Below are 57,671 nucleotides of genomic sequence, written 5' to 3' on the forward strand. Positions count from 1 at the left end.
TGCGTTGCACCAGGATTCGGCCCACCTCACGTTCGAGTGCTTTGATTCGCTGACTGACCGCCGATGGCGTGATGTGCAGTTTTCGGGCGGCAGCGTCGAATGTTCCCTCATCGACCGCGGCGTGGAGCGCCTTCAACTGCTCAAAGTCCAGCATAATCTGAAGCTACCCTTATGTAGCCTAAGAATCATTAGTTGGACTGCTGATTGTTCAGCGACCAGGCTGGTTACATGCTCAGCAACAGTGACCCGACGTCCGCCGTCGTCGGTTTTGGTGTCGGACTCTCGTTGATCGTCGCGATCGGCGCACAGAATGCCTTTGTTCTTCGCCAAGGCCTGACGCGCTCCCACGTACTCCCGATTGTGGCAGTCTGCGCCGTATCGGACGCAATTCTGATACTCGCAGGCATCAGCGGAATTGGAGCCTTACTCGAGCATGCACCGTCACTGATCACGTTCGTTCGCATTGCCGGTGCGGTTTTCCTACTCAGCTACGCAGTGTTCGCTACCAAACGGGCCCTCCGACCCCAGACGATGGCACCGGATCAGCATCGCAACGGGTCGAGGCTTACCGCCGTCACCATGGCATTGGCGCTTACGTGGCTGAACCCGCACGTCTATCTCGACACCGTCGTGCTCATGGGTTCAATTGCCAACGGACGCGGCGAGATCGGACGCTGGTGGTTTGCCGCCGGCGCCATCACAGCCAGCGCGATCTGGTTTGCCGCTCTCGGCTACGGCGCCCAGCTGTTGACGCCACTTTTTGCCAAACCCAGCGCCTGGCGAGTTCTCGACGCCGTCATCGCCGTGATGATGACGGTTCTCGGGGCCAGCTTGCTGCTCGAACTTTGAACCCCGGTTACTCCCCCTCGGTCGGCGACGACTTCCGAGTTATCCCGTTCACTGGACATCGACAACCGCACCCGGGTCAGGCCGTGCTTAAGATCACGTTACGTCGACGTCGAGGACATCGCTGACGCCATGGTTCTCCGCTTCGAGTTCGAAATCGACACCACCCGCACCGTGCAGAGCAGGGAAGCAGAAAGGCTGAATGATGATGAACTGGAACGAAGAATACGACGTGCTGGTGGTCGGTTCCGGCGGCGGCGGCGTCACCGGCGCCTACACGGCGGCCCGCGAGGGACTGACCGTGAACCTTGTCGAGGCGACCGACAAGTTCGGCGGCACCACCGCATATTCCGGCGGCGGCGGGGTCTGGTTTCCGTGCAACCCGGCACTGCAACGCGCGGGCACCGACGACACTATCGAGGACGCGCTCGAGTATTACCACGCCGTAGTCGGAGACCGCACGCCTCGTCAGCTACAGGACACTTACGTGCGCGGCGGCGGACCCCTGATCGAGTACCTCGAGCAGGACGAAAACTTGAAGTTCGAAATGCTGCCGTGGCCAGACTATTTCGGCAAGGCACCCAAGGCTCGACTCGATGGCCAGCGGCACACCATGCCCACCCCGTTCCCCGTCTCCCGAGCACCCGAACTGCGGGAGGTCGTGCGCGGCCCCCTCGACTCGGAGCGTCTGGGAACACCACAACCCGACGACTTCTTCATTGGCGGACGAGCACTGATAGCCCGCTTCCTCAAGGCCATCGAGAAATACCCGAATGCGAAGGTGTCCTTGAACAGTCCGCTCGTCGAGCTTGTGGTTGAGGAAGGTGCCGTTGTCGGCGGTATCGTCGAACGCGATGGCAAACGCGTAGCCATCCGAGCCCGAAGGGGCGTGCTTCTGGCAGCCGGTGGTTTCGAGGCCAATGACGAACTGCGACAGAAGTACGGGGTTCCCGGTCACGCCCGCGACACCATGGGGCCCGGGGCCAACCTCGGCAAAGCACACCAGGCCGCCATCGCAGTCGGCGCTGACATCGATCTGATGGATCAGGCCTGGTGGTCACCAGGACTGACCCATCCCGACGGACGTTCTGCGTTCGCGCTGTGGTTCACCGGCGGCATCTTCGTCAATCAGGACGGTGCTCGGTTCGTCAACGAGTCGGCTCCGTACGACCGACTCGGGCGCGATGTGATCGCTCAGATGGAACAGGGCACCGTCACCCTGCCGTATTGGATGATCTACGACGACAAGGAGGGCTCCCGCCCGCCGGTGCAGGCACCGAACGTGTCGATGACCGAGACTGACAAATACGTCGACGCCGGCCTGTGGCACACCGCCGACACCCTTGAAGCCCTTGCCGAAAAAATCGGAGTGCCATCCGAATCGCTGGTGGTGACAGTCGCTCGATTCAACAACATGGTCGAAAGCGGAGTCGACGAAGACTTCGGCCGTGGTGACGAAGCCTACGATCGTGCGTTCTCGGGCGGCGAATCACCACTCGTGGCGATCGAGCACGGCCCGTTCCACGCGGCTGCCTTCGGAATCTCCGACCTCGGCACCAAGGGCGGGCTGCGCACCGACACAGCAGCGCGAGTTCTCGACACCTCGGACAACCCGATTCCCGGCCTTTACGCGGCGGGAAACACCATGGCTGCGCCGAGCGGAACGGTCTACCCCGGCGGCGGTAATCCCATCGGCACCAGCATGCTCTTCAGCCACCTCGCCGTGCAGAACATTATCTCCGAGCGCACGTAGCGCACGTTCCGGACAGGCGGCTTCGCCGGAGCCGTCGGGAAGCCGAGGTGCGGTTGATCCGACAGCGACACAACCAGCGCGAATGCGCTACCGTCACACGACGCACGTTCCACGCAATTCACGTTTCGAGAGTTGTGACCGTCAGGTAGGGACTGAGCACGATGACCGCGGACGATATCGGCACCGAACCGCGCGAGGCTGGCCGCGGGTTGATATTGCTGTGCGTGCTCGCAATCGTCGCCGGAGTCTGTGTCGGCTTCGTCGGTGGCGCGTTCCGTTGGTGCCTGCGCAAGGCGGACAGTCTCCGCGAGACGATCTTGGAATGGTCACACGGGATTCCCTATGTCGGCTGGCTTGTCCCCGTTGCACTGGTTGCGTCCTGCACAGCGCTTGCCGTCGTGATCGTGCAACGCGTGCCGCTAGCAGCGGGAAGCGGCATCCAGCATGTGGAAGCCGTCTTCCGCGGCGAGGCACAACCTCCACCTCTTGTCCTCGTGCCCGCAAGATTTATCGGCGGTCTGCTGGCGATCGGCTCGGGACTCGTTCTCGGCCGCGAAGGTCCCACCGTGCATATGGGTGCGGCGATCGGAGCAGAAGCAGGACGACGAGCACGGCTTTCGGAACCCGATGTGCGGCTGCTTCAAACATCCACGGCTGGAGCTGGACTCGCCGTCGCTTTCAACGCTCCCATCGGTGGCGCGTTGTTCGTCTGCGAGGAGGTCACCAAGTCGTTCCGGCTCCGAACAGTGCTTCCCACGCTGTTCGGCGTAGCGGTGGCGGTGGCCTGCTCACGGCTGGTGATAGGTAATCGGCCTGACTTCGCGGTCGGCATCGTCCCCAGTCCGCAGATTGCACTTCTACCACTGTTTGTCGTCTTCGGACTGTTGACCGGGCTACTGGGAATCCTCTACAACCGCCTGATTCTGGGCATGCTCGAACTTGTTGCACGCCAACGTCGTATTCCGCCGACCGTCATCGGGGCGATAATCGGTGCCGTCATCGGAGTCATCCTGTTTCTCGATCCACTGGTCGGTGGCGGCGGCGATACCGTTTCGCAGATGCTTGTCGGCGGACGCACGTTCGTCCTGCCGATTCTGCTGCTGTACCTCGTTGTTCGTTTCTTCACCGGCCCGCTGTCCTACGCCGCCGGAACTCCTGGGGGGCTTTTTGCTCCGCTACTCGCACTCGGCGCCTTGTGGGGTTCGTTGTTTGCCGGATTGGCAAGCTTCGTCCCCGGCGTGGACGCCGGAGTCACCGTCGCGATGGCGATGGTCGGTATGGCCGCGTTCTTCGGCGCCGTGGTGCGGGCGCCTTTCACCGGCATCGTGATCGTCGTGGAGATGACAGCCGTGACTTCTGTCCTCGTTCCGATGCTCGCCGCCACCGCTGCCGCAGTCCTTGTCGCGACATTGGCCGGGTCGGCACCTATTTACGACAGTTTGCGCGAACGGATGCTGCACAGCCAAAACCAACGCCCACCTCGCACGTAGCGAAGTGGGCGTTGGAGGATCCTGCTTTGCCGTGAAAGTCAGGCGGAGTGCGCCAACTCGGGTTTCTTTTCGAGCACCGGCGGAGCAGCTTCGATCTTCACCGGCTCTTGCGTGTAGTGGAAGTGCGGGCGACGGTGGCCGATGAAGGATCCGAACCAGGACATGACTGCGACGTAACGGTTTCGGAAGCCCACCATGTACATGACGTGCACGGCCAACCACATGAACCACGCGATGGTGCCCTTGAATTCGATCTTCTTGCCCACCCGGACCACAGCGCTGAATCGGCTGATGATCGACATGCTGCCCTTGTCCATGTACTTGAAAGGCGTTCCGGCCTTACGCTTTCCATTGACAATCTTGGCGGCGTGACGGCCACCCTGCATCGCGACGGGCGACTGACCGGGCAAACCGTTGAGCGAGGTCATGTCACCGACGGCATACACGTTGGCAAAGCCGCCCACGGTGAGGTCGGGATTGATGAGGAGCCGACCAGCGCGGTCGCTCTCACAACCGGTTGCAGCTCCGAGAACTGCGGCAAAGTCGTTGGCACGCACGCCGGCCGACCAGATGACCGTCTCGGCGTCGATGCGCTTTTCTTCCTTAGTCTGGATCGACGACACTGTGACGCCGTGCTCGTCGATGGCGGTGACCATGGTGTTCAGAACTACCTCGACACCGGACTTCTCGAGCGATTTCTGCGTGTATTCGCTGAGCTTGCCACCGAAGGCGGGCAGTGCAACGCCGGCACCTTCGACCATGGTGACGGTGACTTCTTCGGCACTGATGTTGTTGATAGCCATCGCGAAATAGCGGCGCGCCAATTCCTTGATCTGACCGGCCAACTCGACTCCCGTGGCACCGGCGCCGACGACGACAAAGCTCAGCAGGTTCTTGCGCGTCAATGCGTCGGTGGTGGTGTGAGCCTCTTCGAAGCAGCGCAGGATCTGCTTTCGCAGCAATTCTGCGTCCTCGACGGTCTTGAGCTTGTACGTGACCTCGGCAAATTCGTCGCGTCCGAAGTACGCCTGCGTTGCTCCGGTTGCCGCGATCAGTGAGCGATATCCGAGCGTGTGCCGTTGGCCCGACGCCTCGTAGACGATTGTGCTGTCTTCGGCATTGACCTCGACGACGCGTCCGAGGCGGACGTCCGCGTCGGGGAACTTCTGCAGGATGTTGCGAATAGGCGGAGCGATTTCGCCCGCCGAGAGCACGCCGGTCGCAACCTGGTAGAGAAGCGGCTGAAACAGGTGCTCAGTGGTCTCGGAGATGAGGACAAACGGGGTCTTGGACTTCGTGAGCGTCTTCGCGGCAGCAAGTGCCCCGAACCCGGATCCGACGATGACGACCTGAGTCTTCTCGTGTCCCGTTGCATCCACATCTGCGCGACCCGCAGCAGTTCTGTCCACCACAAACTCCTAAACCAAATTGAAAGTATGACTATTACCGTATGGAACGGTCATAGGCTCAGTCCAGCTAGCTGCAGCATTCGCAAGACTGTTATCTGTTTTGCTCATAAGTAGGATGTCGGTATGGACTTTCGTCAACTCAAGTATTTTCTCGTCGTCAGCGAGGAACTGAGCTTCAGCCGCGCTGCCGAACGGTGCTTCATCTCCCAATCCGCCATCAGCCATCAGGTGGCCCGACTGGAGAAGGAACTCGGCGCGACGCTCTTCGAACGGTCCACCCGGGCGGTGCACCTCTCGCCGGCAGGCTCCCGATTGGTGCCGATCGCCCAGCAGGTTCTGAGTCTCGAAACCATGGCCTACTCCGTGGCACGCGATCCCAGCGCACGCATCCGAATCACCGGAAACATGAGTTTTGCCGGTCAGACCCTGGATGCAATTGCCCATGTGCGCGAACGACATCCAGACCTCGACGTGGAGTTCGTGATCAAGAGTTTTGCGCACCGAATGGATGCGGTGGCGTCAGGCGACGCAGACATCGCACTTATTCGCGGCAGCGTCGACCGTCCCGGGCTGGAACCGATCGACCTCGGCGTCGAGGATCTGCTGATCGTCATGTCGAGTCGCCACCCGTCGGCCGGCCAGCAGAGCGTCGACCTGAACGACCTCGCCGCCTACCCCTTGCTGCTGCCACCTCGCCAAAGCCAGGTCTTGATTCACCAGGTCGTCGAAGACGCATTCCGGGAAATCGGCCGTCGAGTGCAGTTGGGCCCGGCAATTCCGAGCGATCACACCGCCACCCTCGACGTCATCACGAACCCCAAGGCCTGGACCTTGCTGTACTCGATCACCGCCGGCGAATCACCCAGGGCCGGAATCAGTTTCATGCGAGAAGCGCACGGCCGCTTGCGAATCCCCGTCTCCGGCGTTACCCGCAGCGGCGCCACCCACGTGCCGGAGTTCAACGATCTGATTCAGGCACTCAAAGATTCCATGAACCCATCTTTCACTGAGTGAAAGTTGGGTGGTCATCAACTCCTTGGCAAAGCAGCGTGGTGGGTAACCATGTGATGCGGCCGAGCGGCGCATCCCTTTTTTCAAGGAGCGACCATGACGAGTTTGATGACCGAACCGGTCTGGGAATCGAAGATTTTTGCCGGAGAATGGATCGTCGGCAGGGCCGCGGATCGCATAGTTGTCGAACCCGCAACAGGCAAGCAACTCAGTACGGTCGGCATGGCTACGCCCGACGATGTCGCTGCTGCAGCAGCGAAGGCTACCGTCGCCCAAAAGGACTGGGCAGCACGGCCGTACACCGAGCGGGCAGCTGTGCTGCGCCGCGCGGGTCAACTGTTCGAGCAGTACGCCGACGAAATCGGCGAGTGGGTAATCCGTGAAGGCGGCAGCATTCCAGCCAAGGCCGGGCTGGAAACCCACACTGCCGCGGAGGAGTGCTACAACGCCGCTGCCCTGGCAGCTCACCCGGTCGGCGAGGTTCTGCGTTCGGAGCAGCCTCGACTCAGTTTCTCGCGGCGCGTCCCCGTCGGGACTGTCGGCGTCATCGCCCCCTTCAACTTTCCGATCATCCTGGCCATCCGCGCGGTTGCTCCTGCCCTCGCACTGGGCAATGCCGTGATCCTCAAGCCGGATCCGCGCACCGCGATCTGTGGCGGCGTGGTCCTCGCCCGGGTCTTCGAAGAAGCCGGCTTGCCGGCCGGAGTATTCAGCATGCTGCCCGGCGGCGCCGACGCCGGTGAAGCCATCGTGGTTCATCCGAGCGTTCGCGTCATCGCCTTCACCGGGTCGACCCGCGCCGGCCGAGCAGTCGGCGAACTGGCCGGTCGTCATCTCAAGCGCGCCCATCTCGAGCTCGGCGGCAACAACGCCCTGATCGTCATGGACGATGTCGACCTCGAAAAGGCAGTGTCGGTAGGCGCTTTCGGCTCATTCATGCACCAGGGACAGATCTGCATGACGACCGGCCGTCAACTTGTTCACGAGAGCATCGTCAGCGATTACACCGCGCTCCTCGCCGAGCACGCCGAGAAACTTCCCGTCGGCGACCCGTTCACCGGCCAGGTAGCGCTCGGCCCCATCATCGACGCAAAACAACGCGACCACATCCACTCGCTCGTCACCGGAAGCATCGCCGCCGGAGCGAAACTGGCAGCCGGCGGCACTTACGAAGACCTCTTCTACCGGCCGACGGTCCTGGCTGATACTCCACTCACAGCACCGGCTTTTGCCGACGAGGTGTTCGGTCCCGTCGCGCCCGTGACGTCCTTCTCCAGCGTCGACCAGGCGGTCGCGATCGCCAACAACTCCGAATACGGCCTGTCCCTGGGCATTCTGACCGCCGACGCCATGCGCGGGCTCGAAATCGCCCAGCAGATCCCGACCGGCCTCGTACACATCAACGATCAGACCGTCGGCGACGAAGCCGTCATCCCCTTCGGCGGCATGGCATCCTCCGGCAACGGGGGTCGCGTCGGCGGCATCGGGGCCAATCTCGACGCCTTCACCGAAACCCAATGGGTGACCGCGCAGAGCACCCTGCCCGTCTACCCCTTCTGATCCGAATCACCCAGGAGCACAACATGACCCATGCAGCACGCGCAGCGGTCGTCGACAAGATCGGCGAACCGTTCACCATCGGTGACGTCACACTGGACACCCCACGCGCAGACGAGGTCCTGGTCCGCATCGTGGCCGCCGGTGTGTGCGGCACCGACCTCGGCGTTCAAGCCGGCCACATCCCATTCCCGCTGCCCGGTGTTCTGGGCCACGAAGGAGCGGGCATCGTCGTAGAAGTGGGCAGCGCCGTCACGACGGTCAAGCGCGGCGACAAGGTTCTGCTGTCCTTCACCAGTTGTGGATCCTGCCGAAACTGCCGCACAGCGCACCCGGCGTATTGCCAGGAATTTCTGCCGCGCAACCTGATCGGCGGTAGTCGAGCCGACGGTACTGCCACGATCTCGCGAGGCGGCGAGGACGTGAGCGGCCATTTCTTCGCTCAATCCTCGTTCTCCACCTACGCCCTAGCTGACGAACGGGGCGTCACAAAGGTCTCCGACACCGCAGATCTCGGCCTACTCGCTCCGCTCGGATGCGGCATCCAGACCGGTGCAGGAACGGTACTCAACATCCTGAAGCCCGAACCCGGCTCGACCATCGCAATCTTCGGTGTCGGCGCTGTGGGTATGGCCGCGGTCATGGCTGCGAAGCTGACCGGTGCCGAACGCATCATCGTGATCGACATCGTGCCGTCCCGCCTCGACCTGGCGCGCGAACTCGGTGCAACCGACGTCATCAATTCGAAGAATGTCGACGCTGCAGCCGAGTTGGACCGGATCGGCGGCGGCCTTGGTATCGACTACGCCATCGACGCCACCGGAAACGTCCAGGTACTCGCGACGGCGATCGAATGCCTCGCTCCGCTGGGTACCGTCGCTGCCATTGGCGCCCCCGCATCCGGAACCACCGTGGCGGTGGACGTGAATTACCTGCTCAACGGCCGGAAGTTCATCGGCGTCACCGAGGGCGACGCCGTGCCGCAGGTGTTCCTGCCGTCGTTGGTGGCATTGATCGAGCAGGGCCGATTCCCGCTGGAGAAACTGGTCAAGCACTACCGGTTCGATCAGATCAACGAGGCAGCCGAGGGCATCAAGGACGGCAGCGTACTCAAGCCAGTGCTGCTGTTCGACTGATTCCCGGCTGGGCTTCGCGCGAGACGGGTAGGAGTGCACACAAGCACTCTCACGGACCCACATTCCGTCGGTATAAGGCGACTTGTGTGCAGAATTACCCGGGCACATCGGGACATGAGAAGAGGAGTCACACGAATTCCGTGTGACTCCTCTTCTCGGTTTTCAATTGTCAGCTCTTACTGCGAGCATCCACTTTGTCGTCGTCGTCATCGCGCTCGATCGCTGCGGGCTCGGTGCCTGGCTTCTCGAGGTCGATCGGCGTATCACCGGTGTCGACTTCTTCCGCATCAGGCTTTTCCGGCAACGGCTTCTTGAGGCTCAAGATGATCGAGCCCGCCAGCACCGCGATGATCACAGCGAGGCTGACCAGCGACGGGATCTCGGGGATAGACGTGCTGATCACCTTGTGACCGGCCTGCATGATCAGCTTCACGCCGATGAAGGCGAGGATGATCGACAGCCCCTTGGACAGGTAGTGGAACTTCTCGAGCAGGCCCGAGAGGAGGAAGTACAGGGCGCGTAGACCCAGGATCGCAAACGCGTTGCTGGAGTACACGATGAACGGGTCGTCACTCACTGCCAGAACTGCCGGGACACTGTCGACGGCAAACACGAGGTCGGCCGCTTCGATAGCTACGACAACCGCGAACAGCGGTGTCGCGATGCGCTTGCCGGCTTCCTTGACGAAGAACTTGGTACCGGCGTACTCGTCCTGAACCGGCATGATCTTGCGCAGCATGCGAACTGCGAACGACGTACCGGGATCGAAGCTTTCGTCCTCGTCCTTGAGAAGCTTGTACGCGCTGTAAAGCAGGATCGCGGCGAACACGAACAGGACTGCCGTGAACTTACTGACGATCGCGACACCGGCGGCGAGGAAGATACCGCGGAAGATCAGGGCGCCGATGACACCGAAGAACAGGACGCGGTGCTGGTACTCACGCGGCACCTTGAAGTAACCGAAGATCAGCGCGAACACGAACAGGTTGTCGACGGAGAGGCTCTTCTCCAGCAGCCAGGCCGTGGTGAACTCGACACCTGAGTTCACCCCCAACGTCAGGGTGACAATCACCGCGAACACCAGCGACAAACCGACCCAGAGTGCACTCCACCTGGCGGCTTCCTTGAATCCGATGACATGCGCGCTGCGGTGGGCAAACAGGTCGATCAGCAGCATGATGACGATGACAGCGCCAAGCGCGGCCCACGCCCATACGGGAACCGTCATCGCCGATCACCGACCCCGTTGCCACGGTTGACTTCAGTCACGGGATTCTCCTTTACCTGGAAGACGATTACTTCGATCACGACGGTCGTTTCACCGTCTTCACCAGTTTTCCTTGCCGACTTCAAACCATCACGGTCTATTTATCGACGACTTTTTCCGTTTAGATTGCCGGATTACGGCAAACTCAACCTGTTTGCGCACTTCGGCAGTCCGGCCGAGTGTTCTAGCCTGACAATCATGAGCACCTCGTTGTACTACTCCGCCGTTCGCCCAGAACCGTTGTCGGCCGACGAGAGGACGGAAATCGACCGTCTGATCGCCGTGCACAACGACGAGTTCCCCTTCGACGCCGAAGTCCTGGACTTGTACGACTCGGACATCCCGAACACGGTCCTGAACGGGTCCACCAAGATCTCGAACGACGAAACGGAGATCATCCCGTCACTCGTGTACTGGTTCAACGCACTGACCGAACTCAGACACGCCTTGCCGGACGCGCAGTGGGATGTCTCGCTCGACGACACACCCGTCGACTGGGACGACGAAGCGGGCTATTCGCTGCCCGGACTACCCGACATCAGCTGAGCGGTGTTCGCGGCCAATCGAGAAGCTTGGCCCCGAGCACCGCGGCATGAAGCGCAAAAGCGTCGCCGGGATCATTGACGTTCTGACCGGTGAGCTCACGGATACGATCCAGGCGGTACGTCACCGCCCGCACCGACAGGTGCAGATCCCTGGCGGTCTTTGCCGTGTTCCCGCCCGCCGCGAAGTAGGCGAGCAGAGTATCCACCATCGGCTCCGCTCCCCCACGTGCCTCGAGCAGTGGTGTGAGGAGGGTCTGGATCAGATCTGTGACGGCCGGCCTGTCGTTGACCAGAACGCGATAGACCAGCAGATCCCGCGCGTCGATCACCGGCGAGTCCAACGACAATCGCTGTGCGAGATCGAGTGCGTCGAGCGCCTCGCGGTACGACGCCACCACACCGGCGGCCGTGGTGCGCGGCCGTCCGACTGCAATCTGCCAGGCCACGTCCATCGCGCGTCGTTGCAACTGAACGCGTCCGGCGCCATCGGTCCCGGATTCGAGAGCCAACCGAATTCCACGGAGCACGTGGTCGATGGCATCTCGATCCGGCGCCGCAAACACGATCACGAGTTTGCCGCTCTTGCTGGCGACCAGCGCGTCCGCGTCACCTTTGCTGCCGAGCACTGCACGCTCGACAGCCCTGACCAGAGGATTGTCGTCGGTGAACTCACGCGCAGCGGTCACGACGGCCACCGAATGCGGTCCGGACAAGTGCAACCCGAAACTCGAAGCGCGAGCAAGCAATCCGACAACATCGGCGCCGCCGGTCAGCAAATCGTCCACGAACTCGCGGCGAGCGGATACCTGTGAACGCACGAGCGAGCGCTGCGCGAGCTGGAACCCCTCCGTCAGTTCCGCGACGGCGTCGTCGACAGCCCGGAGCATCACCTCACCGGCTGCGACTACCGCGTTCGGATCCGATTGCGCTGCAATGACAGCGGGAAGTTCACGCCACAGGCGCCAAGCCGACGAAAGGTACAGATCGAGCAACGCGCGTAAGGCAACACCTTGCTCGGCCGCTTCCTCGCCACGGGCGCGGAATCGGTGAAGTTGCCTCCGCTGCAGCGGTTTACCGTCACAAACAGCTGAGCTGATCACATCGAGGAAATCGCCCAGAAGTTCGATCGGCAATCCACCGGCGTCGTCTGCCCCCGCTACTGCCACCCGACGAAGCACATCTGCGGGTACACCGGTTCCGTTCACTCCCGCATTCTCTCACTGCGCGGGCGTCAGGAGAGAAGCATCGAACCCGTATCGAGATAGCGCTGGTGGAACGAGAAGGCCTCACCCAAGATGTGTGGAGTCTGACCTGCTCCCGGCTGCGCGTCGGCGCGGGCGACATAGTCATGCAGCAGCGGACGGAATTCGGGGTGCGCGCACTTGTCGATGATCAGGCGGGCGCGACGTCGCGGCGACAAGCCACGCAGATCCGCCAAGCCTTGCTCCGTGACAAGCACCTGGGTGTCGTGTTCGGTGTGATCGACGTGCGGCACCATCGGGACGATCGCGGAAATCGCACCACCTCGAGCCGTCGACGGACTCAGGAACATCGAGACGTAGCCGTTGCGCGTGAAGTCGCCGGAACCGCCGATTCCATTCATGATCTTCGTGCCCATGACATGGGTCGAGTTCACGTTGCCGTAGATGTCGGCTTCGAGCATGCCGTTCATCGCGATGATGCCGAGGCGGCGGATCACCTCGGGATGGTTGCTGATCTCCTGCGGACGCAAGGTGATGCGGTGGCGGTAGAAATCGACGTTCGCCGTCAGTTCTTCGATGCCTGCTTCGGTGAGCGCCAACGCAGTCGTCGACGCGTGTGCAACGGTTCCGTCCTTGATCAGACGAAGCATGCCGTCCTGGATTACCTCGGAGTAGCAGGTCAAGCCCTTGTACGGTCCGCGGTCCAGCCCACCGAGCACCGCGTTGGCAACGTTGCCGATGCCGGCTTGCAGTGGCAGCAGCGTGTCGGCAGGCATGCGGCCGGCACGCACCTCGAAGTCGAAGAATTCCAGGACGTGACCCGCAATGGCTGTGCTGACCGCATCGGGCGCTGCCAGCGGGCTTGCGCTGTCGCGGCAGTTGGTCTCGACGACGGCCACTACCTTGGCGGGATCGACCCGGAACGTCGTCTGACCGATGCGGTCCTCGACGCGAATGATCTCGAGCGGCTTGCGGTGGGGTGGGAGAGCGGTGCCGTAGTAGATGTCGTGCATGCCCTCCATGGCCTCGGGCACCCATGAATTGACCTCGAGAATGACCCTGTCGGCAACATCGAGCCAGGTCTTGTTGTTGCCGACCGACGCGGCGGGAATCAGCTCACCCGACTCGGTGATGCCGGCGACCTCGACCACCGCCACGTCGACCTTGCCGTAGTAGCCCTCCCAGACCTGCTGAGCGACGTGTGAGAGATGAATGTCGACGTAGTCCATCCGGCCGTCGTTGATCCGCTTACGGGCCGTCGCCTCTGACTGGTACGGCATGCGCAGCGCAATACCGTCGACCTCGGCGAGTAGACGCTCGGTCTCGGTGGAGACCGAGGCCCCGGTCAGGAGGTTGATCGTGAAGTTCGACCCCTCCCCACGTGTGTGGTGCATCCGCTCGACCAAAGCAGGAATGATGACCTTAGGTGTCCCGGCGTTGGCAAAACCACTGATAGCGACGGTATCGCCGGGGTGAATGAACTTCACCGCATCGGCTGCGGACATCACTTTCGAAGCAAGAACTGTGCTGCGAATACGTCCGGAAGCCGATTTGTGCCCGGGGTCACCCACTGAGGAAGTCACGCCAACAGGATAAACACAGGCCGTCTCGGCAAAATATTCGGATTGTCGAGACAGATCCAATTGAACGTGATATGCGTGCGATCAATGCCGTCGCGGTTCGTACCCTCGGGGCACCTGATTCAGACACCGAATGGAGCTTCTCGTGCGAACCATGCCGCCGACAGTCACCCTGACCCTCGAACAACTCGCCACGCGCGCGGCGTCACTGATCGTCGACGGCCGTCGATTCGTCCTCGGCATCACCGGTCCGCCGGGTGCCGGAAAATCAACGGCATCGCTGGCGATTGCTCGGGGGCTGGGCTCACACTGCGCCGTGGTCGAGATGGACGGCTTCCATCTCGCCAATCGGGAACTCGACAGTCTGGGCAGACGTGATCGCAAAGGTGCCTCGGACACCTTCGACGCGGATGGTTATGCGGCACTCTTGCGTCGACTGCGAACTCAGGAGAACACGATCTACGCACCGATCTTCGATCGCGAGATCGATGAATCCATCGGCAGCGCGGTGCGCGTCGATCCGCAGACTCCGCTGATCGTCACGGAGGGCAACTACCTTCTGTTCGAGTCGGGAGCCTGGCCAGATGTCCGCGCGTCACTCGACGCCGTCTGGTATCTCGACGTCCCGGAGGAAACTCGCACCGACAGATTGGTGACACGACACAACCGCTTCGGAAGAAGTTCCGAAGCGGCTGCGGCGTGGGTACACAGGGTGGATCAGCCGAATGCCGTTGCTATCACGGCAGTTCGGGAACGGGCTGACCTGATTGTCAGGATCGAGCCGTCAGCGTGCCCGTGATTCGAGTTCTCTGTCCTAGGAACCCCCTCCCGTGCCGAAGAACGCTGCCAGTCCGGCAGCACCGGCGATACCGCCGAAGATCGCGGCAATTCCGCCTGCGATTGCGACAACGCTGTTGAGGATGTTGAGATCACTCTCGGACGAACCCATAGCAGTCCCCTTTCAAGGGTGTTTATTGTGGTTGAAACTGTTGTCCTGCAAGGTATTCACAGGACATGCATGACGTGCTTGATCCTCGTGTACTCCGCGAGTGCGAACTCCGATAGATCCTTGCCGTAGCCTGAACCACCGAAACCACCGTGCGGCATTTCGGCAGTCAGTGCGCCGTGTGTGCCGACCCAGACACAACCGAAATCGAGTTCGGCGGTCATCCGCATGGCGGTGCCGTGATCGGATGTCCACACACTCGACGCAAGTGCATACTTTGTTCCGTTTGCAAGTTCGAGCGCCTCGGCCTCCGTGGTGAAGATCTGAATTGTCACCACCGGACCGAATACTTCTTCTTGCACCAGTTCGTCGTCCTGGTGAACCCCCGAGATGATGGTCGGCGGATAGAACGAACCAGGTCCAGACGGTTTTTCCCCACCAATACGTACGACCGTATTGGAAGATCGTCGATCGACCAGCGCGGCAACACGATCACGATGCGCGCGACTGACGAGCGGGCCAAGATGATCAGCGTCCGACTCCAACGCCCTGAGCTTCACGTGGGCGGTAGCGGCCGTCAGCTTCTCGGTCAATTCCTCGGCCACCGACGCTGCTACCAAAACCCGAGTAGCAGCCGTGCAGTCCTGCCCACAGTTGTAGAAGGCGCCGTCCACAATCCCGGCGGCAGCCGCGTCCAGGTCTGCATCGGCAAATACGACGGCCGGAGCCTTTCCACCGAGCTCGAGGTGCAGCAGCTTCATGTCCTCCGATGCGGCCTTGGCCACGGCGATGCCGGCCCGCGTCGACCCGGTCAAGGCGATCATCCGCGGCGCAGGATGGGCAACGAGTGCCGCACCCGTGTCCCTACCACCGCACACTACGTTCAGAACTCCCCGCGGATAGATTTGGGCTGCAAGCACTCCCAGCATCACCGCGGTCTCGGGCGTATCCTCGGCCGGTTTGAGAACAAGTGTGTTGCCGGTAGCGAGAGCGGGAGCGATTTTCCAGACCGCCATCATCAACGGGTAGTTCCACGGAGCGATCGCACCGATCACTCCGATCGGCTCACGCCGAACATACGACGTTTTGCCTTCCGAGTACTCCATCGCCGCAGCACCGGGCAACGAGCGCGCAATACCCGCGAAGTACCGCAGGAAATCGACGCACTGTGGAACTTCTTCATCCCTTACTTGCGCGAGAGGCTTTCCGGTACTACGACATTCGACGTCCACGAAGTACTTTGCATTGGACTCCAGCGCATCGGCAAGAGCCAAGAGTAGTTCCTGACGACGCGCGGGCGTCGACTTACGCCATGACTGGAAGGCTCGGACCGACGAACTGCACGCTCGCTCGACGTCCTCCACGGATCCGACTGCTGCCCGCGCATACACGTTATCGGTGACCGGATCCACCAGTTCGGACAGTGCCCCGGCAGGGATTTCACACACCCCGTCGATGACGTGACCAAACGTCTCCACCTTCATCGACGAAGCAACGCTCACGAACGCACCCCAGGAAGAGCGACGAAGTACTTCTTGGACGGTTCGACGGTCTCCCATGTACCGCGAAACGACTTCGGTACGAAAAAAGCTTCGCCCGAGGCGAATTCACGACGCCTTCCGTCGAGGTCGATCAGCGCCACGCGGCCGCTGATCATAATGCAGACCTCGTCGTACGGGTACGGGTCGCACAGCAGAGTGCCCGGCTCCCCTTCCCAACCACCGCCGAAGTACTCACCTTCCGGATCACCGAACGATCGCCATTCCGATTCGGACCAATTCGCGCTCGCATCATCACCCCATTCCGGTACGAACTGCGTCCCCCGGCCGGGGCCGAAGGTTCGAATGTCGTCGACGCTCATGTCAGTTTCCCTCCGCGTTCAAGCTTGTCAGTTGTGCAGCAAAAAGATTCAATACATTTGCGGTAATGATCTCGGTGAAAGGATCGTGATGCATCAGTCCGTTCACCCACTCCGTCGAACCGGCGTTGAACACCGTTCCGAGGCCGCGCTTGTGGCACGCCACCATTCCCGAGCCGTATTCGAAATCGCGTAGATGCGTCGGCGGCTCGTCCCCGTAGAGGCTGTCGACGAGGCCCTGCACCTCGTCGAACGGTGCGCCGATGGGAACCTCACCCTCCCAGAGATCACGTGAACCGGACACCGCCGGGGCCATCGCGATGATCTCCAGATCCCTGGGCGCACCGTCGACACCGGTGGCGTACGGTTGCCCCTTCCGGAACGTGTAGTCCACTCCGTCCATCTCGAAGCCTGCAACGCAGATCGGCGCGATTCCGAAATTGTCGCCGTAATACAGGTCAGTTCCTTGTAGCGCCCAATGATCGGGTCGGTACACCGTGAATCCTCCCGACGACCTGGGAGTGGTTGCACCGTAGCGGTTGTAGACGCCCGCCATTCCGGTCAATCCCATCGTCCAGGCCCCCGGTCGCGCAATCTCGGGCGAATCCCACGCCGTGGTGACGCGTGTCGGGTCAGTGTCGCGAACGGGGTCGGCTGACGGATCCTTGTAACAGATCTGCGTGTCACCTTCGAGTCGGACCTGCCACATGAAGTTTCCACCGAATCGCGCCAAACCACCGCCACTGTCTACGAACTCGTCGATTCGATCACGCATTTCCCAGGACCAGTACTCGTCGTGACCGACCAGAACGGCACACGAATACCCTTCCAGCGCGCGGGAATCCTCGTGCAGATCATGTTGAGTGATGTGATGCACGCGAAAACCTTGCTCCTCCGCCCACACCGTGAACGGCCGCTCGTACGTGGCCCAGAATGCGTCTGCGTGATGGCGTGAATAGCCGTTGACCCACGCCCACTCGTACGGTGGGTGACGCGGAATCCAGCCGATACCCGGCGTGTCAGTGTGAATATTCCTCGCTGCACCTTCAGGTTTGCGCAGCATTCCCCTCGCCAGGGGACGCTGGGTGGACGAAATCGGCGTCGGAACATCACCGGAACCGTCGGGCACTCCGCGATAATGGTTGGCTCCACCCCAGTCGTTGTAGGCGAGCATCGTGCTCGTCGTGTGAATGAGAACCATGTCCGCCTGCTCGGGTTCACGCGAGCGGACGACGAAGAAGCCTTCGCGCTCCACCACTCTGCCTTCGTGCCGCAAACGTACGAGGATCAGATACATTCCCGACGTCCAATTCGGGGCGACCGTGAACGCCAGCGATTCCGACCAACCACAACCAACCGCATAGGCGTCGGCGGGTGTCGACTGCTGTTTGCCCGGCAAGCCGAGATACTTCACGATGCTCAGTGAACGCGCGCCGTCGCGCACGATCTCGAGGTCGTATTCGTCTGCGGTGGTGTGCACTCGGATCGAGACGGTGTCACCGGCGAAGTACGAGAACTTCTCGGCGTAAACCCAGATTTCGGGTTCACCTGGTGAAATTCCCGGCCGCTCGACCAGCCCTCCCGGCACCGACCACGCGTACTCCGTCATGCCGAGAACTCCTCGATCGAACTCCCACGGATCTGCATCCCGCGGAACACTCCGAATGCGAAAGCCACCAACAGCGGCACTATCAGCAGAACGTTTTGCGCGGTGGTCAACCCCGTCATGTCACTCAGGTTCACCGAGATGTATCCGAGCGCGACGATCAACGCCATTACAGCAAGAGAGGGTGCAATCAACCTCTGCCACAGCCCTTCTCCGCGAGCATCTTGCGAGAAGAATTTGAGCACGGCGATGGAAGTGAGAATCTGCAATACCAGCACTCCGATGATCGTCGGTGTATTCGTCCACACGACTACCTGGGTGTACGGGTCTGCCGGCGTCAACGCAAAACCGCCAATTGCCACGAATACCAAAGCGCCTTGCGTGATTCCGGCGGCACTCGGCGTTCCAGTGGTCGGAGAAACCCGTGCAAGCACGGAAGGAAAGATCCTCGCTCGCCCTATGGTGAGCAGGTAGCGACTGCAAGCATTGTGGAGGGCAAGGCAACCGGCAAAGAAGCTTGTCACGATCAGCAGGTGCATGACTTCAGTCATCATCGTGCCCGCGAACTCGCTGTTGAGATCGAAGATCAACTCCGACGGGTCGCCGCCGAGGAAGTCGGCCATTCGACTCGGGCCGACTGCCTGCACGATCACCCAAGCGCAGAAGGAATATACGACCGCTAGGACGATGACCGCCGTATAGGTTGCACGCGAGACCGTGCGCTTGGAGTCGACGACCTCTTCGCTGTAGATCGCTGTCTGCTCGAAACCGATGAAGGAGGTGAAGGTCAACACGAAGACGCCGGCCAAGCCGGCTGTCATAAAGGTCGACGGCGAAAAACTGTCGAGGGACAGGCCTTCGTGTCCACCCTTGATCAGGACCGCCACACAAAACACGGCAAGAACGCCGAGCTCGAGCGCCATCAATACCGCAAGAACCCTGGCGCCGATATCAACCCTTCGGTATCCCACCACCGCGACCAGCACTGCCACGGCCAAGGAGCAGGCATAGACGGAAAGCGAAATCCCCAGGAGGAACTCGAGCGTCGAGGACATGAAGATGCCACAGGCGACGACGAAACCGATCTGTCCACCTAGGTACCCGACGTAGGCCACCACAGAAGCACCCGAACCGACTACTTTCCCCAAACCCTCGGTGATATAGGCGTAGAACGCTCCCGCACCGCGGATATGCCTGCTCATCGCTGTGAACCCGACGGCGAACAGCAGGTAGACGATCCCCGGAATGATGTACCCCACCGGAAGTGCAGCGCCGGACACCATCAAACCCAACGGCGCGAATCCCACCAGGATTGTCAGCGGCGCCGCTGCTGCGATGACAAAGAACACCAGATGCCGGCTGTTGATTGTTCCGGCGCGAAGGCTTGGGGACGCGGCGGGAGAAACTGATTCAGAGTGTGTGCCCGTGCCGGGCGGGTCGGTTTTTTCAGTCATGGAAGGACTCCGAGAGTTAAGGCAAGTATGCGCTTACCTGGTCAGGTATCCGAGATTCGTCTGAATTTCTCTCGACGTTCTCCCGGTGTTCTAAGAGAGTGCCGAATCGTTTCATCAGTGTCAATACCTGCGACGAAACGATTCGGCACTGCGTTATTGGCTGACCACTGACCGATAGGCGCATGCACCGAAACGATTGAGAGATAGGCTGGAACACAAACCGACCGCCGAGTAGGAACGAGCCACAGTGGCCTCCCCCAATTCCCCGACGCTTCGCGACGTCGCGGCCGCCGCGGGTGTGGCAGTGTCGACTGTCTCGTATGCCCTCAACGGCAAAGGCCGTGTCGATGCGGCCACCCGTGCGCGTGTCCAGGAGATCGCCGACCGTCTGGGCTACCGAGCCAACCGTTCGGCACAGAACCTCCGGACAGGCCGTACCGCCACACTCGGACTGATGCTCCCGGCCCCGGAAGAGCTGTCATCGGCCGAGTACCTCAACTTCGACTGGTACGGGCGTGTGGCAACAGCCGCCACCCAGGCCGCATTCCAGGCTGATCATTCACTTCTGCTGCTGCCGTCGATGAAAGATCCGAACGGACTACGACGCATCGAGATGGACGGAGTTATCGTTGTCGACCCGACCGCTCACGACCCACGCGTCGATGTTCTGCATAGGATCGGAATCCCCTCTGTTGCAGTGGGTCCGGGACGAGCCGAACAATTCGGGTGCTTCGTCTCGCCGGATCTCGTCTCGACCACCGAAACGCTCCTGAACCACCTCGCCGACCGAGGCGCGACGGACATTCTCATCCTCACCCCCGGACTGTATTCGGAGTGGACGCGCGCCACGACCAACGCTTACTTCGAGTGGTGTCGCGCCCACGGCAGGACGCCCCGAATCAGCGACGATCTGGCGTCGTCCTCCGGCGCTGACACCGTCGAACAACTCATTGCCGCAGCGTATACGGCGACCCGCAACGCCCTCACGTCCGAGAATCCTCCCGACGCGATACTGTCGTTGATCCTCGGTTGCGCTCCCGCCGCCGCACGCGCAGCGCTCGATCTGGGCCTCTCGATTCCGGGAGACGTCTTGATCGCCCAGGACAGCGACGAACCCGCTCTCCTGATTTCCGATCCGCCGATCACCGCACTCGATTTCTTCCCCGAGGAACAGGCGGCCTCGGCCGTGAAGGCACTCCTTGCCCTGATCAACGGCGACGAACCCGCTGTACAGAGCCACAGTCGAAGCGAACTGCGTGTACGGGTCAGTACGGCTCATTCGCTCACCCCATAAATTCACTCGACACCGATAGACTGATTTCCGAACAAATCGTCTGTCGAGTATCGAGAGGACTCAGGCCATCGCGCACCGCTTCGGCAACCGACTACTTCGGTATATCGCGGTTGCGTTGATCTGCTTGTTCACGCTCGTCATTTCCGTTTCCAGCGCTACGGGCACCGACCAATCCGTAGACCCTGTTCGAATTTCCTATGCAGCAGGCACAGACACGTTCGGCGATTTGTATCTACCCTCTGGCGACGGCAATTCACTCCCCGTGGTGGTCCTCATTCACGGCGGCGGATGGGCCCAGAAGAGCAACCTCGAATACGCGGGCGCGTGGGCGCGATCATTGACGCCCCACGGAATTGCCGTGTGGAACATCGAGTATCGGCGTGTGGGAGGGCATGGCGGCTGGCCCACCACACTCTCGGACACTGTTGCGGCAACAAACGCCTTGGCTGACGTAGTGCAGGAAAAAGCTTCCGGCCGACTGGATTTGAACCGCGTACACGTCGCAGGCTACTCCGCGGGCGGCCAACTCGCCGCGTGGGCAGCATCCCGACCGAGCCAAGGCATCGACGCGCCCGAGCCGACTCTCGAGGTACCCATTCGTTCGGCCACCGTCATGGCCGGCGTCTTCGACATGGAACTTGCGGCCACAGTTGGCAAGGATCGATTTGTGCGAAATCTTTTGGGCGGCATGCCGTCCGACTACCCGGATCGATACCGCGTTGCCTCGCCGATCGAACATCTACCCGTCGGAATCCCGGTCACCGCACTCCACGGGCAAGCTGACCGGGTGGTCTCGATCGAGCAGAGCCGACGCTATGCCGACGCCGCCCGCGCGGCCGGTGATCGCGTCGACTTGATCGAACTTCCCGGCGTCGGCCACGGCGAATTCACCAACACCGAATCCGCGGCGTGGGCTACCACCAAGCAAGCGATTATCGATCACGTAAACGCTTCTTGAGCAGGTGAATCCATCAGTTGTGGCTACGGTCTCAGGAAAAAGGATTAGCTGAAACCGCCTCGATGACGTACGGTGGGGTTATCAGAGGGCAGCCGTCAGTCAGGCAGCCGGTCGATTCACCCGGAACAAGAGTTCCAGGGAATACTTCCAGTTCGGTGCAAATCCGCGCCTTTGATCACTACGCACTTTCATCAGTCCCGCAGATTGTTGACCAGGCCGAAGACTCCGACAGAGTCCGCCGCCAATCGCGTACCGACTGCACCAGTATCAACATGCGCTACACACCGCACGGTCCCAAAACCCGTGCGGTTCAGAGGAATACCTTGTACAACACCATGATTCACCCCGACAACACGAACAACGGTTTGCGAACCCCGACCACTTCGGGCCGCATCCGCGAACGTGCACTCGAAATTATCTGCACGCTCTACCGCTGCAGCACCGACGAAGCCGCTGAACTGCTGGTCCGACATTCTCAGACCAACAACCTCAAGGTGACCAGCCTGATCAAGTCGCTAGTCGCCTTGATCGACGAAGACTCGTCTCACGACGGCTACGGCAACAACAACGCATTGGCGTCTCATTTCTGGCTGCGTGAGATCAGGAACCTCAGCCAGGCCCACCGACGCAGCGATCATTTCCATCGCCATCTCGTCGGCGCGTAACCGTCATTGAACGACCACTGACCTGAAACGACGCTGGGGCAGTACACGGAAATCGTGTACTGCCCCAGCGTCGTCCATTCAGTTGTCAAGCAGAAGCCGATTCCTTGTTCACGGCCTGTGGAACGCCTTCGATATCCGTTGCCTCGTCCACGTGCTGCGGAGCGACGAGCAAGCATGCGATGCTCAGGACGCACATGCCGATCAGCAGTGCGATCACAGGCCAGATGCTCCCGGTTGCCTTGTACATCAGCGTCGAGACCAGTGGCGACAATCCGCCGAAGATCGCGCCGGCACCCTGGTACGCCAACGAAATGCTCGTGTAGCGGGCCTGCGGCTTGAACATCTGCGACAGAACGGCGGCGATCGGGCCGTACGTGGCCGCGAGCACCAGTCGCATGACGGCGAAGGTCAGGAAGATCAGGAACACGGATCCGGACTTCAGCACCAGGAACTGCGGCGCTGCGAGTATTGCGACCGCAGCGAGACCCCAGATGACGACACGGACGCGTCCCACCTTGTCGCCTAGCCACGCAACCCCGAGAGTCGCAATCAACTCGACCACTGCCGCGACGCTGAGTGCGTTGAGGATCAACGTCTCGGACAACCCGACATCGGGGTCGGTTGCGTATGCAGTGATGAAGGTCGTCACGAGGTAGTAGCCGCCGACTGCGACGGGCAGAATACCGATACCCAGGATGATCGGACGCCAGTTGGTCACCAGCGCGTACTTGAGCGGCAGCATTTCCGGTACGTCCGCGGACTTCACCTCGGACTCGAAGACCGGCGATTCTTCGACCTTCAGTCGAACGACCAAGCCGACCAGAATCAACAGGGCCGAGCACAGGAACGGCAGTCGCCAGGCCCAGTCACGCAGTGCGTCGTCGCCGAAGGTGGAGAGAATGCTGAAGAATCCGGTGGCAAGGAGCGCGCCGGCCGGGTTGCCCAACTGCGCGAATCCGCCGTAGAACGTTTTCTTGTCCTCGGGAGCGTGCTCGACGGCCATCAGGACGGCGCCGCCCCATTCGCCGCCGACGGCGAAGCCCTGGACGAAGCGGAGCAGGACCAGCAGCAGCGGCGCCCAGAAGCCGATCGACGCATAAGTGGGCAGCATGCCGATGAGGAACGTGCCCGCGCCCATCAGTGTCAGGGTGACGACCAGTGCGGTGCGTCGGCCCATCTTGTCGCCGACATGACCGAACACGATGCCGCCGAGCGGGCGGGCGAAGAAGCCGACGGCGTACGTCGCGAACGCTGCTGCGACACCGGTCAGGCGGTCGGTTCCGGGTGGGAAGAAGATGTCACCGAATACCAGGGCGGCCGCCGTGGCATAGACGTAGAAGTCGTACCACTCGATAGTTGTACCGACGAAGGCTGCGAATCCCGCTTTGCGGGCCTTCACGATCTGTTGCTCTCGGTTCATTACTTTTCCTCGGTGGTCGAAGTGCTCGACAATAGGGGGTTTTGACCTGAATGTGCGAGTTCGCCGTCGATCCAGGTCTCCCGGACATCGATCTGTGCAATCTCGTCGGCTGGAACCTCGAGGGGATCCGCGCCCAGAATGACGAAGTCGGCTCGCTTGCCGACCGAGATGCTGCCCAGCTCCGCTTCACGGCCCAGCGCACGCGCACCGTTGAGCGTGTGAGCCTGCAATGCCTGGTCAGCGGTGATGCGGAGCGCATCGGAACCGAGTTGATGACCCTGACGCGTCACGCGAGTGACGGCAGCCTGAATTGCTTCGAGCGGCTTGGGCTCGGCGACCGGGGCGTCGGAGCTGATGGTCACGGGAACCTCGGCGGCGATGAACTCGCCGAGCGGGTTGAACCGCTCGCCCGGAGTACCGATCGCAGCGGTGACGCCCTCGCCCCAGTTGTAGTAGTGCTGCGGCTGGTTCACCGGGTAGACACCGGCCAGGTTCATGCGGGCGATCTGCTCGGCCGTCGGGAGACCGCAATGCTCGATGCGGTGACGCGCGTCGGCGTCGGGGTGAGCTTTCTGTGCGGCTTCGATGGCGTCCAGCACCATGTCGATGGCCGTCGGAGACTGGGCGTGCGTTGCGGTCTGCAGACCGACCGCGTGAGCCTTGGCGATCAGATCCGAGTAGTCCGCGGGCTCGTGATAAAGCTGCCCGGTACGGCACGGGTCGCCGACGTACCCGTCGGGGAAGTACGCGGTCCAGCCGCCGAGTGTGCCGTCGGCATAGAACTTGATGCCACCGAACGCTAGGCGCGAATTACCAAAGGCGCCATGCATTCCCGTGTCGATCACGTGATCGAGGAGGTGGCTGAGCATGTACATGCTGACGCGAGTCTTGAGCTGATCCTGCTCTGCCAGACGCAGGTACATGTCGAATTCCCGACGGGTCACCTGACAATCACCGATCGTTGTGACACCGCCCGCCAGGAACTTGTCCTGAGCGACCGACAGCTGGCGAAGGTGCTCCTCCGGCTCGTCCTCGAGGTGGAAGTTGGGTCCGTGATGACCGACCTTCACTCCGTTGACGCCGGTGAGGATGTTGCACGCGGCGTCGGACAGCTCACCCGTCAGCTCGCCGTCGGCATCTCGGAAGAACTCTCCACCGGCGGGGTTCGCTGTGCTCGCATCGATGCCGTGCTTGTCGAAAGTGAAAGAGTTGACGACGCCGCCGTGACCGCTCGCGTTCATGAGGTAGACCTCGCGATCGGTGGCGACCTGGTCGAGCTCTTCCTTGAGCGGATGACGCCCTTCGATCAGGTTGCGATGCTCGTAGCCGTATCCGCGAATAGGGACACCCGCAGGAGCTGTAAGTGCCGCTTCCTGAAGCAGCGCAATGATTCCGGGGATCGAGTGGGCCTTCTCCGGACCGCAGTCCACCCAGCTGAGCATCTGCCCGTACATCAACGGGTGTGCGTGCGGATCGACGAATCCGGGCACGACGGTGGCGCCGTCAAGTTCGACCACCGCGGTCGTGCGAGTGCTCAGTCGACGCGCCTCGGTGCGGCATTCCTCGAGTGTTCCCACCGCCGCAAAGCGGTTTCCGAACACCAGGAACGCGTCGGCTCCGGACGTATTGTCGTCAACAGTGTGAATCGTGGCGCCGGTGAAGATGGTGGCTCGGGAGTCGAGCGGCGAGGCTTCGTGCGTGTGCAACTTGCGCATGGTGAGTCCTTTGTGGAGATGGTGGTGCGTGTCGTGGGTGGTGCACGTCGGGGTGGTGCAGCTCACTACGTGATGAGCGAAAACTACGCCCCGACCTGGAGTGATGCAATACACCAAAGTTTCAGACCATGCGGTCCACAACTTTTTTGTTCCAATCTGCGATCATTTCCGCACTTATCCACGCCATCGGCGGCCGCGTGCGAATGTTCTAATAGGTAGCAGCGACAGAAAAATCTCCGGAAAAGTTGGGACACCATGACCACCGATCTCGATTCCGAGCTCATTGCCGCACTTCAGCGGAACGGGCGCGCGACCTACCGTGAACTGTCCGCTGCCGTCAACGCTCCGCGGGCGACTGTCTCCACCAGAGTCCAGGCTTTGCTCGACTCCGGAACGGTATCCGTGGTCGCCGTCGCGCATCCCGAACTACTCGGGCTGAAGGCCCTCGCACACGTGTCGATCGCCGTGTCCGGCTCACTCACACCAGTCATCGATGCCTTGATCGAATCCGAGGCCGCCGTCTACGTCTCGGCAGTCAGCGGGCAGTACAACGTGATCACGGAACTTCGAGTGCCCAGCCACGACGATCTGTATCGAGCAATTGCCGAACTCCGCTCTCACAGTGGGGTGAAATCGGTGAGCACACTGGTCTATGTCGACGTAGTCAAAGGAATCTTCATGCCGGACAGCGCATTACAATCCGAGATTCGCCTCGACTCGGTTGATGTCGCACTGATCGAACTACTCGAACGCAACGGCCGTATGCCCTTCCTCGAACTGGCTGAACACACCGGATTGTCACCGAGTGCGGTACGCAATCGCGTCAACCACCTGATCTCGAGCACAGCACTGCGAGTCGGGGCGGTCGTGAAGCGTCGGGGTGGCGGACGCACCCTGGCAATGGGAGTCGGAGTGAATCTCGGCTCCCTCGACGATACCGCGGTGTCCGCCATCGAGTCGCTGCCAGGAATCGAATTCCTGGCTCGAACGCTGGGACGATACGACGTCATCGCCACGGTCGCGGCGAACTCCGCGAGCGACCTCCATTCGCTGTCGGAACGTATTCGCCGGATCGACGGAGTCAGCGGTTTGGAGTCTTGGGCGCACCTTGAAGTCTTCAAAGAGCACTACGCCCGCAGCCTCGACGTCCGAAACTGAACACCGACAAAGAAAACGTTTTCGTTCCTCGATAACGGGAACTCTGCGGTCAGCACCCGATCCGAGGAGCGAAGATGACCGCTCGCATCGCTCTACCCGACGCATCGACCTGTCAACGGTATGTCCTTACCGTTGCAGATTCCGTATTCGCCGAATCCGTAGTGTGGTGCGACTGTCCGGAATTCGATGCAGTAGTCGTCCTAGCGTGTGAACTCCCCCTCGACAGCGGTCATCGGGCTGTACTGGCATGGAACCACTACTTCGGATGGGTCCTCGGCGCCGAAGACGCACCGAATTCATCCTTTGCCGTTCTCGAGTGCCTCGGAATCGGACGGATGCCAGATCCTGCGCTGTGCGCGGATCGGGCCATCGAGCTCATCTCGCAGGCCAACGAGTCGTACTGACTCCCTGCCTATTCGTCACTGACTCCCCGTCTACGCGTTGTGGGCGCGGGCATAGTATCGAGCGCGAGTTCGCATGCCCGACGAAGGAGAACCGACATGGCCCTGCCGCAGATACATGCCGGTCAAGTACCCACAACCGAGGTCGAACCGGACGGCAAAGCTACTCTCCGTACGCGCCAAACTCCCCGTAGCGAACGCCGAAAGATCGGCAAAAGCCTGCGCAAGCAGGTGCCCCGGTCCACGCTCGGGGATTGGGCGCCCTCGACCGATCGGCGCGATCCCGTTGATCAGGTGAACACAGCCCACGAGGGTCGACTGGACTGGCTGGTCCCCATTCGGGTGGGACGTATGGTCGCTTCGCCGTACGGATTCTTGAGGGGCACAGCAGGTTTGATGGCCGAAGACCTGTCGACGTTGCCGTCCACCGGAATCACCCCTGTTATTTGCGGTGACGCTCATGTCGGCAATTTCGGTTTCTACGGCTCTCCGGAACGGGAGCTGGTGATCGATCTCAACGATTTCGACGAGGCTCATCCCGGCCCGTGGGAATGGGATCTGCGACGCTTGGTCGCCAGTATCTGGGTTGCCGGCCGGCAAAACGGTTTCACCGAAAGCCAATGTGAGGCCGCGGTGGTCTCGTGCACGTCTGCATATCGGAACCATTTGGCCACGCTTGCGGAGCGGCCACTATTCGGTAGGTCCTTCGACCGGGTCGATCTGAACGGACTCACTGCGCACGTGACTGATCCTGGCTTGTTGGCCGAAATCGCCCGGGCCGCAGAACGCGCCCGCAAACGCACGAGCGATCACGCACTCTCGCGATTCACCATCGAGGAGAACGGACGTCGAAAGTTCCTTGAAAGCCCGCCACTGACAACCCATCTCAGCCCGAAAGACACCGACTTCCTACTCCAGGGCCTCGACCAGTACCTCGAAACTCTTGCCCCACACTGGCGTCGAGTGGTTTCCGGATACAACGTCGTCGACGTCGCGCATCGAGTGGTAGGTGTCGGCAGCGTTGCCTTGCGTGCGTTTGTCGCGTTGTGCGAGGGCAGCATCCCGGACGACGTTCTGTTTCTTCAGCTCAAGCAAGCCAGGCGCTCCGTTGTCGCGCCCTTCGTGCACGGCACAAGCGCGTGGCACGATCACCAAGGCCGACGCGTCGCCGAATACCAGCAGGCCCTTCAAACCGTCAGCGATCCGCTGCTCGGCTGGTGCACGGTGGACGATCGCCAGTATTACGTCCGCCAGTTCCGAAATATGAAGGGCTCGGTGGATCTCAACAACATCGATGCGTCCGCCCTCACCGACTACGTTGCCATCTGCGGCCGACTGCTCGCCAAAGGGCACGCCCGAACCAGTGGTGCGTCGTTGATCTCGGGCTATCTCGGCTCTTCGGACATGGTTGACGTCGCCTTTACCCGCTTCGCGCGACTGTACGCAGACCAAACCGAACGCGACCACGGGGAGCTGCAGAAAGCTGTGGCCGACGGCAGGATTGCCGCGGAAACCGGGATCTGAACCACTTGCACCACTCGTGGTCTTCGTCACTGCCACGTGCATACCCCTGGGGGTATACGGCATGCTGGGTTTCGACACAGTGAACCCAGGAGGTGCAGAGATGATTCTCGAGCAGTACTACATCGAATGCTTGTCGCACGCTTCGTACCTGATCGGCGACGAAGGAAGCGGTACGGCCATCGTGGTGGATCCCCGCCGCGATGTCGACGGCTATCTCGAGGACGCCGAGCGCTACGGCCTGAAGATCGTGGGTGTCGTCAACACGCACTTCCATGCCGATTTTGTCTCCGGCCACCTCGAGTTGCGCAAGGCGACAGACGCCTGGATCGGCTTCGGTGAAGCTGCCGACACCGAATACCCCATCACACGACTCGCACACGGCGAGCACATCTCGCTCGGCGAGGTCGACATCGAAATCCTCGCCACACCCGGGCACACCTGGGAATCCATCAGTCTGCTGATCCGCGAGAGCGCGGGCGCCACACCCACTGCTGTCCTCACCGGCGACTCACTGTTCATCGGCGACGTCGGACGCCCCGACCTGGCCAACCTCGGAAACAGCACCAATACCGAACTGGCGCAGGCGATGTACCGCACTGTTCACGACGTGCTCCTACCTCTCCCCGATTCCGTGATCGTCATGCCGGCACACGGTGCCGGTTCGTCGTGCGGCAAGAACATGTCGGATCAGTTGACCTCCACCATCGGCGAGCAACGACGCACGAATCCATCTGTGGCCCCGATGAGTGAGGCTGCTTTTGTCGAGATGATCACCGAGGGACAACCTTCGGTACCGTCGTACTTTGCCGCTGACGTTGCACTGAACAAGAGCGTCCACGGATTGCTGGATCCCGAGCGCCATGTTCCGGAGCTGAGCCTTGCAGACCTGCGAGCTGAATTATCCTCGGGCACAGCAGTCCTTGACGCTCGTAGCGTCGAGGACTTCGCGGCGGGTCACGTGAGCGGCAGCGTCAACGTCGGATTCGACGGCCGCTTTGCCGAGACAGCCGGAATGGTGTCCGACATCGGCGACCGCATAGTACTGATCACCTACCCCGGCGAAGAACAGGAGAGCGCTAAACGGCTGGCCCGCATCGGTTCCGATGCGGTAATCGGTTATGTGAATTCGCGGGCTGCCGGCACAATCCCCGCGGAGTTGTCCGATCTCGTGCAGACTGCTCCGCGCACCATCACATCGGAACTGGCGCAGCTTCTTGCCGACAACGCTGTCACTCTCGTCGATATTCGCAACCCCGGAGAGAGGGATTTCGGCACTATTCCTGGTGCACTTCCTATTCCACTGGCACAATTACGCTCTCGCATAGACGAATTACCGGCCGATCGCCCCGTGATCGTCCACTGCGCCGGCGGCTGGCGTTCCAGCGTCGCCGCCTCTTTGCTGCGCGCGCACGGCCGCAGTCGCGTCAGCGACCTCGTCGGTGGCTACAACGCCTGGCTCGACGCCTAACCACCACTACCCTTTCAGGAGAAAACCATGTGTTATCCCGTCACCTGTTCGACCTGCTCGAAGACTACGTGGGGTGGTTGCGGCCAGCACGTCGACGGCGTCATGAATTCTGTTCCGCCAGCGCAGCGCTGCACCTGCGAGCGCGAAACCTCCGACACGGGATTCTTCAAAAACCTGTTCCGGCGGTAGACACGTGACGGTCGCTCTCACCTTGGCGCTGGGTACCGTCATCGGCTCCTTGCTCGGGTTACTCGGCGGCGGCGGATCCATACTCGCGGTTCCCGTATTGGTGTACGCCCTGGGCATTCCGCTGGAGCAGGCCGTACCCATGTCCTTGATCGTTGTCGGTACGGCGTCGCTCTTCGGCGCTTTTCCCAAAGTTACTGCGCGAGAGATTCAATGGCCGGTGGCAGCAGTCTTTGCCGCCACAGGTCTCCTTGCAGCCTTTGCCGGTAGCGCAGTCAACCGGATGCTCCCGCCGTCCGTCACCATGACGGGCTTTGCCATCGTCATGGTGGTCGCGGGCATCAGGATGCTGACCGAAACCGGCGGCACGGGGACGGCGTGCCGTGCCGTGGACTCATCCGTCAACTGGCGACGCTGCACCTCGCGCGCAATCCCCGCCGGCTTGGGAGTCGGCTTCCTGACGGGACTCTTCGGAGTGGGCGGCGGGTTCCTGATCGTCCCGGCCCTTGTCCTGCTGCTGGGCATCACGATGCCCGTCGCGGTGGGCACGTCGTTGGTCATCGTGACTGCAAACTCCGCGTCCGGCGTGCTTGCCTACCTCGGCGATCTCACACTCGACTGGGGCTTGGTCGGCGCGTTCACCGCAACCGCCATCGCGGGATCGTTAATAGCCGGTCGGTTCGGTAAGAGGATCGACACCTCGCACCTACAGAAGTGGTTTGCGTACTTGATCTTCGCAGTGGCCGGGCTTGTCGTGCTCCAGGTGTAGCCAGGCATAGGCTGGATGCATGTTCATGCGCAGCGCAAAGACATTTGTCCCCGATGCACTTCGCGGTGTGATCGCGTCCACCGAGGACATTGCCTGGAACCCCGACCCCGGCTACCTCACTCGAGCACAGCCACTACCCACGGGACAGGTCGCGATCGTTTCCGGCGGCGGCTCTGGACACGAACCGATGCATGCCGGGTTTCTCGGGGCAGGAATGCTGACCGCCGTCTGCCCCGGCTTGGTCTTCACCTCACCCAACGCGTTGCAGATTCACGAGGCATCGAAAGCTGTCGACACCGGCGGCGGTGTCCTCCACATCGTGAAGAACTACACCGGCGACGTCATGAACTTCGGCATCGCGCGAGAGTTGCTGCGAGAAGACAACATCGACGCCGACGTGGTGCTCGTCGATGACGATGTCGCAACCGAACGAGCTGACGGCGACGGACCCGGACGCCGCGGTACGGCAGCCACGGTGGTTGTCGAAAAAGTGTGCGGCGCTGCAGCCGAACGCGGCGATGACTTGGCCGAGGTAGTCCGGATCGGTCGCCTTGTCGCGAAATCGGCACGCAGCATGGCTGTCTCGCTTGCGCCGTGCACGCTCCCCGGAGCAACGGAGCCGTCGTTCGATCTACCCGCGGGCCAGATGGAACTCGGCATCGGCATCCACGGCGAGCGAGGACGGGAGCGCATCGATGCGTTGCCTGCTCCCGAACTGGTGCGTCGGCTGACCGATCCGATTGTCGACTCACTCGAGCTGGCCGATGGAGATCGTGTCATCGCGCTGGTCAACGGATTAGGAGCAACTCATCCTCTGGAACTGCAATTGTTGTTTGCCGAACTCGGAGAGTATCTAGGCGAGAAGGGCATTCGCATCGAACGCCCCCTCGTCGGAACATTTGTGACGGCTATGAACATGGCGGGCGCATCCATCACCTTGGTGCGCGTCGACGATCGGATCCTCGAACTGTGGGATGCCCCGACCTCCACCCCCGCCTGGCCGAACTCTCCGGCACGGAGTTACTCGACGGTTGGTCCGCGGGAATCCTTCGGCCCCTCGTACACAGCACCGATCACCCCCACGTCCGACGGAAATATCGGGGCCTGGGTGGCCGATTGGGCGCAGAAGGTTCTCGATGAGGAACCTGCCCTCACTGACCTCGATCGACGGGCCGGTGACGGCGATTTCGGCACTAACATGGTGGCCGCGCTGGAACAACTGGATTTAGCCGCGATGCGGAATACCTATTCTGCAGCAACAACGTTCGAAGCCATCTCGCAAGCCTATCTCGGTCATGCAGGAGGAACGTCCGGCGCACTGTTCGGGATCTGGTTCCGGCATTTCTTCCGCGCAGCCCGCGAAGGTGGACTGGATCTCGCGGCCGTCGCCGCAGCGGCACGGTCGGGCTTGGACAACATCACTGCACTCGGCGGAGCACGCCCCGGAGACAAGACGATGGTGGATGCGATAACCCCCGCCGTCGACGCACTCGAAGAAGGGGTTCGACTCGGCGACGGACGCACAGAGGTGTTGCAACGGACTTCCGATGCCGCCCGCGTGGGAGCTGAATCGACGGAAATGTTGATCGCCAGCCGAGGCCGCGCGAGCTACGTCGGAGAGGCCGCCCGCGGCGTCGTCGACCCGGGAGCACTCGTCATCGCCTGGTTCTTCGAGTGTGCAGTGGGTCACCAACACGGCACACAGACGATATGACTAGCCTTGCATCACGAACCCTTGATTGCGACCCGTCTGGAAAGCACAGGATCGCATGACAACCAGGAGTAGCCCATGCTGAGCACGATGCAAGACGCCCCACTCTCCATTGCTCAAATCCTGCGCCACGGAGCCTCAGTCCACGGCGCAGCCGAGGTTGTGACCTGGACCGAAAGTGGTCCCCGGCGTACGTCCTACGCCGACGTGGGACGTCGCTGCGCTCAGTTGGCTCACGCACTACGCGGACTGGGCGTCGACGGGGATCAGCGAGTGGCCACGTTCATGTGGAACAACTCGGAGCACCTCGAGGCGTACCTCGGCATTCCCGCAATGGGCGCTGTCCTGCACACTCTCAACATCCGGCTGTTCCCCGAGCAGTTGATCCATGTCGCCAATCACGCCGAGGATCACGTGATCATCGTGGATCCGTCGCTGATCCCGCTGCTCGCTCCGCAACTGCCGTCCCTCACGACGGTCAAGCACATCATCGTGACGGGCTCTTCCACGGCCGGCCTCGAAGCACCCGCCGGTGTCGAGGTCCACACGTACGAAGGCCTGATCGCGGAGCAGCCGACCGAGTTCGACTGGCCCGAATTGGACGAGCGCAGCGCCGCCGCGATGTGTTACACCTCCGGAACCACCGGCGACCCCAAAGGGGTTGTGTACTCACACCGTTCGATCTACCTACACTCGATGCAGGTCTGTATGAGCGACGGACCCAACCTCAAGCAGGGTGACCGCGCGCTCGCCGTCGTCCCTCAGTTCCATGCGATGTCGTGGGGACTCCCCTACGCAGCGTTCATGATCGGCGCTTCGCTGATCATGCCTGATCGTTTCCTCCAGCCGGCTCCGTTGGCTGCGATCATCGCAAGCGAGAAGCCGACATTCGCCGCCGCGGTCCCCACCATCTGGCAAGGCCTGCACCTCTACCTCGAACAGAACCCACAGGACATCTCCTCGATGCGCGAGGTCCTGATCGGCGGCTCGGCAGTTCCGCCGGCACTGATGCACTCGTTCGAAAACGATCACAACGTCAGCGTTCTGCACGCCTGGGGTATGACGGAAACCTCGCCGCTCGGCTCCGTGGCTCGCCCGCCGCTCGGCGTCACGGGCGACGAGATGTGGAAGTACCGCTACTCACAGGGCCGCTTCCCCGCATCCGTCGAGTCGCGCCTCATCGACGACGACGGCAAAGCTGTTGCCCACGACGGCGTTTCCGTCGGTGAACTCGAGGTGCGCGGCCCCTGGATCACGGCGTCGTACTACGGCGTCGACGCTGCCGACAAGTTCAACGAAGGCTGGCTCAAGACCGGCGACGTCGGATCCATCACGGCCGACGGCTTCCTCAGCCTCTCGGACCGTTCCAAGGACATCATCAAGTCGGGCGGCGAGTGGATTTCGTCGGTCGATCTCGAGAACGCGGTCATGGGGCATCCCGATGTCACGGAAGCCGCCGTGATCGGCATTCCCGACGAGAAGTGGGATGAGCGACCGCTGGTGGCGGTCGTCCTGCGCGCCGATTCGACGGCAACAATGTCCGAGCTGCAAGAGTTCCTTTCGGACAAGATCGCAAAGTGGCAGCTGCCCGAGAACTGGGCTGTGGTGCAGGAAGTTCCGAAGACGAGTGTCGGCAAGTTCGACAAGAAGCGTCTGCGGGCCGACTACCACGATGGCGGACTCGACGTCACGCGCCTCTGATACCAAGTGAACATCGAAGGCGGGCAACAGGTAGGAAACCTGTTGCCCGCCTTCGTTTACGGTCGATACCCGACGGTACGAAAAGCGATGTCGACGTACTTCTCTGCCAACTGCGACGGCGACATCGGGCCGCCGGTCTGGAACCAGCGCGGTAGAGACTGAGCCATTCCGAGTATGGCCCGCACGGTTTCTTCCGTATCGGTGACCGAGAAATCTCCCGATGCCACACCGTCATTGACGATCCTGCGCATCAACAACTCGAGCCGTTTACGACTGGCCGCGTATCGACTTCGACTTTCCGGTGAGACGTGCCGGATCTCGGTATCCAGCGCCGCGTGGCGCGCCCGATGCGTCATGTACAGAACAATCGCCTCGACCACCAGCGCGAAACGCGTCACCGGATTCTCGCCGGCTTCGGCTGCCGCCGCTTCGGTCCGGGTATTCAATTCGCTCATCGAGACTTCGAACAATGCAACCAGGACGGCCTCTTTGTTCGCGTGGTGATAGTAGAGCGCGGGGACGGTTACCCCGACACAGTTGGCGATCTGCCGCACTGTTGTGCCGTGGTAACCGTTCTCGTCGAACAGTTCCAGCGAAGCCGTCAGGATGTCACTCATCACCAGCGGGGGGAAGGACCTCCAGTCCGCTGCCACGGAATCCACATTCATCGCTTCGCCAGTCATGCAACAGTCGAAATTACCGCGGTGCCATGCGGATTGCGCCGTCGAGGCGGATTGTTTCACCGTTGAGCATGGGGTTGGAGACGATGTGCGCGGCCAGTGCGCCGTACTCGCTGGGATCACCGAGGCGGGAGGGATGCGGAACCTGCTGGCCCAGCGACGCCTGGGCTGCTTCGGGCAGTCCGGCGAGCAACGGCGTCTTGAACAGACCCGGTGCGATGGTGTTGACGCGGATCAGCAACGACGCGAGGTCGCGGGCGATGGGGAGCGTCATACCGACGACGCCACCCTTGGATGCCGAGTACGCGGCCTGACCGATCTGTCCGTCGTACGCGGCGACGGAAGCGGTGTTGATGATGACGCCCCGCTCGCCGTCGATGGGCTCGGTCTTCGAGATCCGCTCCGCGGCAAGGCGAAGAACGTTGAACGTGCCGATCAGGTTGACGTCGATGACCTTCTTGAATGCGTCCAGCGGGAAGGCGCCCTTCTTGCTGACGGTTTTGATGGCGTTGCCGATTCCGGCGCAGTTGACCGTGACGCGGATCGGGCCGAGGGTTTCGGCGAGATCGAGAGCGGCGGTGACGGCTGCTTCGTCGGTGACGTCGGCAGCGGCGAAGCGGACACGGTCGCCGAGTTCCTTGGCGATGGCTTCACCGTTGGAGGACGGCAGGTCGATGATGACGACGCTGGCTCCGTCGGCGAGAAGGGCTTTGGCGGTGGCCAGGCCGAGGCCTGAGGCGCCACCGGTGACGACGGCGACGCTGTCGTTGACGATCATGGGAAATCCTTTCGAAAGGGTGTGTGGATCAGATTCGTTCGATGATGGTGGCGTTTGCCATGCCGGCGCCTTCGCACATGGTCTGCAGGCCGTAGCGTCCGCCGGTGGCTTCGAGGTGATTGACCATCGTCGTCAGCAACCGCGTACCGGAGGATCCGAGTGCGTGTCCGAGGGAGATGGCTCCGCCCCACGGGTTGAGCTTGGCGGGGTCGGCGCCGAATTCGTGTGCCCACGCGAGGGGCACGGGAGCGAAGGCTTCGTTGACCTCGTAGGTGTCGATGTCGTCGATGCTCAGTCCGGCACGCGCCAACACCTTGTGGGTGGCCGGGATCGGTGCGGTGAGCATGAAGACCGGGTCGTCGCCCATCACGGAGAACGAGTGGAAACGTGCCCGCGGTGTCAGGCCCAGCTTCGACGCCATCTCTTCGCTCATGATCAAAGCGGCCGAGGCGCCGTCGGTGAGTGGAGACGAGTTGCCGGGGGTGATGTGCCACTGCGCTTCGGGGAAACGGGCTGCGTACTTCTCGGAGTAGAACGACGGCTTGAGTCCGCCGAGACCTTCGGCGGTGGTCGTTGCGCGCACCGTCTCGTCGACGGTGTGCGTGACGGTTTCGCCGGCTGCGTTGGTGACCGTGATCGGCACGATTTCCTTGTCGAACAATCCCGCCGCTGCCGCTGCTGCGGCGCGCTGATGGGATTGCGCGGAGAACGCGTCGAGGGTGTCGCGGTCGAACTTCCACTTGGCCGCGATCAATTCAGCCGAGATTCCCTGGTTGACGAGACCTTCGGGGTAGCGGGCGGCGATGCCGGGGCCGGAGGCGTCCTTACCCATCGAGGTGAACCCCATGGGTACACGGCTCATGGATTCGACACCGGCGGCGATCACGATGTCGTAGGCGCCGGCGATGACGCCCTGGGCGGCGAAGTGTGCTGCCTGCTGACTCGATCCGCATTGGCGGTCGATGGTGGTGGCCGGCACGGATTCGGGGAACCCGGCCGAGAGTACGGCGGTGCGGGTGATGTTCAGTGCCTGCTCGCCGGCCTGACCGACACACCCACCGATGACGTCGTCCACCAGGGCCGGGTCGATGCCGTTGCGCTCGACAATCGACCGAAGGACATGCGCCAACAGTTCGACGGGATGCGTCCCGGACAGCGCTCCGCCTGGCTTGCCTTTGCCGGATGCGATCCGGACTACATCGACGATCACTGCCTTGGTCATCTTCTTCGTTCCCTTCGAGGACGTGCACTTGAGACGATCCGGCACCCGAGATGCATGCATCGGGCACCGGACCGAGATCGTGGTTCGCACAGTCAGATCACTGACTTAGCGCTCGTTAAATAGCTACCATGTCGGCGGTGCCAACGTCAACGGTGGCCACGGAGCCAAGACTGAGATCGAACCGGACACACATCGGGACAGAGGCACGCCCCGTGACGGAATCGGCAACCGAGATACCCCGCCGAAAGGAATTAACACCAAAGTATTAACACTAAAGTATTAAGCCTCCAACACGCGCCGCGCATCGCGCAACGAATCCCGCGAAAACGACCACAACCATCCGTTTTGCCCTATTCTTATGCACACGGCCAGTCACCGACTAGCCCATTATTTACAGACCCATTTTCCCACTCAGCGACATTCCTCACGAGCTCTTGCCGAAGACAAGGTAAAGCGAAGCCCATGGACGTGAAGTACATCGAATACACCATGGCTGACAGGCGATTCTACGACCGCCTTCGTCAGGATCCGACGCAACGCCGAGGCCCCGACAACCGTCGATACGAACTGTCTGGCAACACATTGGACGCGCGATGGATTTCCATGGAATCCCATGGATGGCAACATCATCAGGCTCCGTCAGCGAAGCTGCCCGAACAGGGATGGAAGATCCACTGTTCGGCCACCATGCAGAACGCACAGTCGATCTTGGATATTACATCCGCGTATTGCATCGAACGGGAATTCTCGTTCAAGTTCCTACCGGACTCCGCAGCGTTACTGCGTTCGAACATGAAATATGCACACCGAGGCAGTAGTGGAAAATTCATCACAATCTATCCATCTGATCCCGAGGCATGCGAGAAGATTCTCAACGACCTTGCCGAACTTCTTCATGGATTCGACGGTCCGTATATCCTCTCAGACCTCCGATGGAAAGATGGGCCTCTGTACGTAAGATACGGGGGCTTCGCTCTCAAACATGTCCGCGACAAGTTCGACAATCTCGTACCCGCGATTACAGACCCCGACGGGCGACTGGTTCCTGACGTACGCGATCCGGCGTTCAAGCCACCTCTATGGGTCCAGATTCCTGACTTTGTGAAAAAGCAAAAAGAAGTGCTGTTCGCAGAGGATGCGGACCAACTGTTTCCCTACAAAATCGTCGACGCCCTCCATTTCTCCAACGGCGGCGGAGTATACAAAGGGGTGGGCAGCGACGGATCCGAGGTCGTCGTCAAGGAGGCACGGCCGTTTGCCGGAATCGCGCCGGATGGTCGCGACGCAGTCTCTCGGCTTCAACGCGAACGTGACGTCCTTCGACTGCTGGCCGATGTACCGCACGTAGCGGGAATATACGACTACTTCGAGCACTCGGGGCACCACTTCCTGGTGGAGGAATTCGTTCTCGGCACAACGCTCAACAAGGAGATGGTGGCGCGCAACCCGTTGGTTCGCGCCGATGAAACCCGATCCGATCGACGGTCATATCGTGATTGGGCTCTGGGCATCATCGACAAAGTACAAGCTGCCATCGAGCAGTTGCATGCACGTCGGATCGTGTTCGGCGATCTCCATCCCAATAACGTCATCGTTTGTCCGGACAGTTCCATCAAGCTCATCGATTTCGAGATGTCCTACGTCGAGGGACAAGACGCCGTAGTCAAGTCCATGGGAGCCCCTGGTTTCACACCCCTCGATGGCCGAGAAGGCTATGCATCCGATCTGTATTCACTTGCTTGCCTGAAGATTTCCGTCTTCTTACCACTCACGGTTCTTCTCGATCTCAATGCCGGAAAGGTCGAGCAACTGGTCGCAGAGGCACGTGTTCTCTTCGAACTCTCCGATGACTACTGCGAAAGCATCCTCAACGCCCTTTGTCCTCGTCCGGTCGCAAACAACGCCGACGCTCGAGCACTTCTCGCCGAAGAGTTGGTCAGGCACTGGCCAGTCCATGACGCCGACAGCATCGAAAGCATCCGATCGCTTATCGACCGCGGTATCCGCCAATCCCGACAGCTTGGACGGCGTGACCGCCTCTATCCCGGGGACATCGCGCAATTTTCGGAGGACTCGTTCGGCATCGCTCATGGTGCATGTGGAAATCTACTGACAACAACAATGAGTGAAGAGGACCGACTCCTCACAGCGGAGTGGGTTGAACGGAAGATCGAGCGCACGGCGCAGGTCAAGTTGGGTCTGTACGACGGATTAGCCGGCGCCGCCCATACATTCGAAACGATCGGTCTGGATTGCCAGGCCGACGCTTGGACCGAGAAGTTGTATCACGCGCCGTTCGAAACCCTGACCACCGACCTCTTCAGTGGGCTTGCGGGCATCGGACTCTATCTCTTGGAGCGACACCACCGCTATGGCGATCCGGACTCTCTCGCGGCGGTCAATCGCATTAGACGGATCATGCTCACCCGCATGCACGCCCCCAACAATTCCATCCAGTCTGAAAACGGCCAACTGTATGTCGCCACCGGGAAAGGTGGACTCATGCGCGGCGCAAGCGGCCAGGCACTTTTCTGGATTCGTGCGTATGAAGTGCTCGGGCATCAGAGCGATCTCCTCAATGCCAAAGAAATTCTCGAACAAGACATCTCGCTGCTTGTCGAATGCGCTGACGGTTCGCTCCAACTGAATGAGCGATGGAGAAAACTGCCCTACATCGCCAGCGGGTCCACGGGTGTCGGGCTTGCGATCATGCGCCTTGCATCACATGCCCCATCCCCTAGGTACGAACGCATTCTGGAGAAGATCACTAGTGCCGCTGCCGCCGAATTCTGCATCCAATCCAATTTGTTCAACGGGCGCGCGGGATTTATCTATTATCTCCTCAAACTCATCGACAGCGGACGTGAGTACGGCGATACCCGTGAACACCTGGACTCTCACGTCAGGCGTTTGCAGTTACACGCCATACCCTACAAGGACGGGATCCATTTCCCAGGAGAACAACTTTTCCGACTGTCTACCGACTGGGCAACCGGTTCTACCGGGCTGTCCAATGTTCTCGTTCTTTATTCCGACCATCTCCGCGGAACACGAGAAACCACCACCCTCTTCCTCGGAATTGAAACTCATCCGCCGTTCCAGAAAACAAAACTAAGGAACGCAACCACTAAACGAACCAGTTCCAACTGGACCAATGACGGACACAAAAAGGAGAACAGATATAGGGTAATGCAACAGAGATAAAGCCGGCTGTGCCCCTAAATAGAGATTCGAATTTTCTACCAGTTCACATCTCTCAATCAAATATGAGAAAAAAGCTCGATCAAGTACACCTAGAATGAAAGGTTGTTCGCAATGCAGTCCATTCTCGAGTTGCAAGAGTTAATCGAATCCGGAGACACTACGGGACTAGCAAATGATCCCGTAGCTTCTTGGAGCACATTGAGTTTCTCGATCTGCTAGCACTGCATGACCAATGGCTGGACTATAAAATTCCAGCCATTGGCCAGCGGCCAAATTACAAACTTCGAAACTCGACCACACCTTGCTTATACGCCCAGATCGCAGTCTGTAGGCGACTCTTCGTTCCAATCTTGTTAGATATACGACCGAGATGCGACTTGATGGTAGATACTTCGATACGCAATTCGTTTGAAATCTCTTCATTACTCATACCCCTCGCAAGACACTGAACGATTTCAGATTCCCGGGAAGTCAGGGCATTCGCAGTAACTCCATCGGGTTGAGCATTCTCAATTGCCACAGTCGAACGGCGTCCAAATTCCCGCGTCAGGCTACCTAATAAACTCGGACTGATAGGCGTACCTCCATTGTGCGAACAGTAGATCGCATGAGCCAGATCGCCAGGCCACGCATCTTTCAGCATAAATCCCGAAACGCCGAAATCTATTGCCGAATACAAATAGTCATCATGGCCGAATGTCGTAATAATTATGATCTTCTGGTTTGGCTGATCGGAAAGAATTACTTTCGCCGCCGAGAGTCCATCTCCGTTCGGCATGCGAATATCCATCAGAATAACGTCCGGATTGAGTCGATTAGACTGATGAATAGCACTCGGACCCGAGTCGGCCTCACCCACTACGCTTATATCTGGATAGTTAGTTAAGAAAAGCTTCAATCCACGCCTGACTACGGGCTGGTCGTCTACTATCAGAACGGTAATCATCGTCGAATCGTTCTTTCTAGCGGTACTGAAGCCTGGACTATCCAAGTTCCTCTAATTGAGTATCCAGCACCAAAGGTGCCGCCCAAGTATTCGGCACGCTCCTTTAGGCCAACCAATCCAAGCCCATGCCGATTCGTGTCGTTTTCGAGCGATTGTCCGGGACCGTTTTCGACACAAATTTTGATACTATCGAAATCGCGTTTTATTGATACAACGGCACGACTTCCGTGTGCGTGACGGAGCACATTTGACAGACTTTCTTGAACTATTCGATAACACGATACTTGTATTGCACTTTCGATGTCCCATAATTGACCACTGATGTCAGCCGCTACTGTGAGCCCCGATCGTCGACATCCGTCAATAAGACTAGATATCGATTGGATTGAAGGTTGTGGAACTTGAGGTCTTGTCGGTTCGATCCGCAATACATCGACAAGTTGACGCAGACTCCGAAGCGCACACTCGCCTTGATCTACAACACCGACAAGGAGATCTTTTACCTCTTCAGGGGCTGTATCGAAGATCTCGACAGCAGCTTTTCCTTGGATCATCACAGCCGTCAGATGATGCGCAGAAACATCGTGCAACTCGCGGGCCATGCGCGTTCGCTCTTCTACCACAGCTTTTTGCACAGCCAAGTCTCGCTCTTGCTTTAATTGTCGAATCCTGACTTCGTCGACCAAGCTGTGCCGCCGTTGATTCCGGACAACTCTTCCCAAAGCAATGACAATTCCATAACTAACAACAGCATTCACCAGCGGCTGAAGTGCCAGCGCCAAAGAATCAGCGAGCGAAAGATTCGAACCCATATCAATAATTCGAAGATAAGTGCTGACCATAGCGTCAGAACATAACCCAAGAAATGCGCCAGCGAAGAAAGGCCTATCATTGACTTGAATGGAGAAGGTAAGAATCGATATCCAATAAAGGGGTGTCACGGCCGCAGCACGATCGCCTAGAACCAGTGCTAGCACGATCATCGCCCCAACACTTACTGCAAACGAAGCGACTGGGTGTTTTCGCATTCTCGCCATCACAAATGTATTGATCGCAATCACCAATGCAGGACCGAGGAGTTGCTTGTAATCAAGCTGTGAATTCTCATCCTTCGGAAATGTGTCGCCGATCAGCAGCGTAACTACAAGATATGCCAGACTCAGCACTCCTGTCAGAATAATCGAAGCAAGGCGTATGTGCGATCTCCTTGGGGCTGAAGCACTCCTCCACGAGTCCCACGTGGCTGTTTTCTCGGCGGCGTCATTTTCCGCCTCACTAACCACACTGGAGTAAGTCACCGGCACGTCCCTCCGCGAAGGATTGAACTCTGTAGCGTGACTCAAGCTATCAATCGGACAGACGTCCTGGATGAATTTTGCCCGATTTTGCCGCGAAGCTACTAGCCGATGATCTGCCCGGCAGTGGGAATGACCGCCTTTACCGTCCAACCGTTGTCATTGGGGCCGGCGAGAAGGGATCCGCCCAGAAGGGTGACGCGTTCACGCATCCCCGAGATCCCCAAACTCTGGCCATCCGTCGCGGGCGTTACCCTGCCGGCAATATTGGTGACGTCGACGCTGATCGAATCTCGCTCACGACGCAAGGTGACCTTGGCGGAACTCTCCGGCGCGTGGCGGAGAATGTTCGACAACGCCTCCTGCACAACTCGATAGGACGATAGCTGCACGGCACTGTCGAGTTCGGTAAAACTATCCTCCAGATCAAGTTCCAAAGACGGAATGGACGCGCGGCAGCCTTCCACCAGTTCCGGGATGTCGGCGATCATCGGTTGCGGGTACTTGGGATCAGCTTCTCCCAACCGCAGAATCCCCACAGTTTGACGCAAACTGTTCAGAGCGCGATCACCATGATCGATCACGCCTCCCAGCAGCGCCTTCGCTTGAGTGGGGTTGGAGGAGAACAATTTGTCCGCCGACCTGGCTTGGATAAGCAGACCAGTGAGGTGATGTGCGGCGACGTCGTGCAGTTCGCGCGCCATATTCTGGCGTTCCTCGGTGATCGCATCGCTTATTCGGGCTTCACTGTTCAGTTGCACCTGCTCGATGGCAGCGGCACTGGCGGACGTTTGCCACCGATATCTCTGCACAACTTTCCCGATGGCGATCATGAGCACGTAACTGGTCAATATGTTCACAACGGGCGCTAACAAGAACTCGGGCAACTCCCCTGCCGGAACCTGAGCAAGCGTCATGCTTTCACCTACGGCGGTTACTCGAAATCTGGTTGTCATCCACAAATCCGTGAGCATTCCGACAATTGTCAGGAGCACCAATCGACTTCCCGTAGTTCTCCCAGCCATAGCTATGATCGCAAACCAGTACAGCGGAGTGGCCGCTGCTATTCGATCCTCGAGCAGCAGGGCCAGAGCGACAGTGCCGGCGAGGGCCAGAAGATACATCCACACCGGATACCGCCGACGGAAACATGCGCCCACCGTCAAAACAGCCAGAATCAGCACTGTCGTGATGAGAACGCCCGGGTCGCCCACGGCCAGCTCCCCCGAATAGCCACTACCCCGCGCCACCGACCAGGTTGCACCGAGCACCCACACGACGCTGAGAATTCCGGCAGTGACCGCCAAGACGGCTGGGTTCCGCGATAGAATTTCGCGAGCATGCAGCGAAATCTCCCTGACCCGCGCCGGTTTCCGGCGAATGTCTGCCACTGGTTAATTCCCCTCTAATATGATGCTATTTTCAAGATATTACGCATTCGCCCGCTTCAAATTATGCTCATACGCGCAGCCATATGGGCGATATTCGACGATTGTGCAAATCTCGACAATCAGATTCAGCGTTCAGGAAATTCGGCGGCATAGCTATTTCATATTCCAGACCTTCGCACGAAAGCATCTGTCGCAGAAGGCGATACAGCACCGATAATTCTCAGAAGTCCTGCATAACGTGGATACAACTCGATCGGCCGCGTTTCGATTGCCCGCAGAATCCATGACGCAGCCTGATCCGCCGTCAATGCCGGTTGGCTGACGTAATCGGCGGTGGGCGCGATCATCGGAGTGCGAATCAGCGGAAATTGCACGGTACTGACATCAACTCCTGTGCCATGACATTCGGCGCCGAGACTACGCCCGAAGGCACTGAGCGCGGACTTCGACGCGTGATACGCGCTGAACCTAGGCATCACGCCGGCGCTCACACCCCACGTGCCGACGTTGACGATATGACCGGAACCGGCCTCGAGCATCGGCGGCAGGAGTCGAAGGGTCAGTCGCGCCGGACCGAAGTAGTTGAGCGCCATAGTGCGCTCGTAGTCGTGGAACCGTTCCACGGAATCAGCAGCGCTGCGACGGATCGAGCGACCCGCGTTGTTGATCAGAACATCGACGGTCCCGAACCGGTCACCTATCGCGTCGGCCAATTCGTCGACGCTTTCGCCGTTCGAGAGATCCGCAGGCATGACGTGTGCCCACCCTCCCGCTCGGTGAATGTCGTCACGCACTCGTTCGAGCTCGTCACGGCCTCGGGCAACCAGGATCATCTCGGCGCCGCGAGCCGCCAACTTGTGCGCGGTTGCCTCTCCGATGCCGGACGACGCCCCGGTCAGCACAATGGTTTTCTCCGAAAGGTCGACGCCGGGCAACGGAAGCAGCGAACGAAGCCTCATGGGCGGGTTCAACACGAAATTACCCACAAGCCTGCTGATCATCGTCATCGCCCGTCCTTATCTGTAGGTCCACGAGATTACCGAGCAGTAAGTTATTGCGCGCCCATTTGCTCCTGGATCCTCTTCTGGCGACAGGCCCACAAAGCTACTCATCAGTAGGTCACGTCGTTGGTCATCTTCGAACTGTCTGGGACTAGCTTTTCCTGATACCTGTGGTTACATTAAAGCCAGACCGAGTGCCTGCGATCACACCAACCGGCCCTCGATACCACCGAAACCGCACGTAAGACCAGCGGTGACCGCGACGAAGAGGGAGACGCAACATGACGCTCACTACGCCGTTCAACAAGAACATGCCGTTCGACAAGAACGCTGAAGCATCCGACGACACGTACAACGAGACCCTTCGCCTCCTGTCCGAGGGATCCGTGAACAAGCACTTCGATCCGTATCTGGACATCGATTGGGACTCCCCCGAGTTTGCGGTCACACCGGGCGATACTCGTTGGATCCTCCCGGCCGAGACGGATCCGCTCGGCGCTCATCCGTGGTACCAAGCGCAGTCGATCGACAAGCAAATCGAAATCGGGATGTGGCGTCAGGCCAACGTCGCGAAGGTCGGCCTGCAGTTCGAGAACATCTTGATCCGCGGCATGATGCAGTACGTTTTCGCACTGCCCAACCAGTCAGCCGAGGCTCGGTACTGCACTCATGAGTCCGTCGAAGAGTGCAACCACACCATGATGTTCCAGGAAATGGTGAATCGTATCGGCGCTGACGCTCCGGGCATGAATCGCGCAATGCGCATGCTGGCGCCGTTCATTCCGCTTGCTGCCGGCCCCTTTCCTGAACTCTTCTTCGTCGGTGTCCTTGCAGGCGAAGAACCTATCGACCACATCCAGAAGAGCATCCTGCGCTCCGGGGGCGATATCCATCCGATCATGGCTTCCGTCATGGCAATTCACGTTGCCGAAGAAGCGCGTCACATCTCGTTTGCGCACAAGCTCCTGAGCCGACGCATTCCACTGATGTCACGGCCGAGTCGCTTTGTCCTCTCACTCCTTTTCCCGATCACCATGCGAATTCTGTGCGATGCCATCGTGATTCCGCCGAAGACTTTCTGGAATCAGTTCGACATCCCGAAGTCCGTCAAGAAGGACCTGTTCTGGGAGCTACCGGAATCACGTCAGACGCTGCGTAATTACTTCGGTGACGTCCGCATGCTCGCGACCGAGACAGGTCTGATGAACCGCGCATCACGATTGGTGTGGAAGGCCTGCAAGATGGACGGCCGCGCATCACGATTCCGCAGCGAACCCCACCGCAGCGCACACAACGCTGCCGCATAAGAAACACTGCCGTATTAGCCGAGATCGGACCCTACCGCCATGCCACACGTAGTCACGCAGTCCTGCTGCAGCGACGCCTCGTGCGTCTACGCCTGCCCGGTCAACTGCATTCATCCGACGCCGGACGAACCGGATTTTCTCACCGCCGAGATGTTGCACATCGATCCACAGGCCTGTGTCGACTGCGGCGCATGCGTCTCTGCCTGCCCGGTCGACGCTATCGTTCCCGAGTCGAAACTAGCTGAGCCGCAACGGGTTTTCCTCTCGATCAATGCGGATTTCTACAAGGAGCAGCGGCCCCGCCCGCTACTGGCCAAGGTGATCCCAGCCGCGACTGTCGACCAGGGGCGTCCACCGCTGCGAGTGGCGATCGTCGGCTCCGGTCCGTCAGCGATGTACGCGGCGGACGAGTTGCTGACACAGCCCGGCGTGCAGGTCAATGTCTTCGACCGGCTACCCGTTCCCTACGGCTTGGTCCGCGCCGGCGTGGCACCCGATCATCAGAAGACCAAACAGGTGACGCGACTCTTCGACAAGATCGCCGCGCAGCGGGGTTTCGAGTTCTATCTCAACGTGGAGGTCGGTCAACACGTAACTCACGACGAACTCCTCGAGAATCATCATGCCGTCCTCTACGCCGTCGGCGCTTCCAAGGACCGCGGCCTGGGCATCCCTGGCGCCGACCTCGCGGGAACTGCGTCGGCCACCGATTTCGTGGCCTGGTACAACGGTCATCCCGATCATGTCGACGACGTCTTCGACCTCTCACATCGGCGGGCCGTCATCATCGGAAACGGCAACGTCGCGCTCGATGTCGCCCGCATTCTGACGGCAGATCCCGAAAAGCTGGCCGGCACCGATATCTCGGCCCACGCGCTCGCAGCATTGCGGAAGAGCCGCGTCGAAGAGGTAGTGATCGTCGGCCGACGCGGAATTGCGCAATCCGCCTTCACGGTTCCCGAATTCACCGGCCTGATGGCGCTACCGGATATCGAACTGTCCGTCGGACCGGATGACATGGTCCTCGATCCGATTACCGAGAAAGCCGACTCACTGCCGCACGCTGTCGAACAGAAACTCCGACTCCTCGAGGCGCTGAAGAATCGTGATCACGTCGAAGTCGGAAGCAAACGCATCACCTTGCGCTACCTCCTGACGCCAACCGCGATTTCCGGCGAGGATCGCGTCACCGGGGTCGAGTTCAATCGCAACACGCTGGTCGACGCCGAGGGAATTGTCCGCATCGAAGCCAACGGCGACACGGAAACAATCGACGCCGGTCTGGTTCTCACGTCCATCGGATATCGAGGTGTGCCCATCGACGGTGTTCCATTCGACGACAGGGCCTCGGTGATCCCGAATGAGGGAGGCCGCGTCACAGGCGCACCCGGCGTGTTCGCGACGGGCTGGATCAAGCGCGGACCCAGCGGCTACATCGGCACCAACAAATCCTGCGCCCAGGAAACCGTCCGCATGCTCGTCGACGACTTCAACCACGGACGTCTACACACCCCGACCCCCGACGCAGCTGCCCTCGATCGGCTCGTCCGGGCGCGACAAAATGCCGTCGTCGATCGCGCCGGTTGGCATGCAATCGACAAAGCCGAAGTTGATCGCGGCGCCGCGCACGGACGCGTTCGGGAGAAGATCCTCGACCAGGGTGAAGTGTCGTCCATCGTCAAAGCCGCACGCCAGGTGAAACCTCCGCGTCGAACGCTCTGGAAAGCGTCCCACTGACCGAAAATTTCGCCCCATCTGCGCTGCTTATCGTGTAATACTGCAACCTGTTCCAGTAAGCGGCACAGCGGGCCACGATCCTCGGATCCGGCACGCCCACCAGATGAGGTTTGCATGAGCGAGACTGCAACGTCGGCACCGAGCGGCAGCGTGACACCTGCGGTGGAGGGTTGGTTCACCACCGGCCCCGAACCGGCTCTGATCGGCACGAAGTGCCAATCCTGCGGCACCATTTCCTTCCCGCGCGAGAGCACGTTCTGCAAGAACCCGAGCTGCTCGGGAGAAGAGTTCGGCGACGTCGAACTCTCCCGCCGCGGCACGGTCTGGTCGTACACCGACGCGCAGTACCAGCCGCCGCCGCCGTACATCCCCAGCTCCGACCCGTACGTGCCGTTTGCACTGGCCGCAGTCGAATTGCCCGAGGGCATTGTCATCCTCGGCCAGGTAGCCGACGGATTCGGCGTCGACGATCTCAAGGTCGGCAATACCGTCGAATTGGTCGTCGAGCCGCTGTACACCGACGAAACCGGAGTTCGTACGACGTGGCGCTGGAAGCCTGTCGCCGCAGCTGATCAGGAGTCGCAGTCATGAGCAAGGACGTTGCAGTACTCGGTGTAGGTATGCACCCGTGGGGCAAGTGGGGCCAGTCATTCGTGAAGTACGGCGTTGCCGCCGCTCGCGCCGCCCTCGCTGATTCGGGTGTCGACTGGAAAGACGTCGATTTCATCGTCGGCGGCGAAACCGTCCGCAACGGATACGGCGGATACGTAGCCGGAGCCACCTTCGCTCAGGCGCTCGGCTGGAACGGCGCCCGCGTCGCCACGTCGTACGCAGCGTGCGCAACGGGTGCGCAGGCACTCGACACCGCTCGCGCCCGGATCCTGGCCGGCCTCAGCGAGGTTGCTCTGGTCGTCGGCGCGGACACCACCCCCAAAGGCTTCCTCGCACCCGTCGCCGGCGAGCGGTGGGACGACCCGGACTGGCTGCGCTTCCGCCTCATGGGCATGACCAACCCGGCATACTTCGCACTCAATGCGCGTCGACGCATCGATCTGTACGGCGCCACCGCCGAGGACTTCGCCAACGTGAAGGTGAAGAACGCCAAGCACGGTCTGAGCAACCCCAACGCGCGCTACCGCAAGGAAGTCACCGTCGAAAACGTGCTGGCATCCCCCGTGGTGTCCAACCCGCTGCACTTGCTCGACATCTGCGCCACCTCCGACGGCGGCGCAGCCATCCTGCTGACGTCGATGGAATACGCCCGCAAGATGGGTATCGCGGAACCTGTTCGCATCAAGGCGATTTCGACGGTCACTCCGACGTTCCCGCAGACGATCATGGACATGCCGAACTTCTCGACCGACTCCAGCTCCGCTGTGTCGGCTCCCGAGCGCACGTTCAAGGAATCCATCGGCTACGCAGCGTACGAGGAAGCCGGCATCTCACCCGAGGACGTCGACGTCGCCGAGGTGTACGACCTCGCCACGTCCGTCGAACTCGACTGGATCGAAGATCTCGCACTGTGCAAGCGCGGCGAGGCCGAACATCTCTTGCGTGCAGGCGACACCACCATCGGTGGCCGCATCCCGGTGAATCCGTCCGGTGGCCTCGCCTGCTTCGGTGAAGCTGTTCCCGCACAGGCACTTGCGCAGGTGTGCGAGCTCACCTGGCAGCTGCGCGGACAAGCCGAAGGCCGTCAGGTCGAAGGCGCTCGCATCGGCATCACCGCTAACCAGGGCCTCTTCGGCCACGGTTCCTCGGTGATCGTTTCGGCTTAACCTGCACTACCTTTAACCCGCTCTACCTCGTGGCGGTCGCACACTTAACTGTGAGCGGCCGCCACGATCACGTCTGCGACTGCATTGGGCTGTGAGACCAGCGACGCGTGCGACGTGGGAAGTTCACTGGTGTTCGCACCCATTCGATTGGCCATGAACCGTTGCGCGGCAGGCGGAATCACTCGATCGTCACCGGCCACGAGGTACCACGTCGGGGTATTCGCCCACGACGGCGAACCACTCGGTTCCAGGTTGGCCCACAGCGCGATCGACTTCTGATGCGCCAACATCGTTGCTGCGGTTTCCTCGGAGACGTCCTGCGCAAAGACCGAATGAAAGTACTCGTCTGTCACATATCCGTCGAGGTTTTTGCCACCTATCGCATGCGCGTCGTCGACGACCTTCACAGCCAGTGCCGGAGGAAGCAATTGACTTCCCGGGAAGCGAATCGGGTCGATCGTGATCTGAACCGGCTCACCCTGCATCGGCGCGAACGCCGCGATGTACACCATCGACTGCACGTTGGGATTGTGGACATTGGTGATCACGGCGCCGCCGTACGAATGCCCTACCAGGACAACCGGGCCGTCGATATCCGCTACGGTCTTCTCGATCACGGCCGCGTCGTACGACGGCCCCCGCAGCGGATTATCCGGCGTCACAACCTCATAGCCTCGCGAGCGTAAATCGACAGCCACACCGTCCCAACTTGTTGCGTCGGCAAAAGCCCCGTGGACCAAGACCACGGTGGGCTGGGGCGCGGCACTCGCGCCGCCGGAACCGAGAACGATTCCGGTACTCGACAACACCACTACCGACAGAATTGCAGTGAATACACGGGAAATCTTCATGTGTTTCCTTCGAGTCGGATGGGGCGATCACTTCGGGCGAGACATCAAGCCCAGCGGGGATACCCCTATTCCACCGACTGAAACCGACGGGTCAGAACTCCGTGTTGTGCCGTCAGCGTCGCGAAGTCAGCAGTGCAACTACATCGGTCTGGCCACGATTCTGAGCATTCTCCAACGCAGTCCGCCCCTGTGCGTCCTTGATGTTCTGATCCGCCCCGGCGTCGAGCAGTTGTGTGATCACGTCGAGGTAGCGCGGCGAGCCGTCACCGTAGACCACGGCCTCGAGCAGTGCCGTCCACCCCGGGTCGTTGACATGATTGACAGGCACTCCCGCCGCGATCAGCATCCGAACGGTGTCGACGTGAGCGTGCTCGCTGGCGGGAATCAAGGCGGTACCACCGAATCGGTTGACACTGTCGACATCCGCCCCGTGACTGAGTGTCAACGCGAGGATCTCGTTCAACCCTTCCGCTCCGGCGTACAGGAAGGCCGAATCTTGAATGGAATCCTTGGCGTTCACGTCAGCGCCGGCCAGGATCAGGGCGGTTGCTACCTCCACGTCGTTGGCCTTGGTGGCCCTGATCAACGCACGCTCGGATTCTGGGGTCGACTGGGCCGGGGTAACAGGTGGCTCAGAGACCTCAGCCGGCGCAGACGACGAGAGTGCAGATGAAGATGTTGCGGAAGGCGACGTTGCAGGTGACGCCGCCGAACCGCAGGCGGCCCCGGCGAGAACAACACCAATAGCAAGAACGATTCCGGGCATCCGCTTCACGGCTCACAGTGTTCCACACGCGAAAGATCGCAATCGCTCGCGGCGGGACCTTGGTCACCACCTTTGCGTCGGCTGATTAACCAAAGCCTCGCGTGGGTAAACCTCTCCCAGGACTACACCGATGGGACCACACCGCGTCGTACTCACCAACTTCGGGAGTTTGATGAGCAGCTCGGTTCGCGCATCCGTTTCGACGGTCAATCCGTCGGGTCCAGTCGGGACCGCGCGCGAAAACGAGAATCGATTCCGCCCTCCGTCGGCGATCTCCAACGTCATCTCGCGTCCCCGTCTGCATCGAAAGCTTTCGGCCGCACGACGCGCTCGCGCAGTGAACTTGTTGTGCGCCCCTGCCGGTGCCGGCAAGACACTACTGCTGGCCGACTGGGCACGCCAGCAATCTCCCGCAGCGATTTCTTGGCTGACGCTGGCTGAACGCGACAACAATCCACAAGTTCTGTGCACTTCCCTTGCCGAAGCGCTGGCAACGTATATCGAACCCGTCGCATGCGGTGCGCCGACACAGCTCTGGCACTCACACTTCATGAAAGCAATCGAGGCCAGCGGACATTCGATCACACTGATCCTCGATGACGTTCATGCCCTTCACGATCCGATGTCGATCAGTACCCTCGATCAGGTTCTCGCGGACGCACCACCGAATCTCACGATCATCCTCGCAGCCCGGTACGAACCTCCCTTGACCTGGCACCGACTGGCCCTCGACGGCCGTCTGACTCGATTCGAAGCACATGATCTTGCCTTCGACAGCACCGAAATCACAGTGCTACTAGGCGAATACGGCATCGACCTGGATCAACGACAACTTGCACTCATCGAATCGTTCACCAAGGGATGGGGTGCCGTGGTTCGGTTGGCAGGCACCTATCTTGCAGGACGAGGTGACACTGCCGACGCCGTCGACGAATTCACACACACCCCGAGACCGGTCGCTGATTTCCTGGTCGACGAGGTCTTGGCAGCACTCCCCACACATCTCACGACCTTCATGCTCAAGACCTCTGTCGCCGACGCATTTTCCGTCGACTTGGCAGAAGCGCTCACCGGCGAAGACGCAGTGACTGAAATCGACACACTGGTTCAGTTCAATCTGCCACTCACACGTACCGATTCGGCCGATCACACAACATGGTTCAGTTACCATCCGCTACTGCGCGAACACCTGTGCGCAGAGTTTCGCCGGGTCGATCAGAACGAGCGCATCCGAGTACACCATCAGGCTGCAACGTGGTTCGAGACGCATCAACACGAACTCGAAGCACTCGAACTCGAAGCCTCCATCGGCGATCCCGAACGTATTATCTCCTTCCTCGATCGTTGCGGCCTCGGGCTCGTTCTGGACGGTTACAGCAGCGATCTGACCCGAATACTCGAGTCCGCGCCTACCCTCGTCTCCGAGTCGCCCTGCACTCGAATGCTCCTCGCCGCCGCAGCCCTCCACGGCGGTGATGTGACCACTGCCAGGACGTACCTGAATTTCCTCGAAACCGCGTCATCCGGGCTGGATCGCGACCCGCTGTTCTGCTCGTTGCGGCTGCAGGCTCTGTACGCCGGTGCCGGTCCGGGCTTCGACACCGCATTCTCCCGACACGCCGAACGGCAACGCAGCACTGCGTCCGACATCGAAGCGTTTGCGCACCTGCAAACTGCAACCGGCTACTTCCTCGGCCGCGACTTCGAGCGCGCCAGCATCGAATACACCGAAGCCGCGGCACTCGGCATGCTTCGTGGCCGAAGCTGTTTGGTTCTGAGGGCCCTCACCGGTATCGGGTTCTCCGCCGCCATGAATGGCGACATCGAAGCGATGATCGCCCACTCCACACACGCCCTCACTTTCGCTGCCGAGCACAATCTCATGGGCACTGCGGAGTACGAGTTGGCAACATCGGTAGCAGCCCTTGGCGCGTATCTCTGCAGTTCACCAGAACTGCCGTATCGGATCCCCACAATCGAAAACTGCCGCCAGGCCGATGTTCTCGGCGTCAGCATGCCCGCCTTCGGTTGGCACAGTGTCATCACTTTCGGACTGCGTCGCCTCGATACAGCGGAAGATCGCCGCTCGACCGCCGGAGACATCCGTGACGCCATGATCAATGCGATCGAACTGGGCACCTTCTCGATCGCGACGTCCGCGCTCCTACCCGCGGTGGTCAATGTCTGTCTCTCGGTAGGTGAATTGGACTGGGCGAGCCGATTGATACACGACGCATCCCAGCAATTCGGAACCACCACTGAGGCGCACTTGGCATTGTCGTCTCTGCGACTTGCCGGCGGCAGACTCACCGAGGCGCAGGCCGAACTGACCGCCGCAGTCGATACACTCCAACACCCGTTACTCGCTCATGGCGTCTACGCATCGGTGCTGCAATCCGTCATTCATTCCGCCAATCACCAACCACGTAAAGCATTTCGATCACTACACGATGCATTGCGCGCCGCCGAGCGCGGAAACCTCCTGCGCCCCTTCCTCGACTACGGTCACGCCCTGCGAGGAATCCTTGATGATTTCACCGGGCATTTCGGAGATCAAGAACCCTTTGCCGAGCGGGTACGGGCACACGTACAACCACACGAACTTGCGATCGCTCCGATTCTGACCCCAGGCGAGTACACAGTGCTGCGCGAACTCGCTTCGGGCGACACCACGGAAGCGATCGCAGAGACGCTGTTCCTCTCGGTCAACACCATCAAGACCCACTTGCGCGGAATCTATCGCAAACTTGACGTCAGCAACCGTCGCGACGCCCTGAAAGCCGCGCGCCGTGGCGGACTCATCTGAGCGGACGCGCCGCCCGGTGCGCAGACAATTGCCCGCGCAGATCTACAACAACACCCGCGACCGTATGAAGGTGTGGGTGACCGTCACACCACGTCGACGCCTGGCATCGCGCGTCACATTCGACATTGTCGAAGTCGGATTGGCGGACAGCGCAATGACCCTCGCAGCGCAGGCATTCACATCCCTACTGCCGGTGATGATTGCCGCTTCGACCCTTCAACGTCTGCAACCACTCTCGGACGCGGCACGCGACAACCTCGGCGTCGAACTCCCCTCGGCCGACGTCAGCACAGGATCCGCAACAGCCTTCGGCATCGTTGGTCTGCTGATGTTGCTGATCAGTTCAACGTCGTATGCCCGAGCACTGGGTCGGATGTACGGGCGGATCTGGCATGTGCCGATTGCGACGCTCCGACAAGCCTGGCGGTGGCTGGCCGTCGTATTCGTCATTGCCGGTTCGGTTGCCATCGCCGCGGTGTGCCACAAGTTGGATTCGATTCCCGCCGTGGGTCGATTGCTGGGATTCGCGGCTGTCTACGGCGTATGGGCACTGGTCTGGACCTTGGTTCCCATGCTGCTGACAGCCAACCGGATGACCACTCGCATGTGTATCGGCTCAGGACTGTTGACCGCCACCGGACTGAGCGCCCTTCACGTTGCCAGTACCCTCTTCCTTCCGCGGATCACACGCACATCGCAAGACCAATTCGGCCTTCTCGGTGTGATGTTCACGCTCATCAGTTGGTTGTTCGTCTTCTCTGCGATTGTTGTCGTTGCCGGAACAATCGTGGGATCCGTTGCCCAAGACGACGGACCACTCGGGAACTGGCTGCGCCGATCGTGAACTGCAGGCCGATCACGAACTCCGGCGATCACGAACTCCGGCGATCATTGCGATCAGCCATGGCTTCCGCGACGCTCGGATAGACATCGACCTTCACGCCCCCTCCGGGAGTACCGGCGAGAACGTCCCGAAACTGCCCAACGTCGCGGGCGACACGAAACACGATGTTTCTCCGCGCCAGCGAATCCCGCAACTGTTCGAGCATTTGCGCCCCGCTCACGTCGATGAACGGTGACGTCTCGGCGTCGAGAATGATCATGGACGTGTCGTCGGTGACAAGATCGTCGATCCGGTCTCGAACATGATCGGCATTGGCAAAGAACAGTCCGGCTTCCACCCGCACGACGATCACGCCGCCGGAAGGCGTCACGTCCGAGTTCTCCTGCAGTTCCGGATGAGCACCGATATCCACCCACCGTGAGCCACTCTTCGCCAGTTCAGCCACATGCGGTTTGGAGACGCGGTAGAGAAGCAGCAGCATCGACACGGCGATTCCGATGATCAAGCCCGGCAACGTGTCGAAGATGAGCACACCGAACATGGCCGCTATTGCTGCTGCGAAGTCAGCGCGCGCCGCCACGCCGTAAATGCTGCCCAACCGCTTGGTCCACACTCGGTACAGCGCTGCGAGAGAAGAGAAGTCGACCAATTCGACCACCGCGGCGATCACCACGGCAGAGAGTGTCGCTTCGGGCAGTTTCTCGAACAACCCGGTGAGAAAGAGAAGCGTCAACACCGTCAGCACTGCAACCGTGAGCCCACTGACCTGTGTCTTGGCTCCGGCCCCACCGTTGACAGCCGTCTTGGAGAGACTGCCGTTCACCACCATGCCCGAGCACAGGCCGGCGCCCAGGTTTGCGGCACCGAGTCCAGTCAGTTCACGGTTCGCGTCGACTGTGTAACCTGCTTTGGCCGCGTAAGTCTTTGCTGCGCCCAAACCTTCGGCGAAACCGATGAGCAGCACACCGACAGCGGGCCCGATCAAGTCCAGGTAATCCTCGGCTCGCACTCCCTCCGGTAGCCCGACACTCGGCAACCCCGCGTCGATGTGGCCGACAATGTCGATCCCCCGATCGTCGAGGCCGAACAGTGCGACTGCGGTAATACCCAGCAGAACAACCAGGAGTGAGCCAGGAACCAACGGCAACCACCGTTTGACCGCCAATACCAGGGCCAGGCTGAGCAATCCGACGAAGACCGTGAGTCCGTCCACGCTCCCCAACTCACGCACCACCGCCGCGGCTTGAACGAAGAAATTACCTTCGCCCTTCTCGACACCCAGTAGCTTCGGAACCTGCCCGATGATGATGGTCAGCGCCAACCCGACGATGAAGCCCTTGAGCACCGGTTCCGAAATGAACGAGGCGATGAATCCCAACCGTACAAACCCGGCGAGCAGCCCGACCAAACCGGTGACGACGGCAAGTCCGACCGACAGGGCTACGAATCGTGAGTCGTCACCACCGGCAAAGGGAGCGATCAATGCCGCAGACAGTGCGGCGGTGGCTGACATCGGACCGACAACAAGGTGGCGTGAACTACCAGCAGCCGCATACAGAACCAGCGCGGGTACCGCCGCGTAAAGCCCGACGACGGGTGGGACGCCGGCGATGCTGGCGTATGCCAGCGCCTCCGGGACCAACACCGCCCAGACCGTGAGCCCGGCAATGATGTCGGGCCGCAGCCACGCACGCTGATAGCCCGCCAGCGAACCGAAGACAAGGGGCGTGTGAGTGTGTCGAGTGCTCATAGTCCTTGGATCCCTTTGCTGATCTGCATCGCCGCGATCAGGATCAGAAGTCCCACGTTCAGCAGATGGGTGTTGGTAGCGATCCACGTGCGAATGCGCTGCAGCGGTTCTGTTGCCTTTTCCTTCTTGATCAGAAGCAGCGCAACCGGAACTGCCACCGAGCTGGCTGACACCAGTGCGAACACCACCGCAGATGACCACTGCGCGGACGGTGCTGCGCTGCTCAATCGAAAGTTCATGGCCGCCGCTATGGCACAGGACATGTCGATGGGATTGAGGATGAAGAGTGCAAAACCGAGAATGCCGGAACGGCCGGGCGTGAAATGTTCCACCGACTGCAGCATTTTCGGCAGCTGAGGGGCCGCAGCGGCAATCTCACCGGGCCCGGTAGCCTCCGCCATTGCATGCATCCGCCGATGACTGCGGGTGTACACGAACCAGGCTCCTGCCAGAAGTACTGCTCCAAGGATCAAATGCAGGATAGGGACCCACAGCGGCGGGTGCGTCCGCTGATGAATTTGCAGCGCGGTCAGAATCGCAAACGAGACCGACAGCGACACAATGATCCCGAGGAACCACCCGATGAGATACGCGATGCTGTTGATCCGCGCTCTGTCGGAGAACAACACCGCAACCACAGCCACCACCGCCAGCGGACTCATGATGATGCCGAGCGCCAGCGGAA

General features: G+C 60.6%; 49 protein-coding genes (2 of these 49 running past the window's edge). 26 read left to right on the forward strand and 23 right to left on the reverse strand.

Annotated features, from left to right (window positions below; genetic code table 11):
- A protein-coding gene (locus ACFRFQ_RS06705; protein ID WP_378654681.1) for a LysR family transcriptional regulator ArgP crosses the window boundary here: on the reverse strand, positions 1–154 show its start. It extends 734 nt beyond the left edge of the window; the window shows 154 of its 888 coding nt (coding positions 1–154); it begins with the start codon at positions 152–154; its stop codon lies beyond the left edge, outside the window.
- Between the two features lie 74 nt (positions 155–228).
- On the opposite strand from ACFRFQ_RS06705, the gene ACFRFQ_RS06710 reads away from it, so the two are divergent.
- The 3 genes from ACFRFQ_RS06710 (at position 229) to ACFRFQ_RS06720 (ending at position 4,089) form a co-directional block, all read left to right on the forward strand.
- Positions 229–849, forward strand: coding sequence for a LysE/ArgO family amino acid transporter (locus ACFRFQ_RS06710; RefSeq protein ID WP_378654683.1), 621 nt, complete (start codon positions 229–231; stop codon positions 847–849).
- A 202-nt stretch (positions 850–1,051) separates the two neighbouring features.
- Positions 1,052–2,599 (forward strand): FAD-binding protein, encoded by a 1,548-nt coding sequence (locus ACFRFQ_RS06715; RefSeq protein WP_378655088.1) that lies wholly within the window; start codon positions 1,052–1,054, stop codon positions 2,597–2,599.
- A gap of 161 nt (positions 2,600–2,760) precedes the next feature.
- Complete coding sequence (locus tag ACFRFQ_RS06720) at positions 2,761–4,089, forward strand: ClC family H(+)/Cl(-) exchange transporter (protein WP_378654686.1); 1,329 nt, start codon at positions 2,761–2,763, stop codon at positions 4,087–4,089.
- 38 nt (positions 4,090–4,127) lie between these two features.
- On the opposite strand, the gene ACFRFQ_RS06725 is transcribed toward ACFRFQ_RS06720, so the two are convergent.
- On the reverse strand, positions 4,128–5,498 hold the full coding sequence (locus ACFRFQ_RS06725) for an NAD(P)/FAD-dependent oxidoreductase (protein ID WP_378654688.1): 1,371 nt from the start codon (positions 5,496–5,498) through the stop codon (positions 4,128–4,130).
- A 123-nt stretch (positions 5,499–5,621) separates the two neighbouring features.
- Here ACFRFQ_RS06725 and ACFRFQ_RS06730 point away from each other — a divergent pair, with 123 nt between their 5' ends.
- From ACFRFQ_RS06730 to ACFRFQ_RS06740, 3 genes are all read left to right on the forward strand, one after another.
- Entirely contained in the window at positions 5,622–6,512 is an 891-nt protein-coding gene (locus tag ACFRFQ_RS06730; RefSeq protein ID WP_378654691.1) for a LysR substrate-binding domain-containing protein, read from the forward strand.
- Between the two features lie 93 nt (positions 6,513–6,605).
- Complete coding sequence (locus ACFRFQ_RS06735) at positions 6,606–8,069, forward strand: aldehyde dehydrogenase family protein (RefSeq protein WP_378654693.1); 1,464 nt, start codon at positions 6,606–6,608, stop codon at positions 8,067–8,069.
- A gap of 23 nt (positions 8,070–8,092) precedes the next feature.
- Positions 8,093–9,202, forward strand: coding sequence for an NAD(P)-dependent alcohol dehydrogenase (locus ACFRFQ_RS06740; RefSeq protein ID WP_378654695.1), 1,110 nt, complete (start codon positions 8,093–8,095; stop codon positions 9,200–9,202).
- Positions 9,203–9,371: 169 nt separating this feature from the next.
- Here the strand turns inward: ACFRFQ_RS06740 and ACFRFQ_RS06745 are convergent, their stop codons facing one another.
- Positions 9,372–10,430 (reverse strand): TerC family protein, encoded by a 1,059-nt coding sequence (locus ACFRFQ_RS06745; RefSeq protein WP_378654697.1) that lies wholly within the window; start codon positions 10,428–10,430, stop codon positions 9,372–9,374.
- Between the two features lie 237 nt (positions 10,431–10,667).
- Here ACFRFQ_RS06745 and ACFRFQ_RS06750 point away from each other — a divergent pair, with 237 nt between their 5' ends.
- Positions 10,668–11,015, forward strand: a complete 348-nt coding sequence (locus tag ACFRFQ_RS06750; RefSeq protein ID WP_378654699.1) for a hypothetical protein — start codon at positions 10,668–10,670, stop codon at positions 11,013–11,015.
- Here ACFRFQ_RS06750 and ACFRFQ_RS06755 read toward each other — a convergent pair.
- Together ACFRFQ_RS06755 and ACFRFQ_RS06760 are read right to left on the reverse strand one after the other, a co-directional pair.
- Positions 11,008–12,219 carry a PucR family transcriptional regulator gene (locus ACFRFQ_RS06755; RefSeq protein WP_378654702.1) on the reverse strand — a complete coding sequence of 404 codons (1,212 nt, stop codon included), beginning with the start codon at positions 12,217–12,219 and terminating at the stop codon, positions 11,008–11,010. The two genes, ACFRFQ_RS06750 and ACFRFQ_RS06755, sit on opposite strands and share 8 nt — an antisense overlap.
- Positions 12,220–12,245: 26 nt before the next feature.
- Positions 12,246–13,799, reverse strand: a complete 1,554-nt coding sequence (locus tag ACFRFQ_RS06760) for an acetyl-CoA hydrolase/transferase family protein (RefSeq protein ID WP_378654705.1) — start codon at positions 13,797–13,799, stop codon at positions 12,246–12,248.
- A gap of 142 nt (positions 13,800–13,941) precedes the next feature.
- Between ACFRFQ_RS06760 and ACFRFQ_RS06765 the strand changes: the two genes are divergently transcribed.
- Positions 13,942–14,595 carry a nucleoside/nucleotide kinase family protein gene (locus ACFRFQ_RS06765; RefSeq protein ID WP_378654708.1) on the forward strand — a complete coding sequence of 218 codons (654 nt, stop codon included), beginning with the start codon at positions 13,942–13,944 and terminating at the stop codon, positions 14,593–14,595.
- A gap of 15 nt (positions 14,596–14,610) precedes the next feature.
- On the opposite strand, the gene ACFRFQ_RS06770 is transcribed toward ACFRFQ_RS06765, so the two are convergent.
- From ACFRFQ_RS06770 to ACFRFQ_RS06790, 5 genes are read right to left on the reverse strand one after another with little or no spacing between them, the layout of a single operon-like run.
- The gene (locus ACFRFQ_RS06770) at positions 14,611–14,745 is read right to left on the reverse strand and encodes a hypothetical protein (RefSeq protein ID WP_378654711.1); all 135 of its coding nucleotides are present in this window, start codon (positions 14,743–14,745) and stop codon (positions 14,611–14,613) included.
- Between the two features lie 56 nt (positions 14,746–14,801).
- The gene (locus ACFRFQ_RS06775) at positions 14,802–16,244 is read right to left on the reverse strand and encodes an aminobutyraldehyde dehydrogenase (protein WP_378654713.1); all 1,443 of its coding nucleotides are present in this window, start codon (positions 16,242–16,244) and stop codon (positions 14,802–14,804) included.
- Positions 16,241–16,603 carry a cupin domain-containing protein gene (locus ACFRFQ_RS06780; protein ID WP_378654715.1) on the reverse strand — a complete coding sequence of 121 codons (363 nt, stop codon included), beginning with the start codon at positions 16,601–16,603 and terminating at the stop codon, positions 16,241–16,243. The genes ACFRFQ_RS06775 and ACFRFQ_RS06780 overlap by 4 nt, the downstream gene beginning before the upstream one ends.
- Position 16,604: 1 nt before the next feature.
- The gene (locus ACFRFQ_RS06785) at positions 16,605–18,209 is read right to left on the reverse strand and encodes a N,N-dimethylformamidase beta subunit family domain-containing protein (protein ID WP_378654718.1); all 1,605 of its coding nucleotides are present in this window, start codon (positions 18,207–18,209) and stop codon (positions 16,605–16,607) included.
- Complete coding sequence (locus ACFRFQ_RS06790) at positions 18,206–19,660, reverse strand: APC family permease (protein WP_378654720.1); 1,455 nt, start codon at positions 19,658–19,660, stop codon at positions 18,206–18,208. Before ACFRFQ_RS06790 ends, ACFRFQ_RS06785 begins: the two co-directional genes overlap by 4 nt.
- 247 nt (positions 19,661–19,907) lie before the next feature.
- Here ACFRFQ_RS06790 and ACFRFQ_RS06795 point away from each other — a divergent pair, with 247 nt between their 5' ends.
- The 3 genes from ACFRFQ_RS06795 (at position 19,908) to ACFRFQ_RS06805 (ending at position 22,577) form a co-directional block, all read left to right on the forward strand.
- Positions 19,908–20,954, forward strand: a complete 1,047-nt coding sequence (locus tag ACFRFQ_RS06795) for a LacI family DNA-binding transcriptional regulator (protein WP_378654722.1) — start codon at positions 19,908–19,910, stop codon at positions 20,952–20,954.
- 124 nt (positions 20,955–21,078) lie between these two features.
- Complete coding sequence (locus ACFRFQ_RS06800) at positions 21,079–21,912, forward strand: alpha/beta hydrolase family protein (RefSeq protein ID WP_378654725.1); 834 nt, start codon at positions 21,079–21,081, stop codon at positions 21,910–21,912.
- A 323-nt stretch (positions 21,913–22,235) separates the two neighbouring features.
- A complete protein-coding gene (locus tag ACFRFQ_RS06805) occupies positions 22,236–22,577 on the forward strand; it encodes an antar domain protein (RefSeq protein ID WP_378654727.1) in 342 nt (113 codons plus the stop codon).
- A gap of 85 nt (positions 22,578–22,662) precedes the next feature.
- Here ACFRFQ_RS06805 and ACFRFQ_RS06810 read toward each other — a convergent pair whose 3' ends face one another.
- Together ACFRFQ_RS06810 and ACFRFQ_RS06815 are read right to left on the reverse strand one after the other, a co-directional pair.
- Positions 22,663–23,997, reverse strand: coding sequence for an MFS transporter (locus ACFRFQ_RS06810; RefSeq protein ID WP_378654730.1), 1,335 nt, complete (start codon positions 23,995–23,997; stop codon positions 22,663–22,665).
- On the reverse strand, positions 23,997–25,712 hold the full coding sequence (locus ACFRFQ_RS06815; protein WP_378654732.1) for an amidohydrolase: 1,716 nt from the start codon (positions 25,710–25,712) through the stop codon (positions 23,997–23,999). Before ACFRFQ_RS06815 ends, ACFRFQ_RS06810 begins: the two co-directional genes overlap by 1 nt.
- 255 nt (positions 25,713–25,967) lie before the next feature.
- On the opposite strand from ACFRFQ_RS06815, the gene ACFRFQ_RS06820 reads away from it, so the two are divergent.
- The 7 genes from ACFRFQ_RS06820 to ACFRFQ_RS06850 all read left to right on the forward strand — a co-directional run bounded on the left by ACFRFQ_RS06820 (position 25,968) and on the right by ACFRFQ_RS06850 (position 34,630).
- Positions 25,968–26,870, forward strand: coding sequence for an Lrp/AsnC family transcriptional regulator (locus tag ACFRFQ_RS06820; protein WP_378654734.1), 903 nt, complete (start codon positions 25,968–25,970; stop codon positions 26,868–26,870).
- Positions 26,871–26,944: 74 nt separating this feature from the next.
- A complete protein-coding gene (locus ACFRFQ_RS06825; protein ID WP_378654737.1) occupies positions 26,945–27,274 on the forward strand; it encodes a DUF6292 family protein in 330 nt (109 codons plus the stop codon).
- 96 nt (positions 27,275–27,370) lie between these two features.
- Positions 27,371–28,795 carry a DUF2252 domain-containing protein gene (locus ACFRFQ_RS06830; protein ID WP_378654740.1) on the forward strand — a complete coding sequence of 475 codons (1,425 nt, stop codon included), beginning with the start codon at positions 27,371–27,373 and terminating at the stop codon, positions 28,793–28,795.
- A gap of 100 nt (positions 28,796–28,895) precedes the next feature.
- The gene (locus tag ACFRFQ_RS06835) at positions 28,896–30,263 is read left to right on the forward strand and encodes a rhodanese-like domain-containing protein (protein ID WP_378654743.1); all 1,368 of its coding nucleotides are present in this window, start codon (positions 28,896–28,898) and stop codon (positions 30,261–30,263) included.
- 193 nt (positions 30,264–30,456) lie between these two features.
- Positions 30,457–31,218, forward strand: a complete 762-nt coding sequence (locus tag ACFRFQ_RS06840) for a sulfite exporter TauE/SafE family protein (protein ID WP_378654746.1) — start codon at positions 30,457–30,459, stop codon at positions 31,216–31,218.
- 19 nt (positions 31,219–31,237) lie between these two features.
- Positions 31,238–32,932 (forward strand): dihydroxyacetone kinase family protein, encoded by a 1,695-nt coding sequence (locus ACFRFQ_RS06845; protein ID WP_378654749.1) that lies wholly within the window; start codon positions 31,238–31,240, stop codon positions 32,930–32,932.
- A 75-nt stretch (positions 32,933–33,007) separates the two neighbouring features.
- Positions 33,008–34,630, forward strand: coding sequence for a long-chain fatty acid--CoA ligase (locus tag ACFRFQ_RS06850; protein ID WP_378654752.1), 1,623 nt, complete (start codon positions 33,008–33,010; stop codon positions 34,628–34,630).
- Positions 34,631–34,686: 56 nt separating this feature from the next.
- Here the strand turns inward: ACFRFQ_RS06850 and ACFRFQ_RS06855 are convergent, their stop codons facing one another.
- The 3 genes from ACFRFQ_RS06855 to ACFRFQ_RS06865 are packed head-to-tail and all read right to left on the reverse strand — an operon-like array spanning position 34,687 to position 37,310.
- Positions 34,687–35,313: a TetR/AcrR family transcriptional regulator gene (locus tag ACFRFQ_RS06855; RefSeq protein ID WP_378654754.1), complete on the reverse strand. Its 627-nt coding sequence runs from the start codon at positions 35,311–35,313 to the stop codon at positions 34,687–34,689.
- 13 nt (positions 35,314–35,326) lie between these two features.
- A complete protein-coding gene (locus ACFRFQ_RS06860; RefSeq protein ID WP_138870885.1) occupies positions 35,327–36,088 on the reverse strand; it encodes a 3-hydroxyacyl-CoA dehydrogenase in 762 nt (253 codons plus the stop codon).
- Between the two features lie 28 nt (positions 36,089–36,116).
- A complete protein-coding gene (locus ACFRFQ_RS06865; RefSeq protein ID WP_378654757.1) occupies positions 36,117–37,310 on the reverse strand; it encodes a thiolase family protein in 1,194 nt (397 codons plus the stop codon).
- 462 nt (positions 37,311–37,772) lie between these two features.
- Here ACFRFQ_RS06865 and lanKC point away from each other — a divergent pair, with 462 nt between their 5' ends.
- Together lanKC and ACFRFQ_RS06875 are read left to right on the forward strand one after the other, a co-directional pair.
- Complete coding sequence (gene lanKC / locus ACFRFQ_RS06870; protein WP_378654760.1) at positions 37,773–40,514, forward strand: class III lanthionine synthetase LanKC; 2,742 nt, start codon at positions 37,773–37,775, stop codon at positions 40,512–40,514.
- Between the two features lie 111 nt (positions 40,515–40,625).
- Entirely contained in the window at positions 40,626–40,733 is a 108-nt protein-coding gene (locus ACFRFQ_RS06875) for a class III lanthipeptide (protein WP_378654763.1), read from the forward strand.
- A gap of 55 nt (positions 40,734–40,788) precedes the next feature.
- On the opposite strand, the gene ACFRFQ_RS06880 is transcribed toward ACFRFQ_RS06875, so the two are convergent.
- The 4 genes from ACFRFQ_RS06880 to ACFRFQ_RS06895 all read right to left on the reverse strand — a co-directional run bounded on the left by ACFRFQ_RS06880 (position 40,789) and on the right by ACFRFQ_RS06895 (position 45,153).
- A complete protein-coding gene (locus tag ACFRFQ_RS06880) occupies positions 40,789–41,460 on the reverse strand; it encodes a response regulator (protein WP_378654766.1) in 672 nt (223 codons plus the stop codon).
- Positions 41,457–42,626 (reverse strand): sensor histidine kinase, encoded by a 1,170-nt coding sequence (locus ACFRFQ_RS06885; RefSeq protein ID WP_378654769.1) that lies wholly within the window; start codon positions 42,624–42,626, stop codon positions 41,457–41,459. Before ACFRFQ_RS06885 ends, ACFRFQ_RS06880 begins: the two co-directional genes overlap by 4 nt.
- A 233-nt stretch (positions 42,627–42,859) precedes the next feature.
- Positions 42,860–44,062 (reverse strand): sensor histidine kinase, encoded by a 1,203-nt coding sequence (locus ACFRFQ_RS06890; protein WP_378654772.1) that lies wholly within the window; start codon positions 44,060–44,062, stop codon positions 42,860–42,862.
- 242 nt (positions 44,063–44,304) lie between these two features.
- Positions 44,305–45,153, reverse strand: coding sequence for an SDR family oxidoreductase (locus ACFRFQ_RS06895; protein WP_378654775.1), 849 nt, complete (start codon positions 45,151–45,153; stop codon positions 44,305–44,307).
- A gap of 275 nt (positions 45,154–45,428) precedes the next feature.
- Between ACFRFQ_RS06895 and ACFRFQ_RS06900 the strand changes: the two genes are divergently transcribed.
- The 4 genes from ACFRFQ_RS06900 to ACFRFQ_RS06915 all read left to right on the forward strand — a co-directional run bounded on the left by ACFRFQ_RS06900 (position 45,429) and on the right by ACFRFQ_RS06915 (position 49,969).
- Complete coding sequence (locus ACFRFQ_RS06900) at positions 45,429–46,454, forward strand: diiron oxygenase (protein WP_378654777.1); 1,026 nt, start codon at positions 45,429–45,431, stop codon at positions 46,452–46,454.
- A 39-nt stretch (positions 46,455–46,493) separates the two neighbouring features.
- A complete protein-coding gene (locus tag ACFRFQ_RS06905) occupies positions 46,494–48,191 on the forward strand; it encodes an FAD-dependent oxidoreductase (RefSeq protein WP_378654780.1) in 1,698 nt (565 codons plus the stop codon).
- A gap of 114 nt (positions 48,192–48,305) precedes the next feature.
- Positions 48,306–48,782 carry a Zn-ribbon domain-containing OB-fold protein gene (locus ACFRFQ_RS06910; protein WP_378654783.1) on the forward strand — a complete coding sequence of 159 codons (477 nt, stop codon included), beginning with the start codon at positions 48,306–48,308 and terminating at the stop codon, positions 48,780–48,782.
- Complete coding sequence (locus ACFRFQ_RS06915; RefSeq protein WP_033233703.1) at positions 48,779–49,969, forward strand: lipid-transfer protein; 1,191 nt, start codon at positions 48,779–48,781, stop codon at positions 49,967–49,969. The genes ACFRFQ_RS06910 and ACFRFQ_RS06915 overlap by 4 nt, the downstream gene beginning before the upstream one ends.
- A 44-nt stretch (positions 49,970–50,013) precedes the next feature.
- On the opposite strand, the gene ACFRFQ_RS06920 is transcribed toward ACFRFQ_RS06915, so the two are convergent.
- Positions 50,014–50,820, reverse strand: coding sequence for an alpha/beta fold hydrolase (locus ACFRFQ_RS06920; RefSeq protein ID WP_378654785.1), 807 nt, complete (start codon positions 50,818–50,820; stop codon positions 50,014–50,016).
- Positions 50,821–50,932: 112 nt separating this feature from the next.
- Complete coding sequence (locus ACFRFQ_RS06925; protein ID WP_378654788.1) at positions 50,933–51,595, reverse strand: ankyrin repeat domain-containing protein; 663 nt, start codon at positions 51,593–51,595, stop codon at positions 50,933–50,935.
- Between the two features lie 163 nt (positions 51,596–51,758).
- On the opposite strand from ACFRFQ_RS06925, the gene ACFRFQ_RS06930 reads away from it, so the two are divergent.
- Positions 51,759–54,392, forward strand: coding sequence for a LuxR C-terminal-related transcriptional regulator (locus tag ACFRFQ_RS06930; protein ID WP_378654790.1), 2,634 nt, complete (start codon positions 51,759–51,761; stop codon positions 54,390–54,392).
- Positions 54,393–54,408: 16 nt separating this feature from the next.
- On the forward strand, positions 54,409–55,236 hold the full coding sequence (locus tag ACFRFQ_RS06935; RefSeq protein WP_378654793.1) for a hypothetical protein: 828 nt from the start codon (positions 54,409–54,411) through the stop codon (positions 55,234–55,236).
- 28 nt (positions 55,237–55,264) lie between these two features.
- Here ACFRFQ_RS06935 and ACFRFQ_RS06940 read toward each other — a convergent pair whose 3' ends face one another.
- Positions 55,265–56,986, reverse strand: coding sequence for a SulP family inorganic anion transporter (locus ACFRFQ_RS06940; protein WP_378654796.1), 1,722 nt, complete (start codon positions 56,984–56,986; stop codon positions 55,265–55,267).
- Positions 56,983–57,671, reverse strand: partial view of a GAP family protein gene (locus ACFRFQ_RS06945; protein ID WP_378654799.1) — the 3' portion only. 25 nt of this gene lie beyond the right edge of the window; 689 of the gene's 714 nt are visible here — the last part of the coding sequence; the start codon falls outside the window, past its right edge — the gene reads right to left on this strand; its stop codon occupies positions 56,983–56,985. Before ACFRFQ_RS06945 ends, ACFRFQ_RS06940 begins: the two co-directional genes overlap by 4 nt.

It is taken from the genome of Rhodococcus sp. NPDC056743, from assembly GCF_042790355.1.
Taxonomy (GTDB): domain Bacteria; phylum Actinomycetota; class Actinomycetes; order Mycobacteriales; family Mycobacteriaceae; genus Rhodococcus_F.

Excerpts from the sequence above, each read along its gene's own strand:
- ACFRFQ_RS06710 (WP_378654683.1), top strand. The coding sequence starts at position 229 with ATGCTCAGCAACAGTGACCCGACGTCCGCCGTCGTCGGTTTTGGTGTC.
- ACFRFQ_RS06715 (WP_378655088.1), top strand. The coding sequence starts at position 1,052 with ATGATGAACTGGAACGAAGAATACGACGTGCTGGTGGTCGGTTCCGGC.
- ACFRFQ_RS06720 (WP_378654686.1), top strand. The coding sequence starts at position 2,761 with ATGACCGCGGACGATATCGGCACCGAACCGCGCGAGGCTGGCCGCGGG.
- ACFRFQ_RS06730 (WP_378654691.1), top strand. The coding sequence starts at position 5,622 with ATGGACTTTCGTCAACTCAAGTATTTTCTCGTCGTCAGCGAGGAACTG.
- ACFRFQ_RS06735 (WP_378654693.1), top strand. The coding sequence starts at position 6,606 with ATGACGAGTTTGATGACCGAACCGGTCTGGGAATCGAAGATTTTTGCC.
- ACFRFQ_RS06740 (WP_378654695.1), top strand. The coding sequence starts at position 8,093 with ATGACCCATGCAGCACGCGCAGCGGTCGTCGACAAGATCGGCGAACCG.
- ACFRFQ_RS06745 (WP_378654697.1), bottom strand. The coding sequence starts at position 10,430 with ATGACGGTTCCCGTATGGGCGTGGGCCGCGCTTGGCGCTGTCATCGTC.
- ACFRFQ_RS06750 (WP_378654699.1), top strand. The coding sequence starts at position 10,668 with ATGAGCACCTCGTTGTACTACTCCGCCGTTCGCCCAGAACCGTTGTCG.
- ACFRFQ_RS06770 (WP_378654711.1), bottom strand. The coding sequence starts at position 14,745 with ATGGGTTCGTCCGAGAGTGATCTCAACATCCTCAACAGCGTTGTCGCA.
- ACFRFQ_RS06780 (WP_378654715.1), bottom strand. The coding sequence starts at position 16,603 with ATGAGCGTCGACGACATTCGAACCTTCGGCCCCGGCCGGGGGACGCAG.
- ACFRFQ_RS06785 (WP_378654718.1), bottom strand. The coding sequence starts at position 18,209 with ATGACGGAGTACGCGTGGTCGGTGCCGGGAGGGCTGGTCGAGCGGCCG.
- ACFRFQ_RS06790 (WP_378654720.1), bottom strand. The coding sequence starts at position 19,660 with ATGACTGAAAAAACCGACCCGCCCGGCACGGGCACACACTCTGAATCA.
- ACFRFQ_RS06810 (WP_378654730.1), bottom strand. The coding sequence starts at position 23,997 with ATGAACCGAGAGCAACAGATCGTGAAGGCCCGCAAAGCGGGATTCGCA.
- ACFRFQ_RS06815 (WP_378654732.1), bottom strand. The coding sequence starts at position 25,712 with ATGCGCAAGTTGCACACGCACGAAGCCTCGCCGCTCGACTCCCGAGCC.
- ACFRFQ_RS06820 (WP_378654734.1), top strand. The coding sequence starts at position 25,968 with ATGACCACCGATCTCGATTCCGAGCTCATTGCCGCACTTCAGCGGAAC.
- ACFRFQ_RS06825 (WP_378654737.1), top strand. The coding sequence starts at position 26,945 with ATGACCGCTCGCATCGCTCTACCCGACGCATCGACCTGTCAACGGTAT.
- ACFRFQ_RS06830 (WP_378654740.1), top strand. The coding sequence starts at position 27,371 with ATGGCCCTGCCGCAGATACATGCCGGTCAAGTACCCACAACCGAGGTC.
- ACFRFQ_RS06835 (WP_378654743.1), top strand. The coding sequence starts at position 28,896 with ATGATTCTCGAGCAGTACTACATCGAATGCTTGTCGCACGCTTCGTAC.
- ACFRFQ_RS06845 (WP_378654749.1), top strand. The coding sequence starts at position 31,238 with ATGTTCATGCGCAGCGCAAAGACATTTGTCCCCGATGCACTTCGCGGT.
- ACFRFQ_RS06850 (WP_378654752.1), top strand. The coding sequence starts at position 33,008 with ATGCTGAGCACGATGCAAGACGCCCCACTCTCCATTGCTCAAATCCTG.
- ACFRFQ_RS06855 (WP_378654754.1), bottom strand. The coding sequence starts at position 35,313 with ATGACTGGCGAAGCGATGAATGTGGATTCCGTGGCAGCGGACTGGAGG.
- ACFRFQ_RS06860 (WP_138870885.1), bottom strand. The coding sequence starts at position 36,088 with ATGATCGTCAACGACAGCGTCGCCGTCGTCACCGGTGGCGCCTCAGGC.
- ACFRFQ_RS06865 (WP_378654757.1), bottom strand. The coding sequence starts at position 37,310 with ATGACCAAGGCAGTGATCGTCGATGTAGTCCGGATCGCATCCGGCAAA.
- lanKC (WP_378654760.1), top strand. The coding sequence starts at position 37,773 with ATGGACGTGAAGTACATCGAATACACCATGGCTGACAGGCGATTCTAC.
- ACFRFQ_RS06875 (WP_378654763.1), top strand. The coding sequence starts at position 40,626 with ATGCAGTCCATTCTCGAGTTGCAAGAGTTAATCGAATCCGGAGACACT.
- ACFRFQ_RS06880 (WP_378654766.1), bottom strand. The coding sequence starts at position 41,460 with ATGATTACCGTTCTGATAGTAGACGACCAGCCCGTAGTCAGGCGTGGA.
- ACFRFQ_RS06895 (WP_378654775.1), bottom strand. The coding sequence starts at position 45,153 with ATGACGATGATCAGCAGGCTTGTGGGTAATTTCGTGTTGAACCCGCCC.
- ACFRFQ_RS06900 (WP_378654777.1), top strand. The coding sequence starts at position 45,429 with ATGACGCTCACTACGCCGTTCAACAAGAACATGCCGTTCGACAAGAAC.
- ACFRFQ_RS06905 (WP_378654780.1), top strand. The coding sequence starts at position 46,494 with ATGCCACACGTAGTCACGCAGTCCTGCTGCAGCGACGCCTCGTGCGTC.
- ACFRFQ_RS06910 (WP_378654783.1), top strand. The coding sequence starts at position 48,306 with ATGAGCGAGACTGCAACGTCGGCACCGAGCGGCAGCGTGACACCTGCG.
- ACFRFQ_RS06915 (WP_033233703.1), top strand. The coding sequence starts at position 48,779 with ATGAGCAAGGACGTTGCAGTACTCGGTGTAGGTATGCACCCGTGGGGC.
- ACFRFQ_RS06920 (WP_378654785.1), bottom strand. The coding sequence starts at position 50,820 with ATGAAGATTTCCCGTGTATTCACTGCAATTCTGTCGGTAGTGGTGTTG.
- ACFRFQ_RS06930 (WP_378654790.1), top strand. The coding sequence starts at position 51,759 with ATGAGCAGCTCGGTTCGCGCATCCGTTTCGACGGTCAATCCGTCGGGT.
- ACFRFQ_RS06940 (WP_378654796.1), bottom strand. The coding sequence starts at position 56,986 with ATGAGCACTCGACACACTCACACGCCCCTTGTCTTCGGTTCGCTGGCG.